Annotated in this window: 39 protein-coding genes and 2 pseudogenes; 26 read left to right on the plus strand and 15 right to left on the minus strand. The window is 71.8% G+C overall.

Translation table 11 applies throughout. From position 1 onward, the window contains the following. Window positions 1-52 precede the first annotated feature (52 nt). A complete protein-coding gene (locus ACWDSL_RS25370; protein ID WP_450489060.1) occupies window positions 53-406 on the minus strand; it encodes a HesB/IscA family protein in 354 nt (117 codons plus the stop codon). 237 nt (window positions 407-643) lie between these two features. On the opposite strand from ACWDSL_RS25370, the gene nadA reads away from it, so the two are divergent. Further along, window positions 644-1,822 carry a quinolinate synthase NadA gene (gene nadA / locus ACWDSL_RS25375; protein ID WP_450489062.1) on the plus strand — a complete coding sequence of 393 codons (1,179 nt, stop codon included), beginning with the start codon at window positions 644-646 and terminating at the stop codon, window positions 1,820-1,822. A gap of 63 nt (window positions 1,823-1,885) precedes the next feature. Here nadA and ACWDSL_RS25380 read toward each other — a convergent pair whose 3' ends face one another. From ACWDSL_RS25380 to ACWDSL_RS25395, 4 genes are read right to left on the minus strand one after another with little or no spacing between them, the layout of a single operon-like run. Continuing rightward, window positions 1,886-2,566, minus strand: a complete 681-nt coding sequence (locus ACWDSL_RS25380) for a response regulator transcription factor (RefSeq protein ID WP_450489064.1) — start codon at window positions 2,564-2,566, stop codon at window positions 1,886-1,888. Continuing rightward, window positions 2,563-3,873, minus strand: a complete 1,311-nt coding sequence (locus ACWDSL_RS25385; RefSeq protein WP_450489066.1) for a sensor histidine kinase — start codon at window positions 3,871-3,873, stop codon at window positions 2,563-2,565. The genes ACWDSL_RS25380 and ACWDSL_RS25385 overlap by 4 nt, the downstream gene beginning before the upstream one ends. Window positions 3,874-3,894: 21 nt before the next feature. After that, window positions 3,895-4,173 (minus strand): PspA-associated protein PspAA, encoded by a 279-nt coding sequence (gene pspAA, locus ACWDSL_RS25390; RefSeq protein ID WP_450489068.1) that lies wholly within the window; start codon window positions 4,171-4,173, stop codon window positions 3,895-3,897. Window positions 4,174-4,231: 58 nt separating this feature from the next. Beyond that, a complete protein-coding gene (locus ACWDSL_RS25395) occupies window positions 4,232-5,002 on the minus strand; it encodes a PspA/IM30 family protein (protein ID WP_078610686.1) in 771 nt (256 codons plus the stop codon). Window positions 5,003-5,265: 263 nt separating this feature from the next. On the opposite strand from ACWDSL_RS25395, the gene ACWDSL_RS25400 reads away from it, so the two are divergent. Both ACWDSL_RS25400 and ACWDSL_RS25405 read left to right on the plus strand, forming a co-directional pair. After that, the gene (locus ACWDSL_RS25400; RefSeq protein WP_450489070.1) at window positions 5,266-5,868 is read left to right on the plus strand and encodes a DUF3043 domain-containing protein; all 603 of its coding nucleotides are present in this window, start codon (window positions 5,266-5,268) and stop codon (window positions 5,866-5,868) included. Window positions 5,869-5,951: 83 nt separating this feature from the next. Then, window positions 5,952-6,656, plus strand: coding sequence for a class I SAM-dependent methyltransferase (locus ACWDSL_RS25405; RefSeq protein ID WP_450489118.1), 705 nt, complete (start codon window positions 5,952-5,954; stop codon window positions 6,654-6,656). A gap of 44 nt (window positions 6,657-6,700) precedes the next feature. Here the strand turns inward: ACWDSL_RS25405 and ACWDSL_RS25410 are convergent, their stop codons facing one another. After that, window positions 6,701-6,928 carry a hypothetical protein gene (locus ACWDSL_RS25410; RefSeq protein WP_450489072.1) on the minus strand — a complete coding sequence of 76 codons (228 nt, stop codon included), beginning with the start codon at window positions 6,926-6,928 and terminating at the stop codon, window positions 6,701-6,703. 118 nt (window positions 6,929-7,046) lie between these two features. Here ACWDSL_RS25410 and ACWDSL_RS25415 point away from each other — a divergent pair, with 118 nt between their 5' ends. Beyond that, window positions 7,047-8,246 carry a bifunctional adenosylcobinamide kinase/adenosylcobinamide-phosphate guanylyltransferase gene (locus ACWDSL_RS25415; protein ID WP_450489074.1) on the plus strand — a complete coding sequence of 400 codons (1,200 nt, stop codon included), beginning with the start codon at window positions 7,047-7,049 and terminating at the stop codon, window positions 8,244-8,246. A 24-nt stretch (window positions 8,247-8,270) separates the two neighbouring features. Here ACWDSL_RS25415 and ACWDSL_RS25420 read toward each other — a convergent pair. Then, window positions 8,271-8,516 (minus strand): annotated as a pseudogene (locus ACWDSL_RS25420) (PH domain-containing protein); the annotation flags it as partial. A gap of 356 nt (window positions 8,517-8,872) precedes the next feature. Between ACWDSL_RS25420 and cobT the strand changes: the two are divergent. Further along, complete coding sequence (gene cobT / locus ACWDSL_RS25425) at window positions 8,873-9,988, plus strand: nicotinate-nucleotide--dimethylbenzimidazole phosphoribosyltransferase (RefSeq protein WP_450489120.1); 1,116 nt, start codon at window positions 8,873-8,875, stop codon at window positions 9,986-9,988. Between the two features lie 23 nt (window positions 9,989-10,011). Next, the gene (locus tag ACWDSL_RS25430; RefSeq protein ID WP_450489076.1) at window positions 10,012-11,811 is read left to right on the plus strand and encodes a phosphatidylglycerol lysyltransferase domain-containing protein; all 1,800 of its coding nucleotides are present in this window, start codon (window positions 10,012-10,014) and stop codon (window positions 11,809-11,811) included. 36 nt (window positions 11,812-11,847) lie between these two features. On the opposite strand, the gene ACWDSL_RS25435 is transcribed toward ACWDSL_RS25430, so the two are convergent. Then, a complete protein-coding gene (locus ACWDSL_RS25435; RefSeq protein WP_450489078.1) occupies window positions 11,848-12,591 on the minus strand; it encodes a hypothetical protein in 744 nt (247 codons plus the stop codon). A 186-nt stretch (window positions 12,592-12,777) separates the two neighbouring features. Here ACWDSL_RS25435 and ACWDSL_RS25440 point away from each other — a divergent pair, with 186 nt between their 5' ends. The 7 genes from ACWDSL_RS25440 (at window position 12,778) to ACWDSL_RS25470 (ending at window position 24,211) form a co-directional block, all read left to right on the plus strand. Then, the gene (locus ACWDSL_RS25440) at window positions 12,778-13,650 is read left to right on the plus strand and encodes an adenosylcobinamide-GDP ribazoletransferase (RefSeq protein WP_450489122.1); all 873 of its coding nucleotides are present in this window, start codon (window positions 12,778-12,780) and stop codon (window positions 13,648-13,650) included. Window positions 13,651-14,337: 687 nt separating this feature from the next. After that, entirely contained in the window at window positions 14,338-15,888 is a 1,551-nt protein-coding gene (locus ACWDSL_RS25445) for a leucyl aminopeptidase (RefSeq protein WP_450489080.1), read from the plus strand. Between the two features lie 349 nt (window positions 15,889-16,237). Beyond that, window positions 16,238-17,626: a dihydrolipoyl dehydrogenase gene (lpdA, locus tag ACWDSL_RS25450; RefSeq protein WP_450489082.1), complete on the plus strand. Its 1,389-nt coding sequence runs from the start codon at window positions 16,238-16,240 to the stop codon at window positions 17,624-17,626. 47 nt (window positions 17,627-17,673) lie between these two features. Then, a complete protein-coding gene (gene sucB, locus ACWDSL_RS25455; protein ID WP_450489084.1) occupies window positions 17,674-19,467 on the plus strand; it encodes a 2-oxoglutarate dehydrogenase, E2 component, dihydrolipoamide succinyltransferase in 1,794 nt (597 codons plus the stop codon). 106 nt (window positions 19,468-19,573) lie between these two features. Continuing rightward, window positions 19,574-20,197, plus strand: coding sequence for a GntR family transcriptional regulator (locus tag ACWDSL_RS25460; protein ID WP_089506224.1), 624 nt, complete (start codon window positions 19,574-19,576; stop codon window positions 20,195-20,197). A 146-nt stretch (window positions 20,198-20,343) separates the two neighbouring features. After that, a complete protein-coding gene (gene aceE / locus ACWDSL_RS25465) occupies window positions 20,344-23,046 on the plus strand; it encodes a pyruvate dehydrogenase (acetyl-transferring), homodimeric type (RefSeq protein ID WP_450489124.1) in 2,703 nt (900 codons plus the stop codon). 154 nt (window positions 23,047-23,200) lie between these two features. Further along, the gene (locus ACWDSL_RS25470; protein ID WP_450489086.1) at window positions 23,201-24,211 is read left to right on the plus strand and encodes a helix-turn-helix transcriptional regulator; all 1,011 of its coding nucleotides are present in this window, start codon (window positions 23,201-23,203) and stop codon (window positions 24,209-24,211) included. Here ACWDSL_RS25470 and ACWDSL_RS25475 read toward each other — a convergent pair. After that, on the minus strand, window positions 24,202-25,122 hold the full coding sequence (locus ACWDSL_RS25475; protein WP_450489088.1) for an SDR family oxidoreductase: 921 nt from the start codon (window positions 25,120-25,122) through the stop codon (window positions 24,202-24,204). The genes ACWDSL_RS25470 and ACWDSL_RS25475 overlap by 10 nt on opposite strands. Window positions 25,123-25,274: 152 nt before the next feature. Between ACWDSL_RS25475 and ACWDSL_RS25480 the strand changes: the two genes are divergently transcribed. Further along, the gene (locus ACWDSL_RS25480; protein ID WP_450489126.1) at window positions 25,275-25,793 is read left to right on the plus strand and encodes a DUF4240 domain-containing protein; all 519 of its coding nucleotides are present in this window, start codon (window positions 25,275-25,277) and stop codon (window positions 25,791-25,793) included. A gap of 24 nt (window positions 25,794-25,817) precedes the next feature. Here ACWDSL_RS25480 and ACWDSL_RS25485 read toward each other — a convergent pair whose 3' ends face one another. Continuing rightward, the gene (locus ACWDSL_RS25485) at window positions 25,818-26,303 is read right to left on the minus strand and encodes an N-acetyltransferase family protein (RefSeq protein WP_450489090.1); all 486 of its coding nucleotides are present in this window, start codon (window positions 26,301-26,303) and stop codon (window positions 25,818-25,820) included. 133 nt (window positions 26,304-26,436) lie between these two features. Here ACWDSL_RS25485 and ACWDSL_RS25490 point away from each other — a divergent pair, with 133 nt between their 5' ends. Further along, window positions 26,437-27,348, plus strand: a complete 912-nt coding sequence (locus tag ACWDSL_RS25490) for a TIGR01777 family oxidoreductase (RefSeq protein ID WP_450489092.1) — start codon at window positions 26,437-26,439, stop codon at window positions 27,346-27,348. A gap of 218 nt (window positions 27,349-27,566) precedes the next feature. After that, a complete protein-coding gene (locus ACWDSL_RS25495) occupies window positions 27,567-29,003 on the plus strand; it encodes an NAD(P)/FAD-dependent oxidoreductase (protein WP_450489094.1) in 1,437 nt (478 codons plus the stop codon). Window positions 29,004-29,090: 87 nt separating this feature from the next. On the opposite strand, the gene ACWDSL_RS25500 is transcribed toward ACWDSL_RS25495, so the two are convergent. Beyond that, entirely contained in the window at window positions 29,091-30,581 is a 1,491-nt protein-coding gene (locus ACWDSL_RS25500) for a regulator (protein ID WP_450489096.1), read from the minus strand. Between the two features lie 228 nt (window positions 30,582-30,809). Here ACWDSL_RS25500 and lipB point away from each other — a divergent pair, with 228 nt between their 5' ends. The 4 genes from lipB (at window position 30,810) to ACWDSL_RS25520 (ending at window position 33,840) form a co-directional block, all read left to right on the plus strand. Beyond that, window positions 30,810-31,592 (plus strand): lipoyl(octanoyl) transferase LipB, encoded by a 783-nt coding sequence (gene lipB / locus ACWDSL_RS25505; protein WP_450489098.1) that lies wholly within the window; start codon window positions 30,810-30,812, stop codon window positions 31,590-31,592. 192 nt (window positions 31,593-31,784) lie between these two features. Beyond that, window positions 31,785-32,735, plus strand: coding sequence for a lipoyl synthase (gene lipA, locus ACWDSL_RS25510; RefSeq protein WP_450489100.1), 951 nt, complete (start codon window positions 31,785-31,787; stop codon window positions 32,733-32,735). Window positions 32,736-32,948: 213 nt separating this feature from the next. Then, window positions 32,949-33,149: an SCO2195 family GlnR-regulated protein gene (locus tag ACWDSL_RS25515; RefSeq protein ID WP_089506213.1), complete on the plus strand. Its 201-nt coding sequence runs from the start codon at window positions 32,949-32,951 to the stop codon at window positions 33,147-33,149. 10 nt (window positions 33,150-33,159) lie between these two features. Beyond that, entirely contained in the window at window positions 33,160-33,840 is a 681-nt protein-coding gene (locus ACWDSL_RS25520) for a DUF4191 domain-containing protein (protein WP_089506212.1), read from the plus strand. Window positions 33,841-33,966: 126 nt separating this feature from the next. Here the strand turns inward: ACWDSL_RS25520 and ACWDSL_RS25525 are convergent, their stop codons facing one another. Further along, window positions 33,967-34,434: an RDD family protein gene (locus tag ACWDSL_RS25525; protein WP_450489102.1), complete on the minus strand. Its 468-nt coding sequence runs from the start codon at window positions 34,432-34,434 to the stop codon at window positions 33,967-33,969. Between the two features lie 218 nt (window positions 34,435-34,652). Here ACWDSL_RS25525 and glnA point away from each other — a divergent pair, with 218 nt between their 5' ends. Then, window positions 34,653-36,062 carry a type I glutamate--ammonia ligase gene (glnA, locus tag ACWDSL_RS25530; protein ID WP_450489104.1) on the plus strand — a complete coding sequence of 470 codons (1,410 nt, stop codon included), beginning with the start codon at window positions 34,653-34,655 and terminating at the stop codon, window positions 36,060-36,062. Between the two features lie 115 nt (window positions 36,063-36,177). Here glnA and ACWDSL_RS25535 read toward each other — a convergent pair whose 3' ends face one another. Continuing rightward, complete coding sequence (locus ACWDSL_RS25535; protein ID WP_450489106.1) at window positions 36,178-37,398, minus strand: Ig-like domain repeat protein; 1,221 nt, start codon at window positions 37,396-37,398, stop codon at window positions 36,178-36,180. A 632-nt stretch (window positions 37,399-38,030) separates the two neighbouring features. Between ACWDSL_RS25535 and ACWDSL_RS25540 the strand changes: the two genes are divergently transcribed. The 5 genes and pseudogenes from ACWDSL_RS25540 to ACWDSL_RS25560 all read left to right on the plus strand — a co-directional run. Continuing rightward, a complete protein-coding gene (locus ACWDSL_RS25540) occupies window positions 38,031-40,475 on the plus strand; it encodes a SpoIIE family protein phosphatase (RefSeq protein WP_450489128.1) in 2,445 nt (814 codons plus the stop codon). 31 nt (window positions 40,476-40,506) lie between these two features. Next, on the plus strand, window positions 40,507-41,610 hold the full coding sequence (locus ACWDSL_RS25545; protein ID WP_450489108.1) for a substrate-binding domain-containing protein: 1,104 nt from the start codon (window positions 40,507-40,509) through the stop codon (window positions 41,608-41,610). Window positions 41,611-41,615: 5 nt separating this feature from the next. Beyond that, entirely contained in the window at window positions 41,616-42,398 is a 783-nt protein-coding gene (locus tag ACWDSL_RS25550; RefSeq protein WP_450489110.1) for an ATP-binding cassette domain-containing protein, read from the plus strand. After that, window positions 42,395-43,609, plus strand: coding sequence for a sugar ABC transporter permease (locus ACWDSL_RS25555; RefSeq protein ID WP_450489112.1), 1,215 nt, complete (start codon window positions 42,395-42,397; stop codon window positions 43,607-43,609). Before ACWDSL_RS25550 ends, ACWDSL_RS25555 begins: the two co-directional genes overlap by 4 nt. Window positions 43,610-43,934: 325 nt before the next feature. After that, window positions 43,935-44,135: pseudogene (locus tag ACWDSL_RS25560) on the plus strand (hypothetical protein); the annotation flags it as partial. Window positions 44,136-44,174: 39 nt separating this feature from the next. On the opposite strand, the gene ACWDSL_RS25565 reads toward ACWDSL_RS25560, so the two are convergent. Then, the gene (locus ACWDSL_RS25565; protein ID WP_450489114.1) at window positions 44,175-44,663 is read right to left on the minus strand and encodes an inorganic diphosphatase; all 489 of its coding nucleotides are present in this window, start codon (window positions 44,661-44,663) and stop codon (window positions 44,175-44,177) included. 121 nt (window positions 44,664-44,784) lie between these two features. Then, entirely contained in the window at window positions 44,785-45,600 is an 816-nt protein-coding gene (locus ACWDSL_RS25570) for a carbon-nitrogen hydrolase family protein (protein WP_450489116.1), read from the minus strand. Window positions 45,601-45,818: the final 218 nt, after the last annotated feature.

Genomic DNA, 45,818 nt, shown 5'->3' on the forward strand with positions numbered 1-45,818 from the left:
CCGCGTGCCGCGGGGGGCCGGGGCCCGGCCCCCCCCCCTGCGGCGTCACACCTCAGCTGAACGAGTCGCCGCAGGCGCAGGAGCCCGAGGCGTTCGGGTTGTCGATGGTGAAGCCCTGCTTCTCGATGGTGTCGACGAAGTCGATCGAGGCGCCGCCCAGGTACGGGGCGCTCATGCGGTCGGTCACGACCTTGACCCCGCCGAAGTCCTTGACGACGTCGCCGTCGAGCGAGCGCTCGTCGAAGAAGAGCTGGTAGCGCAGGCCGGAGCAGCCGCCGGGCTGGACGGCGACGCGCAGCGCGAGGTCGTCGCGGCCCTCCTGCTCCAGCAGGCTCTTGACCTTCGACGCGGCGGCGTCGGACAGGATGATGCCCTCGCTCGCGGTGGTCTCGTCCTGAACGGTCATCTGCTTCTCTCCCGGGTCGTACGGACTGCTTGCCGTCGGCTCAAACCAATGGCGTCCCGGATTCATTCCGGGGCGGGCGCTTTTCTTCCTGCCTGTTCATGCTCGCATACACGGACCGCGCTCCGGAATGCGTCACATCGACGCGATGGGCATCGTCAAACTGACATGAAGCAGCTATGATAGATAGCGTCATTTTGACGATTAATAGGTCCCCGTGAAGAAAGAAGGGTGCGTGACGTGACCACCGCCCAACCCCTCGATGTCCAGCCGACACCGCTCGCCCTGCTCCTCCTCGGCCGGGAGGCCGACCCCAGGAGCGAGCGCGGTGTGGAGTGCCCCGGCGATCTGCCCGCGCCCTCCGACCCGGACCTGGTGGCGCGCGCCCGCGCGGCCAAGGCCGAGCTCGGGGACCGGGTGTTCGTACTGGGCCACCACTACCAGCGCGACGAGGTCATCGAGTTCGCCGACGTCACCGGGGACTCCTTCAAGCTGGCCCGCGACGCGGCCGCCCGGCCCGACGCCGAGTACATCGTCTTCTGCGGTGTGCACTTCATGGCCGAGTCCGCCGACATCCTCACCGGCGACAGCCAGCAGGTGATCCTCCCGGACCTGGCCGCGGGCTGCTCGATGGCCGATATGGCCACCGCCGAGCAGGTCGCCGAGTGCTGGGACGTGCTGACCGAGGCCGGGGTCGCCGGGGCGACGGTGCCCGTCTCGTATATGAACTCCTCCGCCGACATCAAGGCGTTCACCGGTAAGCACGGCGGCACCATATGCACCTCCTCCAACGCCAAGCGGGCGCTGGACTGGGCCTTCGAGCAGGGCGAGAAAGTCCTGTTCCTGCCCGACCAGCACCTCGGGCGCAACACCGCGGTGCGCGAGATGGGCCTGTCCCTGGACGACTGCGTGGTCTACAACCCGCACAAGCCGAACGGCGGGCTGACCGCCGACGAGCTGCGCGCCGCCAAGATGATCCTGTGGCGCGGGCACTGCTCGGTGCACGGCCGCTTCTCGCTCGACTCCGTCAACGAGGTCCGCGAGCGCGTCCCGGGCGTCAATGTCCTGGTGCACCCCGAGTGCAAGCACGAGGTCGTGGCGGCGGCTGACCACGTGGGCTCGACCGAGCACATCATCAAGACGCTGGAGGCCGCCCCCGCCGGTTCGAAGTGGGCGATCGGCACCGAGCTGAACCTCGTCCGGCGCCTGGCGAACCGTTTCGCCAGCGAGGACAAGGAGATCGTCTTCCTCGATCGCACGGTGTGCTTCTGCTCCACGATGAACCGGATCGACCTGCCGCATCTGGTCTGGTCCCTGGAATCGCTCGCCGCCGGCAAGGTCGTCAACCGGATCCAGGTCGACAAGGAGACCGAGGCCCACGCCAAGCTCGCCCTCGAGCGCATGCTTGCCCTGCCGTAACGAAACAACTGGCGAGCTGAGGGCCCGGGCGGTGAACAACCCCCGGGCCCTCGGTCCGTCCGCTCACCCCCGGGGCCGCACCAGCCCCGTCTCGTACGAGATCACCACCAGCTGCGCCCGGTCGCGGGCGCCCAGCTTGGCCATCGCCCGGTTCACATGCGTCTTGACCGTGAGCGGGCTGACCTCCAGCCGCGCCGCGATCTCGTCGTTGGACAGCCCGCCCGCGACCTGCACCAGCACCTCGCGCTCCCGCCCGGTCAGCGCGTCAAGACGCGCCGCGTCATACGCGCCGGACTCCCCGTCCCGGCCGCCGCCCTGCGCCAGGAACTTGGCGATCAGCCCCTTCGTGGCGGCCGGGGACAGCAGCGCCTCCCCCGCCGCCGCGATCCGGATCGCGGCCAGCAGCTCATCGGGCTCGGCGCCCTTGCCCAGAAAGCCGCTGGCGCCGGCCCGCAGCGACTCCACGACGTACTCGTCCACCTCGAAGGTCGTCAGCATCACCACCCGGACGTCCTCGAGACGCGGATCCTCGGTGATCATGCGGGTGGCGGCCAGCCCGTCCGTACCGGGCATCCGGATGTCCATCAGCACCACATCGGCGCCCCGGTCGCGGGCGATCTCCACCGCCTCGGCGCCGTCCGACGCCTCGCCGACCACCTCCATGTCCGGCTCGGAGTCCACCAGCACCCGGAACGCGCTGCGCAGCAGCGCCTGGTCGTCGGCCAGCAGCACCTTGATCGTCATGACTCCCCTTCGCCCCCTTCTCCCCCTACGCCCCCTCTTTCACGCGGCTCCCCTCTCCGCGTCTGCAGAGGCAGTCTCGCCCGGACCCGGAAACCGCCCTGCGGCCGGGGTCCCGCCTCGCAGTTGCCGCCCAGCGCGGCGACCCGCTCCCGCATCCCGATCAGCCCGTGTCCGCCGCCGGGGTCCTCCGCCGGGGGCTGCTCCGCGCACGGCCCGTCGTCGTCGACCGTGATCAGCAGTACGGCGGACGTACGCACGATACGGACCTGGGCCTTCGCGTCCGGTCCGGCGTGCTTGTGCACATTGGTCAGGGCCTCCTGGACGATCCGGTAGGCGGTGAGATCCACCGATCCCGCCAGCGGGCCGAGCCCGTCCCGGGAGACCGCCTCCACGTCCACCCGCAGCCCGGCCTTGACGAAACCGTCGACGAGCTGGTCCAGCACCGCGAGGCCCGGGGCCGGTTCGGTGGGCGCGGCCGGATCGCCGTACTGCCGCAGCAGCCCGACGGTGGCGCGCAGCTCGTCCAGCGCCGAGCGGCTCGCCTGCCGTACATGCGCGAGCGCCTCTTTGGCCTGGTCCGGACGGTTGTCCATGACATGCGATGCGACCCCGGCCTGGACGTTGACCAGTGCGATGTGATGGGCGACCACGTCATGCAGCTCGCGGGCGATACGCAGCCGCTCCTCGGCGACCCGGCGGCGGGCCTCCTCCTCGCGGGTCCGCTCGGCCCGTACCGCACGCTCCTCGATGGCGGCGATATAGGCGCGGCGGCTGCGCGCCGCATCGCCCGCGGCGGCGGCGAGACCGGTCCAGGTGAAGATGCCGAAGTTCTCCTGCGCGTACCAGGGGCTGACCCCGAACAGCATCGCGACCCCGGTGAGCACGGCGACGGTGATGAGGCCGACCCGCAGCGTGGTCGACCGGTCGGTGCGTACGGCCACGGTGCACAGGGCCACCGCGACGCCGAACACGATCGAGGTGCGCGGCGGCCCGTCATGGGCGGTGACCACCTCCACGACGGTGAGCGCGGCGGTGACCGCGAGGACGCCGATCGGGAATCTGCGGCGCAGCACCAGCACGCCCGCGGCGAGCGCGGCCAGCAGCACGAAGAGCGGGTCGATCGGGTCGATGGGGCGCTGGCCGGTGTGCGGGCTGGCGGCGGCGCCGATCAGCATCAGCGCGAAGACGACCACGGCCAGCAGCGCGTCCAGCGCGCGCGGATGCGCGGTCAGCCAGCGGTACGGACGGGCCAGACCTGGCCCGACGGCGAGGGGAGTCACGGCATCCAACCGTAAGCGCTGCGCCATCGCGGCCCGTCTCAGCCCGGCTCAGCCCGGGATGAGGCCGTCGTCGCTGAGCATCGCCCGGACTTCGTGGAGCGTCGCGTCCGGGCCCGGCAGGATCAGCTCCGAGGGTTCCAGCGAGTCGTCGGGCAGCGGCTCGCCCAGCGAGCGCACGGAGTCCAGCAGCGCGCCGAGCGTGCGACGGAAGCCGTCCTCGTCGCCGCTCTGCACCTCGGCGAGCAGCTCGTCATCGAGCTTGTTCAGCCCGGACAGGTGTGAGTCGCCCACCCTCAGCTGCCCCTCCCCCATGATCCGTACGATCATGACGACCTCCTTCGGGGCCCGATGGACTGGCTACGTGTCCGGGGCTACGTGTCCAGGGCTACTTGTCCATGTTGGGGCGGGGCTGCTCCTGCTTCTGCCCGCTCTCGATGGCCTGCTGCGGGGTGCCGCCCGCCAGCTCGGCCTTCATCCGCTGCAGCTCCAGCTCCACATCCGAGCCGCCGGAGATCCGGTCCAGCTCCGCGGCGAGGTCGTCCTTGGCCATACCGGAGGGGTCGTCGAGCGCGCCGGAGGCCATCAGCTCGTCGAGGGCGCCGGCCCGGGCCTGCAGCTGCGCGGTCTTGTCCTCGGCACGCTGGATCGCCATGCCGACATCGCCCATCTCCTCGGAGATGCCGGAGAACGCCTCGCCGATCCGGGTCTGGGCCTGGGCGGCGGTGTAGGTGGCCTTGATGGTCTCCTTCTTCGTACGGAAGGCGTCCACCTTGGCCTGCAGCCGCTGCGCGGCCAGCGTCAGCTTCTCCTCCTCGCCCTGCAGCGTCTGGTGCTGCGTCTCCAGGTCGGTGACCTGCTGCTGCAGCGCGGCACGGCGGGACAGGGCCTCGCGCGCCAGGTCCTCCCGGCCCAGCGCGAGCGCCTTGCGCCCCTGGTCCTGGAGTTTGGCGGACTGCCCCTGCAACTGGTTGAGCTGAAGCTCCAGGCGCTTACGGGACGTGGCCACGTCGGCGACGCCGCGCCGCACCTTCTGCAACAGCTCCAGCTGCTTCTGGTACGAGTAGTCAAGGGTCTCGCGCGGGTCCTCGGCCCGGTCCAGGGCCTTGTTGGCCTTCGCGCGGAAGATCATTCCCATACGCTTCATGACACCGCTCATGGGCCTCGCGCGCCCCCTTCTGACGGACTACGGACTACCGGCTCCAGCACATCCAACAGACCCAGCCTACGGGCCCTACATCCATTACCGCACTGTTCGGACCCGCTCGTGCTCCTCCTGCAGGACGATCGATCCCCGGGCGCCTCCGGCGCAAGGAGGAGTCAGGAGCAGCAAGGGCGAGCGCGGTGCCGAGGCGGTGCCGTTGCCGGATCGTTCCCCCAGGGGCTGGGGCCCACACCCGCAAACCCGTACCCTTGGGCTTTGTGTTCCGTAGCCGTTCAAAGGACGAGCAGGCCGCCACCGCCAAGGTGATCGCGGACCAGCCGCAGCAGACCCGTGACCCTCAGGCGCCCAAGGGCCGCCCGACCCCCAAGCGCAGCGAGGCCCAGTCGCAGCGCCGCAGCCTCGCGAATTCGAGCTCGAAGACGAGCCGCAAGGACGCGACGCGGCGCCAGCGCGAGTCCCGCCGCGCCGACATGGCGCGCCAGCGCGAGGCGCTGGCCGGCGGTGACGAGCGGTATCTGCCCGCCCGTGACAAGGGTCCGGTGCGCCGCTTCGCCCGTGACTACGTGGACTCCCGCTTCTTCGTCGCGGAGTTCTTCCTGCCACTGGCCGTGGTGATCCTGGTCCTCAGCATGGTCCAGGCCGGGGCCATGCAGACCTATGTGCTGCTGCTGTGGATGCTGGTCATCCTGCTGATCGTCATCAACTCGGTCGTCCTCGGCATCCAGCTCAAGCGTCAGCTGCGCAAGCGGTTCCCCGACGAGAATCTGCGCGGCGTGGTGGCGTACGCCCTGATGCGTACGCTCCAGATGCGCCGACTGCGGCTGCCCAAGCCGCAGGTCAAGCGCGGAGAACGGCCCTGAGCGCGGACCCTTCCGGTTTCGCGGGCGGGGCGAGCGGCTGGCTGAGCGGCCTCGGCAGCCTGCGTAACACCGTCCGGCAGGCGCTGGTCGCCCGTCAGCTCGACGAGCAGATCGCGGCCCACTTCCCGGTGGGCCGCCGGCTGCGCATCCTCGACGTCGGCCTCGGCCAGGGCACCCAGGCCCTCCGGCTGGCCCGGGCCGGCCACGAGGTCACCGGGATCGAATCCGACCCGGCCATGCTCGACGCGGTCCGCGAGGCCCTGTCGCGCGAGCCCGCGGGCATCCGGGAGCGGATGCGGCTCATCGAGGGCGACGGCCGCGACACGGGCGCGCACTTCCTGCCGGGCGCCTTCGACATCGTCCTGTGCCATGGCGTGCTGATGTACGTGCCCGAGCCGGACCCGATGCTCGCCGCCCTGGCCCGCGTACTGGCGCCCGGCGGCCTGCTCTCGCTCCTGGTCCGCAACGCCGACGCGCTCGCGCTGCGGCCGGGGCTCTCGGGAGACTGGGCCACCGCGCTCGCCGCCTTCGACTCCCCCGTCTACACCAACCGCATCGGCCTGGCCGCCCGCGCCGACCGCCGCGAGACGCTGACCACCACGCTCACCGCGATCGGCACACCGCTGCACACCTGGTACGGCGTGCGGGTCTTCACCGACCAGGCCCCCGACAACGCGCCTGTCCCCGACGACTGGGACCAGCTGCTGACGGCGGAGGACCGCGCCGGGCGCACCGACCCGTACCGCGCGGTGGCGGCGCTGCTGCACCTGTGCGGAGTGCGCGGCTGAGTCAGCCGCGCACCCTCACCTCACATCACCGTTCGGCTACTCGGCTACTCGGCTACTCGGCTCGCAGGTTCCTCGGCGTGCAGGCTCATCGGTCCATAGATCTTCGACCCGTCTTCGAAGAGGGTCACCTGCTCCGCCCCTCCCTCCAGCAGGGCCCTCCACTCCTCTCCGAGCCACGACTCGGCGTCCCCCTGCGTAGGGAACTCGTCGGGCTGCACCGCGGGCTTCGTCTCCGTACCGTCGGATTTCTCGAACCGCCACGTCCATGCCATGTCCGCCTCCTCCATCCCGCCGGTCACATGATGTCTGCCCAGCAGCCTATGGGACTGATCACTCCCGGCGGGGTGACCTGAGCGCGCCCACCACACCGGGACGCGAGACGATCAGGGCGTGGAACTCACTCTCCTGGGCACCGGAGCCCCCGCCGGGCTGCCGCGCCACGGCTGCCCCTGCGCGGCCTGTGCCGTCGCCGTGGGCGACGAGGCGCGGGCCGCGACCGCCCTGCTGATCGACGGTGCGCTGCTGCTCGACCTCACCCCCGGCGCGGCCTTCGCCGCCGCGCGCGCCGGATACTCGCTGACCGGCGTCGTACAGGTGCTTCTCTCACACCCCCACGAGGGCCCGGCCGTCGAGTTCCCCGCCGGGCTGCCCGCGCCGGGCCGGGTCCCCGACGGCCGGGAGCTGGCCCTGATCAGCGGCCACCGGGTGCGGGCCGTTCCGCTGGACTCCCCCGGCACCGGTTACGAGGTCACCGGCCCCGACTCCACCCGGCTCCTCTACCTCCCGCCCGGCGCGGCCCCGGCCGGGCTGACCGACTCCGCCGAGCCCTACGACATGGTGCTGCTCGACGTCCTCGGCCGCCCCGGCGCGCTGGCCCAGCTCCGCGCCACGGGGGCGGTCGGCCCGACCACCGACGTCCTCGCCGTCCACCTCGACCACACCGTCCCGCCCGGCCCCGAACTGCACCGCCGGCTCGCGGCGGCGGGGGCGCGGGCCGTGCCGGACGGGGAGACGGCCGTCGTCGGGGAGTACCACGCGGTGCCGGACCTGCCGCGCCGTACGTTCGTCCTGGGCGGCGCGCGCTCCGGTAAGTCCCTGGAGGCCGAACGGCGGCTCGCGGCGTTCCCCGATGTCCTCTACGTGGCCACCGGCGGCACCCGCGACGGCGACCCCGACTGGGCCGCGCGTATCGCCGCCCACCGCGAGCGCCGCCCCGGCTCCTGGCGCACCACCGAGACCTGCGATCTGCCGCCGCTGCTCGCGCGGGACGGCGGGCCGCTGCTGATCGACTGTCTCGCGCTGTGGCTCACCGACGCGATGGACTCCGTCGGCGCCTGGGACGACGGCACCTGGGCCCACGGCGGCAGGCGCGCCCTCCATGAACGCGTCGACGCCCTGGTCTCCGCCCTCCGGGCCACCACCCGCACGGTGGTCGCCGTCAGCAACGAGGTGGGCTCCGGTGTGGTCCCCGCGACCGCGTCGGGGCGCCGCTTCCGCGATGAACTCGGCCGTCTGAACGCCGCGTTCGCGGCCGAGTGCGAACAGGTCCTGCTGATCGTGGCCGGCCAGGCCCTCCCCCTGCGGGGCTGAACGCCGCGGCCGGGCATCAGAGCATCAGTCCTCGCCGCCGCGCCGCCGCTCCCAGATCTCGCGCATGGCCAGGACCTCTTGGCGCACCGACAGCCCGCGCTTGTCGTGGATATGAGGCAGCGTGATCTTTCGACCGTCGCGGTGGTGGACCACGACGATCGCCGCGGGCCGCGTCCGATCGGCCGACGCGTGCGGATAGCCCTCGATCTCGATCCCCTGGATGTCCCGCCAGGCCGTCCTGCGGGTCCGGAACAGCGTCTCTGAGACTCTTAAGGATCCTGGGTTATCGCGTGGCCCCGCAGGGTGGAAGCGACAACAAGCACGGACGAGTCCGGCCGATCCCGCACTTCAGAGCCCGTTTGCGCCGCCACTGGCTGCAGCGGTGCCGGCGTCTGGTCTGCGCGGGCCCTTATAGGCTCACGCACCCTGGGACTGCCGCCCCGTCGGACGCTGAGCCGAGCCGCACGAACACATGCCGCGAGGTCGACGACGGGGACCGTGCGCATGTCCAGCACACGGCGGATACGTCAGGTCAAACGATGGTCTGCGCGGAAGGTAACGGCCCCGCTCGCGCACTCCAACCACACCATCGGGGTACCCCCGGTAGGGTTTCGCCCGTGAGCGGTCTGAATCTCGATGACTTCGTCGACCTGATCGAGCGTCCCGACGGCGGCGTCCGGCGCGATGCCGAAGAGCGCCGGGAGCGGCTGACGCTGCCCCCGGGGACGCTCGGGCGCCTGGACGAGCTGGGCGAGTGGCTGTCGGCCGCTCAGCAGCGGGTACCCGTCAAGCCCGTCGAGCGGTCGCGGGTCGTGCTGTTCGCCGGCGACCACGGCGTCGCGGAGCTGGGCGTGTCCGCCCGCCCCGCAGGCACCGCCCACCGGCTCGTACGCGCCGTACTCGACGGCGAGAGCCCCGTGGCGATCCTGGCCCGCCGCTACGACGTGCCCGTACGCGTCGTCGACATGTCCCTGGACTGCGACCCCGACGACCTCCCCAAGGAGGTCACCCGCCACCGCGTCCGGCGCGGCTCCGGCCGTCTCGACATCGAGGACGCGCTGACCCTGGAGGAGGCCGAGCAGGCCTTCCGGGCGGGCATGGCCATCGCCGACGAAGAGGCCGACGCGGGTACGGACATCGTCGTCCTCGGCGATGTGAGCGTCGGCGGCACCACCGCCGCCGGCACCCTGATCGCCGCGCTGTGCGGCACCGACGCCTCCGTGGTCACCGGCCGCGGCGGCGCGGGCATCGACGACCTCGCCTGGATGCGCAAATGCGCGGCCATCCGTGACGGGCTGCGCCGCGCCCGCCCCGTCCTCGGCGACCAGCTGCAGCTGCTGGCGACCAGCGGCGGCGCCGACCTCGCCGCGATGACCGGCTTCCTGCTCCAGAGCGCCGTACGCCGCACCCCCGTCATCCTCGACGGTGTGGTCTCCGCGGCCTGCGCGCTCGTGGCGCAGCGCGTGGCTTTCCGCGCGCCCGACTGGTGGCTGGCCGGGCAGAACAGCGGCGAGCCGGCCCAGGAGAAGGCGCTCGACCGGATCGCGCTCGACCCGCTGCTCGACCACGGCGTCACCGTGGGCGAGGGCACCGGGGCGCTGCTGGCCCTGCCGCTCGTACAGGCGGCCGCGGCGCTCGCCGCCGAGCTGCCCGAGCGGCCCGACCCGGCGCCCGACGGGCAGGACGACGGGCAGGACGACAGGCAGGACGCTGACGCCCCGGCGGCCGACGACATCACCTGACCTCCTCCCCATATGCTCACGACATGGGAGAGGTCCGTTCGAAGCCGACTGCGGAGGCCACCCGGCGCGGCCGCCCCTGGCCGCGCCGCTCCGCCGCCTTCGCCGTCTGGTATCTGCGCGCCGTCACCGCGCTGAACTTCCTCGGCGCGGTGTGGGTGTCCTTCGGCAACGACATCCGGCGCCACAACGTCGACCAGTACTTCACCCCGTACCTCCTCACCGCGGGCTTCTTCTCCGGCGCCTTCTCGATGTTCCTGGCGATCACCATGCGCCGCCGCAAGCGCGCCGCCTGGATCCTCAATCTCGTCCTCGGCGGGCTGACCGTCCCGCTGCTGGCACTCGCCCTGACCCAGGCGCCCGTCGCCCGTCACCCGCAGAACTGGATCTCGCTCGGCCTGACCGCCGTCTTCGTCGTCGCCCTGCTCATCGGCCGCCGCGAGTTCTACGCCAAGGGCGACCGCTCGAACCCCAAGCTCGCCGCCGTCGTCGCGGTGAGCGGGCTGCTGATCGGCTCGCTGCTGGCGACCGCGCTGGTCACCCTCACCAACACCGCGCCCGACGACTACCGCTCCTCGTTCCTGGACCGCTGGCACTACGGCACACTGCGGCTGATCTCGCTCGCGGCCCTGGAAGGCCGCTTCGAGGGGATCCAGACCCCGGGCTGGGCGAATGTGGCCATCAACATCATGAGCACGGCGCTGCTCCTGCTCGTGCTGTACGTGGCCTTCCGCTCCCGCCGCGTCGTCGACCCGATCTCCGCGGACGACGAGCGCCAGTTGCGCGCGCTGCTGGAGCGGCACGGCGACCGCGACTCGCTCGGCTACTTCGCGCTGCGCCACGACAAGAGCGTCATCTGGTCGCCGACCGGCAAGTCCGCCGTGACGTACCGGGTGGTCAGCGGCGTCTCCCTCGCCTCGGGCGACCCCATCGGCGACCCGGAGGCATGGCCCGGCGCCATCGACCGATGGCTGACCGAGGCCCGCGAACACGGCTGGACCCCGGCCGTGATCGGCGCGAGCGAGGAGGGCGGCACGGTGTACGCGCGACACGGCCTGGACGCCCTCGAACTCGGGGACGAGGCGATCGTCGACACCGGGGAGTTCACCCTGGAGGGGCGCGCCATGCGCACCGTGCGCCAGGCCTACAACCGCGTCAAGCGCGCCGGCTACACGGTCCGCATCCGCCACCACGAGGACATCCCCGAGGAGGAGGAGGAGATGGCCGAACTGCTGCGGCTCGCCGACGACTGGCGGGACGGCGAGACCGAACGCGGCTTCTCCATGGCGCTCGGCCGGCTCGGCGACCCCGCCGACGGCCGCTGTGTGCTGCTGGACTGCGCCGACCGCGACGGCAGGCAGCGCGCGATGCTCAGCTTCGCGCCCTGGGGCTCGCACGGGCTCTCCCTGGACCTGATGCGGCGCGACCGGGACTCGGACAACGGGCTGATGGAGTTCATGGTGCTGGAGCTGATCCAGCGGGCGAAGGAGGTCGGCGCCGACCAGATCTCGCTGAACTTCGCGGTGTTCCGGTCCGTCTTCGAGCGCGGGTCCAGGCTGGGCGCCGGCCCCGTACTGCGGCTGTGGCGCTCGCTGCTCAGCTTCTTCTCCCGCTGGTGGCAGATCGAATCGCTCTACCGCGCCAACGCCAAGTACCGGCCGATCTGGGAGCCCCGCTATCTGCTCTTCGAGAAGAGCACCGACCTGCCGCGGATCGGTATCGCGGCGGCGCGGGCCGAGGGGTTCCTGGAGGCGCCGGGGCTGCCCAAGTGGCTGAACCGCAAGCGCTTGGAGACGACGGCGGCACGTCGCGAGTCGCCGCGCTGACGGGGGCGGGATCTACGTGAGCAGGGCCGACGGCCGTCAGGAGCCCGGCTCGGAGAACCCGCCGATCCAGTCCTGCAACCGCCGCCGCACCCCGCTCCAGCGCGCGTCATGCCGCTCCGCCCGGTGCCGCGCCCGCCGACGCGCCCGCGGCCTGCGGCGATAGAGGCGCCGCGCCCAGGGCGACCCCGGCCGCGCCAGCCGGACCGCGCCGACGAGCGCCAGGAGCGGCACCAGCACACCGAGCACCGCGATCCGCGGCTTGCCCTTGGCCAGCGCGAACAGGGCGAACAGGAAGTTGACGCTGACGTTCACGATCACCGCGCCGCGGTCGTGGCGCTCGGCGGCTGACACCTCGTTCACCCCGAACGGCAGAAAGCCGCTCAGCACCAGGCCGACCAGTGCCGCGGTGATCACGACGACCTCGACGCTCTGCCGCCCCTGCTCGGTCCAGTACACGTCGTGGAGGTGCAGGATCAGCGCGAACTCGTCGAGCACCAGCCCCGCGCCCACCCCGAACACCACCGCCGCCAGGTACTCCCACAACTCGGTCTGCGCACCGGCGATCGCGCCGAAGCCGCCGATGACGGTGAGCACGACGCCGGGGACGACATGGTGAATATGCAGCCCACCGGGCGCGATGTTGCGGAACGGCCCCTTGCCGGCCCGGATGAGCCGGGTGATGGTGCGGGTGATCACGAACGAGAGGATGAACGAGGTCAGGGCGAGGAGCAGCGGCAGCTTGCCGGGCTCCACGATGTTCCGATACCACCAGTGCCCCATGGCCTTTCAGGGTGCGCGATAGCCTGCGACCCGATGGACACCACGCCGGAGCAGTCCCCCGCACGCCCGCCCGGGCCCCCCGGACCCTCGGAGCCCCCGAGACCCACGGCCCCGCCACGGCCCGCCGCGCCTCCGGAGCCCACGGACGCGCCTGAGGCTGCGACCGAGCCGACCGAGCCGGACCAGCTGAGCGAGCCGACCGAGCCGACCGAGGCGGACGAGCCCGCCGAACCGGCCCGCCCCGCACCCCCGTCGAACCCCCCGCCCCCGCCCCACCCCCCGCACGCCTCCTGGGAGGACGGGCTCCGCTTCGCCTTCGGCACGCTCACGGCCCTCCCCGTACGTGTGACGCGCTGGGACCGCGAGGCAGCGCGCGCCGGGATGTTGTACGCCCCGCTGGCCGGGCTCACGGTCGGGCTCTGCGCGGCTTCGGTGGGCGCGGCGCTGCTGCTCCTGGGCGGCGGCGCCCTACTGGCCGCGGTGGGCACGGTCGCGGTGCCCGCCGTGCTGACCCGCGGGCTGCATCTGGACGGGCTCGCCGACACCGCCGACGGCCTCGGCAGCAGCAAGCCGGCGGACGACGCGCTGCGCATCATGAAGCAGTCGGACATCGGGCCGTTCGGGGTCATCACCCTGCTGTTCGTCCTGCTCGCGCAGGTGGCCGCGCTGGCCGAGCTGTACGGGGCGGGCTGGCCGCAGGGCGCGGTGGCGGCGGCCACGGCCGGGGTGGCGGCGCGGTGCGCGCTGACGCTCGCGGCGCGCGACGGGGTTCCCGCGGCACGCCCGGAGGGGCTGGGCGCGGCGGTCGCGGGGGCGGTGCCCGCAGGGCCCGCGCTGGGCGCGGCGGCGGTGTCCGTCGTCGTATGCGCGGTGGGCGGCGCGGCCTTCGGCGCGTACGGGGCGGTGCACCACGCACTCGCCGTCCTCGCCGCGCTGGGCGCCGCGGAACTCCTGCTGCGCCACTGCCGCCGACGCTTCGGCGGCATCACCGGCGACGTCTTCGGCGCCCTCGCCGAAACGGCCACCACGACGGCCCTGATCGCCGCCGCCCTCGGCTGACCCGGCCCGCCACGCTTCGCCCGCCGGGCTGCTCTGCCCCGGCCATGGCCGAGAGGCGCAGGGGCGGCCTCGCACCGGACCCGCCCCCGCCGCGTACAGGCCCAGTCGCCGACTGACGCCCTGGCCGACCGGCCAGGGCCCAAGGCCCCGGCCGGCAAGCACGGCCGGCACGGCCGCGCTGCTCCAGCCCGGCCGCGTCGGCGAGGCGGGCCTTCGGCCGGGGCCTCAGGCCCAGGCCGACGCCGCCGGACACCGCCCCCGCCCAGGCACCCACCACCCACCGCGCCAACCGCCCACCCCGCGCCGCCACACACCTCCACGCGCCACCACCCCGTCCACGGACTGGACGGCGCGGCTCCCCTCCGGCGGCGCGGGCAGAAGCAGGCGGCCCTCGCCGCACACATCCCCGCCGCATCCCCGCCGCCGCACCGCCGCACCACACGCGAAGGCCCCGCAGGCCGCCACCGGGCGTGCTGCCGGCGAGGGTGCCCGTAACTCGTCCGTCCTCGCGAGCCCGCACGCCGGTGGCGTCGGGAGAGTTACCCTCGCGATGGCCCGCGACAGCCCGCCGCTCGGGCACCTGGTGACCCGCGCATACGATGCCGAGGGCGCGGCTGGCCCGTCCCTGTCTCGACGGGGACACCCCACGTCGGCCGAGGAACTATCCGGAAGAGGGACCCCATCACCGTGACATCTCTGACTCTCAGCACCTCCTCCGCCGCGACGCTGCGCGCGGACGCCGTCGTCGTCGGCGTGGCGAAGGGGGCCAAGGGCCCCGTCGTCGCCCCCGGCGCCGAGGCCGTGGACCAGGCCTTCGGCGGGAAGCTGGCCTCCGTCCTGGAGACCCTCGGGGCGACCGGCGCGGATGGCGAGGTGACCAAGCTGCCCGCCGCGTCCGGCCTCAAGGCCCCGGTCGTGCTGGCGGTCGGACTCGGCGACGCCCCGGCCAAGGGCGACGGTTACGACGCCGAGGCGCTGCGCCGCGCGGCCGGTGCGGCCGCTCGCGCGCTGTCCGGTTCGAAGAAGGGCGCGTTCGCGCTGCCGGTGGCGGACGCGGCGGACGCGGCCGCCGTCGCCGAGGGCGCGCTGCTCGGCGCGTACTCGTACAAGGCGAACCAGAAGGCCGCCCAGAACGGCGGCAAGAGCGCCAACGCCAAGAGCGGCGAGAAGAAGAACGGCGCCCCGCTCGCCGAGGTCGCCGTGGTCGGCGGCAAGCCGCGCGACAAGGAGTTCAAGGCGGCGGCCGAGCGCGCCATCGCCCTGACCGCCGAGATCAACCGCGCCCGCGACCTGATCAACACCCCCTCGAATCTGCTCAACCCCGCGATCTTCGCCGCCGCCGTGCTGGAGGCGGCGAAGGAGCACGGGCTCAAGACCGAGGTGCTGGACGAGAAGGCGCTGAAGAAGGGCGGGTACGGCGGCATCATGGGCGTCGGCCAGGGGTCGGAGGCCCCGCCGCGCCTGGTCCGGGTCGCGTACTCGCACCCGAAGGCGGAGAAGACCCTGGCCCTGGTCGGCAAGGGCATCACCTACGACTCGGGCGGCATCTCCCTGAAGCCGGCCGGCCACAACGAGACCATGAAGTGCGACATGAGCGGCGCGGCCGCCGTGTTCGCCACGGTGGTGGCCGTCGCGAAGCTGGGCCTGCGGGTCAATGTGACCGGCTGGCTGGCGCTCGCCGAGAACATGCCGTCGGGCTCGGCCACCCGCCCCGGCGATGTGCTGACGATGTACAGCGGCAAGACCGTCGAGGTGCTGAACACCGACGCCGAGGGGCGGCTGGTGCTGGCCGACGCGCTGACCCGCGCCTGTGAGGAGAAGCCGGACGCCGTCGTGGACGTGGCGACGCTGACCGGTGCGATGGTGTTCGCGCTGGGCCACCGTACGTTCGGGATCATGGCGAACGACGAGGCGTTCCGTACCTCGCTGCACGAGATCGCGGAGGAGACCGGCGAGCAGGCCTGGCCGATGCCGCTCCCCTCGGACCTGCGCAAGAGCATCGACTCGCCGGTGGCCGACCTGGCGAACATGGGTGAGCGGATGGGCGGCGGCCTGGTGGCCGGGATCTTCCTGAAGGAGTTCGTCGAGGACGGCACCGTCTGGGCCCACCTGGACATCGCGGGTCCGGCCTTCAACGAGTCCGGTCCGTTCGGCTACACCCCCAAGGGCGGCACGGGCTCCGCGGTCCGCACCCTGGTGCGGCTGGCCGAGCGCACCGCGGCCGGCGACCTGGGCTGAGCCGCCACCGGCCGGGTCCTGACGACGTCGTCGGCGGGACCCGGCCGACCCGCACGGGGCCTCCCGGCCACTCCGTGCGGGGCCCGGCCGCTCCGTGCGGGCCCGCGGATTTCGCCGTAAACGAAATCCGGCCCCGCTACGCACGCAGTACGCGCGAGTAACCCCTGAACAGGGGTTTGGAGATATGTCACACAGCGGCCCCGCGTCCCGCCTCCCGTCAACAAGTGCGAAGATGTTGTCTCGGCAGGACAGGGCCCCCGACACCAGGGCCGAAAGCAACACGCGGCCCAACAACAGCCGCCCGGCCAACGAGGGCCGGCCCCGGCGCACCATGCATGGAGGACGTGACGTGGCGAACGACGCCAGCACCGTTTTCGACCTAGTGATCCTCGGAGGCGGTAGCGGCGGTTACGCCGCTGCCCTGCGCGCGGCGCAGCTGGGTCTGGACGTCGCCCTGATCGAGAAGGACAAGGTAGGCGGCACCTGCCTGCACCGCGGCTGCATCCCCACCAAGGCTCTGCTGCACGCCGGTGAAATCGCCGACCAGGCCCGTGAAGGTGCTGAGTTCGGTGTGAAGACCACCTTCGAGGGCATCGACATCGAGGGCGTGCACAAGTACAAGGACGGCGTGGTCTCGGGCCTGTACAAGGGTCTGCAGGGCCTGATCGCCTCCCGGAAGGTCACCTATGTGACCGGTGAGGGCCGACTGTCCTCGCCGACCTCGGTCGATGTCGACGGCCAGCGCTACACCGGCCGCCACATCCTGCTCGCCACGGGCTCGGTGCCCAAGTCCCTGCCGGGCCTGGCGATCGACGGCGAGCGCGTCATCACCTCCGACCACGCGCTGGTCCTGGACCGGGTTCCGAAGTCCGCGATCGTGCTGGGCGGCGGCGTCATCGGCGTCGAGTTCGCCTCCGCATGGAAGTCCTTCGGGACCGACGTCACCATCGTCGAGGCGCTTCCCCACCTCGTCCCGGTCGAGGACGAGAACAGCTCCAAGCTGCTGGAGCGCGCCTTCCGCAAGCGCGGTATCAAGTTCTCCCTCGGCGCGCGCTTCTCGGGCGTCGAGCACACCGCCGACGGTGTGAAGGTCTCGCTGGAGAACGGCAAGACCTTCGAGGCCGAGCTGCTGCTCGTCGCCGTCGGCCGCGGCCCGGTCTCGCAGGGCCTGGGCTACGAGGAGGCTGGGGTCGCGATGGACCGCGGCTATGTCCTCGTCGATGAGTACATGCAGACCAACGTGCCCACCATCTCGGCCGTCGGCGACCTGGTGCCCACGCTCCAGCTCGCGCACGTCGGATTCGCCGAGGGCATCATGGTGGCGGAGCGGCTGGCCGGTCTGAAGACCGTGCCGATCGACTACGACGGTGTGCCGCGGGTCACCTACTGCCACCCCGAGGTCGCCTCGGTCGGCATCACGGAGGCCAAGGCCAAGGAGCTGTACGGCGCGGACAAGGTCGTGGCCCTCAAGCTCAACCTCGCGGCCAACGGCAAGAGCAAGATCCTCAAGACTTCGGGCGAGATCAAGCTCGTCCAGGTGCGGGACGGCGCCGTCGTCGGCGTCCACATGGTCGGTGACCGCCTGGGTGAGCAGGTCGGCGAGGCTCAGCTGATCTACAACTGGGAGGCGCTGCCCTCCGAGGTCGCGCAGCTCATCCACGCCCACCCGACTCAGAACGAGGCGCTCGGCGAGGCCCACCTGGCTCTGGCCGGCAAGCCGCTGCACGCCCACGACTAGTCCCGAGCGCGAACAATCCGTACAGATCGTTAGGAGCAACCGAAACCATGGCGGTTTCCGTAACCCTGCCGGCGCTCGGCGAGAGCGTGACCGAGGGCACCGTCACCCGTTGGCTGAAGGCCGAGGGTGAGCGGGTCGAGGCCGACGAGCCTCTGCTCGAGGTCTCCACCGACAAGGTCGACACCGAGATCCCGGCCCCCGCGGCCGGTGTGCTCACCTCCATCAAGGTGGCCGAGGACGAGACGGTGGAGGTCGGCGCCGAGCTGGCCGTCATCGACGACGGCGGCGCGGCCCCGGCCGCCGCCCCCGCCCCCGCGGCCGAGCCCGCCCCCGTGGCGCAGCCCGAGCCCGTCCCGGCCCCCGTCGCCGAGGCCCCGGCCCCGGCGCCCGCTCCGGCCGCCGCCCCCGCGGGCGCGGCCGTGGGCACCGACGTCGTGCTGCCCGCCCTGGGCGAGTCGGTGACCGAAGGCACGGTCACCCGCTGGCTCAAGGAGGTCGGGGACTCGGTCGAGGCCGATGAGCCGCTGCTCGAGGTCTCCACCGACAAGGTCGACACCGAGATTCCGGCTCCGACCTCGGGCACCCTGCTCGAGATCCTGGTCGCCGAGGACGAGACCGCTGAGGTCGGCGCCAAGCTGGCCGTGATCGGTGCCGCAGGCGCCGCTCCGGCCGCCGCGCCCGCCCCCGCGGCTCCCGCCCCGGCCCCCGCCGCTCCGGCGCCTGCCCCGGCTCCGGCTCCGGTCGCCCCGGCTCCGGCCCCGGTGGCCGCCGCTCCGGCGCCCGCCCCGGTTGCCCCGGCTCCGGTGGCGCCCGCTCCGGTCGCCCCGGCCCCCGTCGCTCCGGCCCCGGTCACTCCGGCTCCGGTCGCTGCGGCTCCGGCTGCCGCTGAGGGCGAGGGTGCGTACGTGACCCCGCTGGTGCGCAAGCTCGCCGCGGAGAACGGCGTGGACCTGGCCACCGTCAAGGGCACCGGCGTCGGCGGCCGTATCCGCAAGCAGGACGTCATCGCCGCCGCGGAGGCCGCCAAGGCCGCCGCTGCCGCGCAGGCCCAGGCCGCGCAGGCCCAGGCCGCCCCGGCCGCGGCTGCGCCGAAGGCCGCTGCCGCGGCCCCTTCGCCGCTGCGTGGCCAGACCATCAAGATGCCGCGGATGCGCAAGGTCATCGGCGACAACATGATGAAGGCCCTGCACTCGCAGGCGCAGCTGACCAGCGTGGTCGAGGTGGACATCACCAAGCTCATGCGGCTGCGGGCCCAGGCGAAGGAGTCGTTCGCGCAGCGTGAGGGCGTCAAGCTCTCGCCGATGCCGTTCTTCGTCAAGGCCGCCGTCCAGGCGCTGAAGAGCCACCCGGCCATCAACGCCCGGATCAACGACGACGAGGGCACCATCACCTACTTCGACGTCGAGAACGTCGGCATCGCCGTCGACGCGGAGAAGGGCTTGATGACCCCGGTCATCAAGAACGCGGGTGACCTCAGCCTCGCCGGTATCGCCAAGAAGACGGCGGAGCTGGCGGGCAAGGTCCGGTCCAACAAGATCACCCCGGACGAGGTGTCCGGCGCGACCTTCACCATCAGCAACACCGGCTCGCGCGGTGCGCTGTTCGACACGATCATCGTGCCGCCGAACCAGGTCGCCATCCTGGGCATCGGCGCGACCGTCCGCCGCCCGGTGGTCATCAACCACCCGGACCTCGGCGAGACGATCGCGGTGCGCGACATGACGTACGTCGCGCTCTCCTACGACCACCGCCTGGTGGACGGCGCCGACGCCGCCCGCTACCTGACGGCGGTCAAGGAGATCCTGGAGGCCGGCGAGTTCGAGGTCGAGCTCGGCCTCTGAGGCCTCACAGCTGACGGCGGCGCCCCCACCCGGAGAGATCCGGGTGGGGGCGCCGTCGTCTGTCCGCCCGCCGTATTGTCATGTCAGTACCGTTCGGAGGAGTGCCATGGTCCATCCCGTCGTCCACTCGCTGCGCGAGCAGATCCGCGAGCACATCGTGGAGGGCATCGTCAGCGGGCGCTGGAAGCCGGGCGAGCGGATCGTGGAGCGCCGGATCGCCACCGAGCTGGAGGTCAGCCAGACGCCCGTGCGCGAGGCGCTGCGCGAGCTGGAGACGCTGCGGCTGATCGAGTCCGCACCCAACAAGGGCGTACGCGTCCGCAATCTGACGGCCGCCGACCTGGAGGAGATCTACCCGGTGCGGGCCGGTCTGGAGCAGATCGCGGCGGAGCTCGCCGCGCCCCGGCTGGCCGAGGACACCTCGGCCCTGGAACCCGAGGTGGCGGCGTTGTACGAGGCGGACCGAAGATCCGACGGCGAGGCCCAGGTGCGGCACACCGTGGCCTTCCACCGCGAACTGGTCCGGGCCTCCGGCAACAGTGTGCTGCTGCACACCTGGGAATCGCTCGGCATCGAGATCTGGACCACACTGTCCATCCGCTGGCTCGGCACCCGCCAGGAGTCGTACGCGGAGGAGCACCAGGCCGTCGTGGACGCGTTCCGGCGCCGGGACCCGCGGGTGGCGGAGCTCGTCAAGGAGCATGTGCTGGGCTGCGCGCCGCGCGCCTGACGCCCATCTGGCGCTGCACCCCGTGCCTACTTTCACGGCACGGAATGCCAATTTCGCCTTTCGGAGAAGTTTTTGGCCTCAAGTACTTTGATCGATCATCGATCAGAATTTACAGTCAAGACATGACCGACCTCGTCAACGGAGGGATGGCCGCAGCCAACCGGAAGCAGCCCATCCAGCAGCCCGTTCCGCAGCAGCCCAGCGAGCTCGACCAGCTCCCGGACCGCGACCCCGAGGAGACCGCCGAATGGGGCGCGTCCCTGGATGCCGTCACCCGGGCCGCCGGCCCGCACCGCGCCTCGTACCTGATGCGGCGCACGCTGGAGCGCGCCGAGACCGCCGGTCTCGGGCTGCCCCCGCTGCTCGAGACGGACTACGTCAACTCCATCCCGACCGCCGCCGAGCCCTCCTTCCCCGGCGACGAGGACATGGAGCGGCGGATCACCGCCTGGAACCGGTGGAACGCGGCCGCGATGGTCACCCGCGGCAGCCGTGACGGCCTCGGCGGCCACATCGCCACCTTCGCCTCCGCCGCCTGGCTCTACGAGACGGGCTTCCAGCACTTCTTCCGCGGCAAGGAGACCGACGGGTCGGGCGACCAGCTCTACATCCAGGGCCACGCCTCCCCCGGCATCTACGCCCGCGCCTTCCTCGACGGCCGGCTGACCGAGGCCCACCTGGACAACTTCCGCCGCGAGGCGGGCGGCTCGGGCCTGCCCTCCTACCCGCATCCGCGGCGGCTGCCCTGGCTGTGGGAGTTCCCCACCGTCTCCATGGGCCTCGGCCCGATCTCCGCGATCTACCAGGCCCGGTTCAACCGCTACCTCGCGAACCGCGGCATCAAGGACACCGCCGGCTCCCACGTATGGGCCTTCCTCGGCGACGGCGAGATGGACGAGCCCGAGTCGACCGCGGCGCTCGCCCTGGCCGGCCGCGAGGGCCTGGACAACCTCACCTTCGTCATCAACTGCAACCTGCAGCGGCTCGACGGCCCGGTGCGCGCCAACTTCAAGATCGTGCAGGAGCTGGAGGCGCAGTTCCGCGCCGCCGGCTGGAATGTCGTCAAGGCCCTGTGGGGCTCCGCCTGGGACGAGCTGCTGGCCCTCGACACCTCCGGCGCACTGCTGCGCCGGCTGCGCGAGGTCCCCGACGCCCAGTTCCAGACGTACGCGACGCGCGACGCCGCGTACATCCGCGACCACTTCTTCGGCGCCGGCCCCGAGCTCGCCCGGCTCGGCCAGGGTCTGACGGACGCCAAGCTCGCCGAGTGCTTCCACACCTCCCGGGCCGGCCACGAGCCCCGCAAGGTGTACGCGGCGTACCGCGCGGCCATGGAGCACAAGGGCGCCCCGACCGTCGTCCTCGCCCAGACCGTCAAGGGCTACACGCTCGGCCCCGGCTTCGAGTCGCGCAACGCGAACCACCAGATGAAGAAGTTGAGCGGCAAGGAGTTCCGCGCCATGCGCGACCTCCTGGAACTGCCCATCCCGGACAGCGCGCTGGACGACAAGCTGGTCCCGTACGTCCACCCCGGCGCCGACTCCCCCGAGGTGCGCTACCTCCAGGAGCGCCGCGCCGCCCTCGGCGGCCCCGCCCCGGCCCGCAAGGTCCACCCGGTCGCCCTGCCAGAGCCGTCGGCCAAACCCTTCGAGGCCCTGGCCAAGGGCTCCGGCAGCCAGGAGATCGCCACCACCATGGCGTTCGTCCGCCTGGTCAAGGACCTGATGCGGGACAAGGAGACCGGCCGCCGCTGGGTGCCGATCGTCCCCGACGAGGCGCGCACCTTCGGCATGGAGTCGCTCTTCCCGACCGCCGGGATCTACTCCCCGCTCGGCCAGACCTACGACCCGGTCGACCGCGACCAGCTGCTCTACTACAAGGAAGCGGCCAACGGCCAGATCCTCAACGAGGGCATCACCGAAGCCGGTTCGATGGCCGACTTCACCGCCGCCGCGACGTCGTACGCGACACACGGCGAGCCCATGATCCCCTTCTACATCTTCTACTCGATGTTCGGCTGGCAGCGCACCGCCGACCAGATGTGGGCGCTGGGCGACCAGCTCGGCCGCGGCTTCCTGATCGGCGCCACGGCCGGCCGCACCACGATGACCGGCGAGGGCCTGCAGCACGCCGACGGCCACTCCCACCTCATCGCCTCCACCAACCCGGCGGCGATCGCGTACGACCCGGCCTTCGCGTACGAGGTCGGCGCGATCGTGCGGGACGGTCTGCGGAGGATGTACGGCCCGGACGCCGAGGACGTCTTCTACTACCTGACCGTCTACAACGAGACCAAGGTCCAGCCGCCCATGCCCACCGGCGAGGGCGTCGAGGAGGGCATCCTCAAGGGCCTGTACCGCTACAAGTCGGCCGAGCTGACGGACGAGGGCGCCCCGCGCATCCAGCTCCTCGCCTCAGGCACTGCCATTCACTGGGCTCTGGAGGCCCAGAAACTTCTCGCCGACGATTGGGGCGTGGCCGCCGACGTGTGGTCCGCCACCTCCTGGAGCGAGCTGCGCCGTGACGCCCTGTCCTGTGACGCGGCGCAGCTCAACGGTGAAGACCGGGTCCCGTACGTCACCCGTGCCCTGGCAGGCGCACCGGGCCCGGTCCTCGCCGTCAGCGACTGGATGCGCACCGTCCCCGACCAGATCAACCAGTGGGTCGAACAGGACTGGTACTCCCTCGGCACGGACGGCTTCGGCCTCTCCGACACCCGCGAGGCCGCCCGCCGCCACTTCGGCGTCGACGCCCCGGCCATCGTGACCACCGCCCTGAACCGCCTCGCCCGCCGCGGCGAGGTCAAGCCCACGGCGGCGAAGGAAGCGGCCGAACGCTACGGCATCTGAGGGGCCTCGCCCCTCCCCCACCCCGGCCACTGCCGGCGGCCCCTCCAGCCCACCCCTGCGAGGCGCCACCGGCAGTGGCCGCGCCGCGTCCCGGGCGGGGCCCCGGGGGGGGCACACCCCGGTCGTGGACGGCTGGGCGCGGCATGATGGGCGCATGCGTGCCGCCCGGCTGATCCGTCTTGTGCTGCTGCTCCAGTCCCGGCCCTCGATGACGGGGGCCGAGCTGGCTCGGGAGCTGGAGGTCTCGGAGCGTACGGTCACGCGTGATGTGGCAGCGCTCTCCGAGGCCGGGGTCCCGGTCTACGCGGACCGGGGCCGCAGCGGCGGCTACCGCCTGGTCGGCGGCTACCGCACCCGGCTGACCGGCCTCGGCCGTACGGAGGCCGAGGCGCTGTTCCTGTCCGGGGTGCCGGCCGCGCTGCGTGGCATGGGGCTGGCGGACGCCGCCTCCGCCGCCCGGCTGAAGGTGTCCGCCGCGCTCCTCCCGGAGCTGCGCGACGCCTCGCACACCGCCGCCCAGCGCTTCCACCTCGACGCCCCTGGCTGGTGGCAGGAGCCCGAGACGCCGGACCTGCTGCCCGCCATCGCCGACGCCGTATGGGACGACCGCCGGATCACCGCCCGCTACCGCCGCCGGGACACGGAGGTGGGGCGGGAGCTGGAGCCGTACGGCCTGGTCCTGAAGGCGGGCGTCTGGTACCTGGCGGCGCGGGTCGAGGGCGGCGACTTCCGCGTCTACCGGGTTGACCGTTTCACCGCCGCGTCGCCGACCAGCGCCGGTACGAACCGCCACAGCCGCTTCGATCGGCTGGCGGACTTCGACCTCCCCGCGTTCTGGGAGGAGCGGGCCGCCCAGTTCGTCCGCTCGCTGCTGCGCGAGAACGTCGTGCTGCGGCTGACCGAGGAGGGCGCGCGGCGGCTGCCGTATGCGACGGACCGTACGGCGGGCCAGGAGGCCGTGGCGGCGGCCAAGGCCGCCGAGGGGGCCGAGGGAGCCGAGGGGGACGGGCAGGGGCGGATCACCGTCACCCTGCCCGTGGAGTCGCTGGACGTGGCGTACGAACAGCTGCTGACCCTCGGCCCCGAAGCGGAGGTGCTGGCGCCGCCGGAGCTGCGCCGGCGCTTCGCCGCGGCGGCCGCCCGCGCCGCGGAGCTCTACCGGTAGTCCTCTGCCGTCCCTTCCTTCCCGCCGAAAACCACATCCTGGAAGTAGCCGAACGCATCCGGCCGCGAGCCGTCCACATCCGTGAAGCCGTACTCCTTGGCCAGCTCCCCGCTGGACACCGACTTCCCCGACCACCGCGCCCGCTCCGGGTCCCCCGCGAGCGCCGCGACCGCCCGTCCGACGAAGTGCGGCGTCTCGGCGATGGCGAAGTGCGGCTCTCGTGCGACGGCGTCGCGCCAGTTCTCCTCGGTCACCCCGAAGTGGTCGAGCATCTGCTCGGAGCGGAGAAAGCCCGGGGTGATGGAGACGGCCGTGCCGCCGAACTCCTTCAGTTCCTGGGCGAGCCCGAAGGCCGTCCGGATGGGGGCGTTCTTGGTGAGGTCGAAGAACAGGTTCTCGCGGTAGGTCTTGTTGAATTCGGCCGTGCCGTCGGTCACCTCCACCACCAGCCCGCCCGGCCGCCGGATCAGCAGCGGCAGCGCGTAGTAGCTGGTGACGAGGTGGGTCTCGACGCCGAGGCGGAGCATCCGGAGCCCGTTCTCCAGCTCCAGTTCCCAGGTCTTCTTGTCGAAGGTGACCAGGTGCTCGCCTCCCCACACATCGTTGACGAGCACGTCAAGCCGCCCCTGCTCGTCCTCGATCCGCTCCACCAGCGCCCGCACCTGCTCGGGCACCAGATGGTCGACCGGTACCGCGATCCCCGTGCCGCCCGCGGCCGTGACCAGCTCCGCCGTCTCCTCGATGGTCTCCGTCGTCCGCCCGACCTCGCTGACCTTCTCGCGCGTGGTGCGCCCCGTCGCGTAGACGGTGGCCCCCGCCGCCCCCAGTTCCACGGCCATCGCCCGGCCCGCGCCGCGTGTCGCCCCCGCGACGAGTGCGACCCTGCCCGCCAGTGCGCCCTGTGTACTCACGTACGTATGTCCCTTCTCGGACTGGTGTGGTGTGAACGCCTCCGACCTTCGCAGTGAATCCCGCCATCTTCTGTCGTCTTTTTTCTGTCGCCTTGCATTCCGGGCCGCTCCGGCGTGCGCGGGCGCGCGTGAGGGCCGATGCTGGTCCCGTGATGGACGAGACGGAGTTCTGGGAGCTGGTCGACAGCGCTCGGGATGCGGCCGAGGGCGACCCCGAGGACCAGTCCGACCTGCTCGTCGACCGGCTGTCCCAGCTCGATCCGGACGCCGTTCTGGACTTCGCCCGCCACTTCGAGGCCCGTTCCAACCGCGCCTACCGCTGGGATCTGTGGGGCGCGGCCCAACTCCTGCTGGGGGATGTGGGCGACGACGCCTTCGACGCCTTCCGCTACTGGCTGATCGGCCAGGGCCGGGAGGTGTTCGAGGGCGCGGTGCACGAGCCGGACGACCTCGCCGAGCTGCTGGAGGGCTTCGACGAGCAGGTGGACGGGGACTGCGAGGACCTGGGTTTCGCGGCGGACGAGGCATACGAGCAGCTGACCGGCGCGGTCCTGCCGGACCTGGGCCTGCCGGCGCGGTCGGCCGAACCGGTCGGCGCGGTCCTCGACCTGGCGGACGAGGGGGCGCTGGAGGAGCGGTTCCCCCGGCTGTGGGAACGCTTCCGCGGCTGACTCAGCGAGGGCAGGGGCAGGGGCTCAGAGAGCGCGCCCCATCAGTACGTCGTCCACGTACTCCTCCTCCAGCAGGAACTCCCCCGGCAGCACGCCCTCCACCGCGAAGCCCTCGGACTCGTACAGCCGCCGAGCCGGGGCGTTGTGCCCGAGCACCCGCAGCGTGATCCGGACCGCCCCCTGGCGCCTGGCCTCCCCGTACGCCGCGCCGAGCAGCGCCCGCGCCACGCCCCGGCCGCGCGCCCAGTCGTCCACCGCCAGGCCCTGGATCGCGCGTACGTGCGCGTTGCAGGCCAGCGGGGTCGGCGGGACGAGGCGTATGAAGCCCGCCGTCCGTCCGTCGGCCTCGGCGATCAGCAGGTGGTCGGGCCGGTTCCGGTCGGTGAAGAAGGGGTCGTCCGGGTGCGGGGGCGGCTGTACGGAGTGCAGCGGGGACCAGCTGCGCCGGTCCAGGTCGGCGAGCGTCATTTCGTCGGAGAGGGCGGCGGGTCGGATGGTCAGATCGGACATGTGGGCCACTGTGCCATGCCGGCCCGACCGCGCATGAGTTCGCCCTCTCACGTCCACCCTCTTGCCCGCCCTCGCCCCCGCGTTCACCACCCGCCTCCGACGTCCCGTACACGATGGCGGGCAGGATGGGCCCATGCGTATCGCGATCACCGGTTCGTCCGGGCTCATCGGCACGGCTCTCGTCCGCTCCCTGCACGCGGACGGCCACCAGGTGGTGCGTCTGGTGCGGCGCGCGCCCCGGGCGGAGGACGAGGTCCAGTGGGATCCGCAGCGGCAGTGGGTGGACCCGCAAGGGCTCGCGGGCTGTGAAGCGGTGGTGCATCTCGCGGGTGCGGGGATCGGCGATCGCCGCTGGACCGATGCGTACAAGAAGGAGTTGCGGGACAGCCGGGTGCTCGGCACGACCGCCGTCGCCGAGGCCGTGGCCTCGCTCGACGCTCCGCCCCGGGTGCTGGTGAGTGCCAGCGCGGTCGGCTTCTACGGGGACACCGGGGGGCGCGTGGTGGACGAGAGCGCGCCCCCCGGTGACGGGTTTCTCGCCGACCTGTGCCAGCAGTGGGAGGAGGCGGCCGCGCCGGCCCAGGAGGCGGGCGTACGGACCGTGTTCGCGCGCACGGGTCTTGTGGTGGCCGCTGAGGGCGGGGCCTGGGGGCGGCTCTTTCCGCTGTTCCGCTTCGGCCTCGGCGGCCGGATGGGCAGTGGCCGCCAGTACTGGAGCTTTATCGCCCTGGACGACCACATCGCCGCGCTGCGCCACATCCTGGCCACGGATGAGCTCGTGGGCCCGGTCAACCTCACGGCGCCCGAGCCGATCACCAACCGGGAGGTGACCGCCGCCATGGGCCGGGTGCTGGGCCGGCCGACGCTGCTGTCCGTCCCCGCGCCCGCGCTGCGGCTTGCCCTCGGCGAGCTCTCCAGCGATGTGCTGGGCAGCGTACGGGCGGTGCCGCGGCGGCTGTTGGACTCGGGGTTCTCCTTCACCCACCCGGAGATCGAGCAGGCGCTGCGGGCCGCGCTGGAGGCGCGCGCCGCCGGTCGCCGCTGAGCCCCACCGGAGCCCCACCGGCCCGGCACTGACGCCCTGCCGGACAAACGTGCGACCGCTGTGCGCCCATGCTCGGTCGATGCGCGTCTGGCATCGACCATTTTTGTCCGTACTGTCATGACCGGCCCAGGGAACCCGAGTTGCGGAATGTACGCACCCGGGCTGCCGGTCGGGGGCAGCAGGCCCCTTAGCGTACGCACCGACCTCGGGGAGGGCACGTGCTCACCAGCGCGCACCGGACGGACGTCGTCATCGTGGGAGCCGGACTGGCGGGGCTGGCCGCGGCCCATCAGCTGACCAGCGCGGGGGTGACGGTCACCGTTCTGGAAGCCGCGCCCCAGGTGGGCGGCCGGATGGCCACCGATCTGCTCGACGGCTTCCGGCTGGACCGCAGCGGGCAACTGGTCAACACCTCCTTCCCGGAGCTCCAGCGCACCCCTGGGCTCGGCGGGCTGGTGCTGCGCCCGTTCTCCCCGGGTGTGCTGGTGCGCGCCGACGGCCGCACCCACCGGGTCGGCGCCACGGGCACCGGTGGCTGGGCAACCGGCAGTTGGGGAACCGGCGGCCGGGGCACGAGCGGGCGCGGAACGCATGGGCGGGTGACGAGTGAGCGGGGTGCGAACGGCCGGGGCGCAAGCGGCCGGGGCACGAGGGGCGCACTGACCACCGCACGCGCCCTCGCGAACGCCGCCCGTGCGCCCCTCGGTGGCGCGCTCGACCAGGCCCGCCTCGGCGCCGCCCTCGGCAGGCTCGCCGCACTGCCCGCCGACCGCCTCCTCACCCGCCCGGACCGGCCCGTCGCCGAGACCCTGGCCGGGCGCGGGCTGCCGGCCCGTACCGTCGAGGGCTTTCTCCGCCCGCTGCTCGTCTCGCTGCTCAGCGACCCCGAGTTGACCACCTCGAGCCGCTGCGCCGACCTGGTGCTGCGCGGCTACGCGCGAGGCCGCCTGTGCCTGCCCGCGGGCGGCGCCTCGGCCGTCCCCGAGCTGCTGGCCGCGGCCCTGCCGCCGGGTACGGTACGCACCGGCATACGCGCCGTGACGGCCTCCACGACCGCCGTGGCCACCGCCGAACACGGCGAGATCGCCTGCCGTTCGATCCTGGTGGCCACCGGCGCCCGCGCCGCGGCCGACCTCCTCCCCGGGCTGCGGCTGCCGTCCTTCCACCCGGTCACCGTGTTGCACCACACCGCGGACAGTTCGCCGCTGCGCGAGCCCGCGCTGGTGCTCACCGCCGGGGACCACGGCCCGGTGGCCCACACCGCCGTCGCCAGCGAGGTCGACCCGTCGCGCACCCCGCCCGGCCGGGTCCTGATCACCTCCACGGTCCTCGGCGCCGCCGCGGCCCTGCCGACCGCCGAACTCGACCGGGCCGCCCGGGCCCAACTCGCCGCGGTCTACGGCACCTCCACCGTCGGCTGGGACCTGCTGGCCGCGCATCACGACCCGTACGCGGTCCCCGCCATGCCCGCCCCGCACGACCTGCGGCGCCCGGTCCGGCTGCTGTCCGGCCTGTACGTATGCGGGGACCACCGCGACTCAAGCACCGTGCAGGGAGCTCTCGTCTCCGGCCGCCGCGCCGCCCGGGCGATCCTCCACGACCTCGGCGCCCTCCCCGGCGCCGAGCCCACAGCCCCGGACGCGGCGGCGGCCTGACCCGCCACGCCCGGAGGACCTGCGGGGCGGCGGGGGTTTCGCCCGCCGCCCCGCGCCCAAGCCCAGGCCCTACCTTCAACCCAGGCCCTACCCCAGCGCCGCCACCCGGTCCCGGTACCCCCGTACCGCCGCCGCGTCCCGGTACGGCTCCAGCCGCCGCTCGAAGTCGCGTACGTAGTCCATGGCCCGCGCCGACCGCATCTCGGCCGCCTGCTGCGCCGCCTCCGCGCCCAGCGCGCAGGCCTGCTCCAGCTCGCCGAGGCCCAGCCGGGCCGTCGCCAGCACCACGCGGCAGAACAGCCTGCTGCGCGCGAACGCCTTGCCGCGCAGCTGGAGCGAGCGCTCGGCGTGCTGGGCGGCGGCGCGGTACTGCTGGAGATCGCGATGGCAGTGGCCGAACTCGTCGGCCAGCTGCGCCTCGTCGAAGAACCGCGCCCAGTAGGGCACGTCGTCCGCGGGCCGGGACGTCTCCAGTGCGCGCTCGGCGCGCGCCAGCGACGCGGTACAGGCCCGGACCTCGCCGAGCACGGCGTGGCCCCGGGCCTCCACGGCGTGCAGCAGGGACTGCAGGGCGGGCGGGGCGCCGGCGCCCATGCCCTGCTGGGCCACCCGGGCCAGCTGGACGGCTTCCCGTCCGTGGCCCAGGTAGACGGCCTGGCGGCTCATCGTGACCAGCACATAGCTGCCGTACGGCCGGTCCCCGGCCGCCTGTGCGAGCCGCAGCGCCTGGACGAAGTAGCGCTGGGCCAGGCCGTGGGCGGCGATGTCGTACGACGTCCAGCCGGCCAGCCGGGTCAGATCGGCGATCGCCGCGAACAGCCGCCGCCCGGTCGCCTCTCCGTAGGTGCCGCGCAGCATGGGCTCGCCCTCGTGTTCCAGATAGCGCACCAGGGCCTGTCGCGCGTGTCCGCCGCCGTACGTCTGGTCCAGCGAGCGGAACAGCTCGCCCACCGACCGCAGTGCGGCGATGTCCCCGGCGGTGACCCGGTAGCCGGGCCCGCGCTGGGAGCGGTCCGCCTGCCGCTGCCGGGGCAGCGGCGCCCGGCCGGCCGGCGGGCCGGGGGTACGGCCCGCCACCCTGGGCCCTGGTGGGCCCGCGGCGGCGGGTGCCGTCGGTGGCTCGCCGCGCGCCACCTTGTCGTCGGGCCGCCCGATCAGCCAGTCGCGGCTGGGGACCACAAGACCGGCCGGGGTGAAGGCGATCTTGCGCAGTTCGGCCTGGCTGCCGGAGTCCTTGCGCCACAGCCCGCTGACGATGTCCACCGCCTCCTGCGGGGTGGCGGCGAACTCCAGCCCGGCGTAGACCGGGGCGCATGCGTCGAGGCCCAGGTCCTGGGCGGTGAGCCGGCGCCCCAGGCGCCGGGTGAAGACCTCGGCGATCAGCGCCGGGGTGGTGCCGCGCGGCTGCTGTCCGCGCAGCCATCGGGTCACGGATGTTTTGTCGTACCGCAGGTCCAGGCCGTGCTCGAGGCCGAGCTGGTCGACCCGCCGGGCGAGCCCGGCGTTGGAGAAGCCAGCCTCCGCGATGAGCGCGGCGAGCTGACGGTTGGGAATGCGCTGCGGAGGTCGTTCCGTCATCAGCCTGCCGGTCTCCCTGATCGCTTCGTGGAAACGGCCCGAAAGTAGCCGCCGCTGAGGCACTGATCGTCTCGGTCGCCCCGCATTCATCCGATCGTGTGAGGGGTCGGGTGCGGCGTCGGGGGAGAACGATCCGGATGCGGGGGCCGGATTCGCCGGACGTACAGTGGCTGAGGCGCCCGGAGTCGGGCGCCGGAGCGCTGTACGAGGTCCGAAGGGATTGCCGCCGTGAGTGAGCTGCGCTTTGTCCATCTGGGGTTCGGGGCGGACGCCGTCGAGTACCAGGAGGCATGGCAGGAGCAGAGGCGGGTGCACGCCGCTCGGTTCGCCGATGAGGCGCCGGACACCTGTCTGCTGCTTGAGCACCCGCCGGTCTACACCGCGGGCCGGCGCACGGCGGACGACGAGCGCCCCCTGGACGGCACCCCGGTGGTGGACGTGGACCGCGGCGGCAAGATCACCTGGCATGGTCCGGGGCAGCTCGTCGGCTATCCGATCGTCAAGCTGCCGCGTCCGGTGGACGTCGTCGCGCATGTACGGCGTCTGGAGGAGGCCCTGCTGCTGACCTGTGCGGAGTTCGGTCTGGAGGCCACCCGGGTCGAGGGCCGCAGCGGGGTGTGGGTGCTGGGCGATCCGGTGGAGGAGCGCCGCGCGCTGGGCGGGCTGAACCTGGACTTCGATCCGCGCGTGGCCGACGAGGAGTTCGACCCGCGGCTGAACGGCCCGGAGTACGCCCCGTCCAACGCCGGGCAGCGCCGCGAGGACCGCAAGCTCGCCCAGATCGGGGTGCGGGTCGCCAAGGGCGTGACGATGCACGGCTTCTCGCTGAACTGCAACCCCGACACCACCTGGTTCGACCGGATCGTGCCGTGCGGGATCCGCGACGCGGGGGTGACCTCGCTCTCGGAGGAGCTGGGCCGCGATATCTCCGTGACGGAGGTGGTTCCGGTGATCGAGAAGCATCTGCGGACCGTCATGGAGTCCGCCGTACCGCTACCGCGCGCCGTCTGACCGCTGCCCCGGCCCCGGCCCCGGCCCCGGCCCCGGCCCCGGGGAATGGTCCCCGGGGGCCATTCCGTTCTCTGGCGGGGTCCCTGGCCGTAAGGGCGTACGAATGACGGGCGTACGCTGGGGTTCACCAAAGATTCGATGCCTCTCCAAGCACTGACAAGCACTACTGACAAGCACTAAGGAGTGCCGGACGTGTCCGCAGTCGCACCCGACGGACGCAAAATGCTGCGCCTTGAGGTCCGGAACAGCCAGACGCCCATCGAGCGCAAGCCCGAGTGGATCAAGACCCGCGCGAAAATGGGTCCCGAGTACACCGAGCTGCAGGGCCTGGTGAAGCGCGAGGGCCTGCACACCGTGTGTCAGGAGGCGGGCTGTCCGAACATCTACGAATGCTGGGAAGACCGCGAGGCGACCTTCCTGATCGGCGGCGACCAGTGCACCCGGCGCTGTGACTTCTGCCAGATCGACACCGGTAAGCCGCAGGCCCTGGACCGGGACGAGCCGCGCCGGGTCGCCGAGTCCGTCCAGTCCATGGAGCTGAAGTACGCGACGGTCACCGGTGTCGCGCGCGACGACCTCGAGGACGGCGGCGCCTGGCTGTACGCCGAGACGGTCCGCCAGATCCACTCGCTGATGCCGGACACCGGCGTCGAGCTGCTGATCCCGGACTTCAACGCGGTGCCCGAGCAGCTCGCCGAGGTCTTCTCCGCCCGCCCCGAGGTGCTGGCGCACAATGTGGAGACCGTCCCGCGGATCTTCAAGCGCATCCGCCCCGGCTTCCGCTACGAGCGCTCGCTCGAGGTGATCACCAAGGCGCGTGAGGCGGGTCTGGTCACCAAGTCCAACCTGATCCTGGGCATGGGCGAGGAGCGGGCGGAAATCAGCCAGGCGCTCCAGGACCTGTACGACGCGGGGTGCGAGCTGATCACGATCACGCAGTATCTGCGGCCGAGCGTCCGGCACCACCCGGTGGACCGCTGGGCCAAGCCCCAGGAGTTCGTGGAGCTGAAGGAGGAGGCGGAGGAGATCGGCTACGCCGGTGTCATGTCCGGCCCGCTCGTCCGCTCCTCGTACCGCGCGGGCCGGCTCTACCAGCAGGCGGTCGAAAAGCGCGGTAGCGCGGTGGCCGCTCAGGCGGTATGACCACCGGATGTGACCAACACGCTATGTGAGTACGGGCACACGCACGCTCGCACCTTGGACAATGCCGCTGGTCAGAGCGAGACCAGCGGCATTTCAAGGCTTCATCGGTGTTTGACCGGCCGGTCACGCGCTGGTAACACCTTTGGGTAACGATTAAGCCACACAACGTTCTGTGTGTGGGCTCTGATCATCCGCTGCTCCCGAGGGGGACCCATGTCGGCCGCGCCCGTACGCCCGCCGTCCGTCACCGACGCACTGCTCGTTCTGGAGGGGCTGCTGCTGGGCGGCGGGCAGCGCACCGCCCGCCGTAACGCCTGGACCGCGGTCCTGGAGGACCGGCGCCGCGCGAAGGACCGTCACGAGGCCGAGCACGTACTGGAGGCCGTGTCCACCGGGGCTTCCCAGGCCACGTAAACTTCGCTGTATGGCGAGGAAGGAAACATCCGAGAACCCCGGGCGGCTGAAGCAGATCGCCCTGACCTACAAGATGACCAAGAAGGTCGACTCAAAGGTCGGTCTTGTCGTCGCCGCGGTGGGAATCGTCACGTTCGGTGTCTTCCTCGCGATCGGCTTCTGGATCGACCACCCGATCTTCCTGGGCATCCTGGGCTTCGTCCTGGCCTTCCTCGCGATGGCGATCGTTTTCGGCCGCCGTGCCGAGCGAGCGGCCTTCGGACAGATGGAAGGACAGCCGGGCGCGGCGGCGGCGGTGCTGGAGAACGTGGGCCGTGGCTGGTCGGTGACGCCCGCGGTGGCGATGAACCGCAACCAGGACGTCATCCACCGGGCCGTCGGCAAGGCGGGCATCGTGCTGGTCGCGGAGGGCAACCCGAACCGGCTGAAGTCCATGCTGGCCGCGGAGAAGAAGCGGATGGCGCGCATCGTCGCGGATGTCCCGGTGCACGATGTGATCGTGGGCACCGGTGAGGACCAGGTGCCGATCAAGAAGCTGCGCACCAAGCTGCTGAAGCTGCCGCGGGTGCTGCCCGGCGGCCAGGTGACCGCGGTCAACGACCGGCTGCGGGCGCTGGGCGATCTGATGAGCAACATGCCGATCCCCAAGGGCCCGATGCCCAAGGGGATGCGGATGCCGAAGGGCCGCTGAGCCCCGTACACCAAGCACAACAGGACCGCATACGACTGGGGCGGCCCGGAATCGAGATTCCGGGCCGCCCCAGTCGTTTCAGCAGTCGTCTCAGCCCAGTCGTACGAGCACCGTCCTCAGCCGGCCTCAGGCCTGGATCTGCACCGAGTTCGCGAACCGGTCGTGCAGACCGCGGGTGTCCCGGTCCCAGACCACCGCGGGGATCACGATCAGCACCAGCACACTGCGCAGCACCACCCGCGGCAGACTCAGCCGCCCGCCGCTCGCGGAGATCACGCGCAGCTTCAGCAGCAGCTTGCCGGGCGTGCAGCCGACCGTGCCGACGGTGACCACGCTCAGTACGAAGAAGACGGCGAGCGCCCAGTTGCCCGCCGCCTGCGCCTTGCCGCCGGACAGCAGCGCGTAGGAGACGAGCAGGCACAGTCCCCAGTCGATGAGCAGCGCCCCGAGGCGGCGCCCGATGGGCGCGATGGAGCCCGGCCCGCTCTCGGGCAGCCCCAGTGCCTCGCCCCGGTATCCCAGCTCGACGCCCATGTCCTCGGCGGCCGCGCGCGGCCCGGAGAGCCATGATCCGATTGCTTGCCTCTTGTCCACCGGACCACGGTACTGCGACGGCATACATTCCCTGCGGACCGGGCCCCGGCCTCACATGCCCCACGCACACCAGACGTATGCCGGTTAACCTGGGTGAAACAAATGGGTCATGCTTGGGAAATCCCGTCTGCCTATGGTCGGCCCCAGCGCGCCAGCCGCACATGAGCCGCGCGACCGAACAAATCCCCGTCCCCCGCGGCCGGGCTAGGAGGAGTTGGATGTTCCAGAACGCCGACGACGCTCGGAAGTTCATCTCGGACGAGGACGTCAAGTTCGTCGACGTCCGGTTCTGTGACCTTCCCGGCGTCATGCAGCACTTCACCGTACCGGCGGAGGCGTTCGACCCGCACGAGGAGCTCGCCTTCGACGGTTCGTCGATCCGCGGCTTCCAGGCGATCCACGAGTCCGACATGGCCCTGCGTGCCGACCTGTCGACGGCCCGTGTCGACCCGTTCCGCCGGGACAAGACGCTCAACATCAACTTCTTCATCCACGACCCGATCACGGGTGAGCAGTACAGCCGTGACCCGCGGAACATCGCCAAGAAGGCCGAGGCCTACCTCGCCTCCACCGGTATCGCCGACACCGCGTACTTCGGCCCCGAGGCCGAGTTCTACGTGTTCGACAGCGTCCGCTTCGAGACCAAGTCGAACGAGGCGTTCTACCACATCGACTCCGAGGCGGGCGCCTGGAACACCGGTGCGCTGGAGGACAACCGCGGCTACAAGGTCCGCTACAAGGGCGGCTACTTCCCGACCCCGCCGGTCGACCACTTCGCCGACCTGCGCGCCGAGATCAGCCTCGAGCTGAACAAGTCCGGTCTCCAGGTCGAGCGCCAGCACCACGAGGTGGGCACCGCCGGTCAGGCCGAGATCAACTACAAGTTCAACACGCTGCTCGCCGCGGCCGACGACCTGCAGCTGTTCAAGTACATCGTCAAGAACGTGGCGTGGCGGAACGGCAAGACCGCGACCTTCATGCCGAAGCCGATCTTCGGTGACAACGGCTCGGGCATGCACGTCCACCAGTCGCTGTGGCAGGGCGGCTCCCCGCTGTTCTACGACGAGCAGGGCTACGCGGGCCTCTCGGACACCGCCCGCTACTACATCGGCGGCATCCTCAAGCACGCCCCGTCGCTGCTGGCCTTCACCAACCCGACGGTGAACTCCTACCACCGTCTGGTCCCGGGCTTCGAGGCCCCGGTCAACCTGGTGTACTCGCAGCGCAACCGCTCCGCCGCGATGCGTATCCCGATCACCGGCTCCAACCCGAAGGCCAAGCGCGTCGAGTTCCGCGCCCCGGACTCCTCCGGCAACCCGTACCTGGCCTTCTCCGCCCTCCTCCTCGCGGGTCTGGACGGCATCAAGAACAAGATCGAGCCGGCCGAGCCGATCGACAAGGACCTCTACGAGCTGGCCCCCGAGGAGCACGCGGGCGTCCCGCAGGTCCCGACCTCGCTCCCGGCCGTTCTCGACTCCCTCGAGGCCGACCACGAGTTCCTGCTCCAGGGCGATGTCTTCACCTCGGACCTGATCGAGACCTGGATCGACTACAAGCGCACCAACGAGATCGCTCCGCTGCAGCTGCGTCCGCACCCGCACGAGTTCGAGCTCTACTACGACGTGTGAGCCGAGGTCGTCTGACATAACGGCAGTCAGATACAGCGGTGACGGCCGCCACCCACTCGGGAGGCGGCCGTCACTGTTTTCAGCGCCCGGCGGCTTCAGGCGGGGTTCGGCCCGCTCACGTGCCGGTCACGACGTGCGGGTCGGAGGCGCCCGACGTGTTGAAATTGCCGCTTCCGCCGTAGGTCGCCGAGACCGTGTAGGTGCCGGCCACCAGGACGGTGGTGTCGTTGAACACCGCGAAGCCGTTGCTGTCCAGCGCCACACTGGTGGGCCCCGAGACGACGTTGCTCCCGGAGTCCGTGACGGTGAAGGTGACGTTCCCCGTGGGGGTGCCGGCACCCGGAGGCACCGCTGCCACGAAGGCGATGTAGGTGATGGGACTTCCCGTCGTGCTGGGGTCGGGGAAGGAGGTGACCGTGGTCAGCGTGTTCGCCTTGTTCACCTGGTGGGAGCCGGTCCCCGTCGAGGTGAGGAAGTTCGTTGTGCTGGGGTTGTAGACGGCGGTCACGGTGTACGCGGTGGCGTTGGCGTTGAGGGCGCTGGTGGTGAAGGTCGCCACGCCGGCGACCAACGTCCCGCTGCCGGTGACCGTGCCGCCGGGGCCGCTGATGGTGAAGGAGACCGTACCGGTCGGGATGCCCGTGGCGGGCGGGTTCGTCGTGACGTTGGCGGTGAACGTGACCGGCTGCCCGAAGACCGACGGGTCCGGCACGTCGCTCACCGTCGTGGTCGTGGCCGCCGGTCCGGGGGTCACCGTCTGCGTGTCGAAGCCGGTGGATGGCAGGAACTTCGTGTCGCCGCTGTAGATCGCGGTGATGGCGTGCGTACCGGCCCCCAGGGTGTTCAGGTTGATCGTGGCCTGGCCGACGCCGTTCAGGGGCGCGTTGAACGTTCCGCCTCCGGAGCCGGTGACGACGAAGGTGACCGAGCCGGTCGGCGTGCCCGTCGCGGGGGCGACCGCGGTGACCGTGGCGGTGATCGCCACGTTCTGCCCCAGCGCCGACGGGTCCGGCGTCGAGACCACCGAGGTGGTCGTCGTGCCCTGGAGGATGAGCACGGTGCCGAAGCCGGTGGAGCCCGTGAAGTTGGCGTCGCCGGAGTACGTGGCGGTGATCGGGAGAACACCGGGGGTCGAGCTGGTGAAGTTCGCCGAGGCCACGCCGCCCACCAGCGCCGGGCTCTGCGAGGGAGGTGTCGCTCCGGGGATGGAGATCGTCACGTTGCCCGTGGGGGTCCCGAATCCGAACGGGATCACGGTGGCGGTGACGGTGAAGGACTGGCCGACGACCGCCGGATTCGGCGATACGGTCACCAGGGTGAACGTGGGACTAGGCATGATGAGCCCTCCGAGCTGCGTGCTGCTGTGTGCTGTGGATGGATGACGGTGGGCCGTGTCGCGCCGCGTGCAGCCTTGAGCCGGGCGGAGCGGGCGCTTCATGTGTCAGGGGGGCTCATCACGGCGACTGACGCTGCGTCACATACGCGTCGCCGTCCCCCGGCAGATGGGGAAACCCACCGGTCAGTACGACTAGTAGGCGCGCCGTCAACACGGTTACGCCATAGAGATGACCGCGAATTACCCTGAATGGCGCAGCGCTCTACGGCTCGCGGGGCTCGGGCGGCGTATGCCGTGCGGCGCGGGTTAGGCATATGAACGCTGCCTCCCGCCTCGCAAGACCCCCACCTCAAGACCCCCGCCTCAGGATCCGCCCTGAAGATCCGTTGCCGGAGATCACTCCCGGAGATCCGTTTCCGCAGATCACCAGCGTTCAGCCGGACCCCGCTCGTTCCGTGGCGGCTATGCCATCCTGTTTGTGTGAGCGCCATCACGTGTGTGGGTGGCACGCAGGCGCGGCCAGGAGGTGGAATGGCGACATGGCCGGCCAAGGCGGCTCCGGAGTGGACATCACGCGGCCGAGGAGGGACCAGGATGTCGGGGCGTCCGGTGTCGGCCTCCGGCAGCCGACGATGGAGCACGCCGTGACGGAGCAGGCCCTGGTGTTCGCCACGGCGGCGCTGACGGCTGTCTACGTACTGTCCGCGGACGGCGACGAGCTGCGGCTGACCGAGACGGCCGGCGGTCCGCGCGCCCTGTACGGGCTGCCGACCAGCTATCCGCTGTCCGGGCGCTCCCCCGTCGCCGACGCCTTCCGCACCGGGCGGCCCCAGTGGTCGACCTCCGCGAAGCTCGCCGCCTACGGGGAGAACGCCCCGCAAGCCCTCCCGGCCGATATGTCGCTGGGCGCGCTGCCGCTGGGGGCGGACGGCAGGCGGCTCGGCTGCCTGGTCGTGGTCTTTCCCGGGGACGGCTTCGACGCCGAGCAGCGCAATTTCCTGGAGCTGTACGCCGACCAGATCGCCGCCCAGCTCAAGGCGGGCACACCGGCCCACGACGTCGGCGGCGGGGCGCCGGACCGGGGCGGGCCGCTGTCGGTGCTGCGCTCGGCGCTCGACCACCTTCACGTCGGCTCGTTCACCCTGGTGCTGAACACCGGGCGGATCGACGCGGACGCGCAGCTGCTGGAGCTGGTGGACATCTCTCCGGAGGCGTTCGACGGACGGGTGGAGACGCTGCTGGCGCATACCGTGCCGGAGGACCTGCCCGCGCTGATGGCCATCGTCGAGCCCGGTCAGCTGAGTCTCGGCGGCCGTGACCTGGAGTTCCGGATCCGCCGGCCCACCGGCGAGCTGCGCTGGCTGCGGCTGTGCTGCCGGATCCAGGGCGATGCCGTGGGCACCCCCGAGCGGCTGCTTGGCCTGGTGGCGGACGCCTCGTATCTGCGGCCCACCGCCGACGAGGTCTCCCGGGTGCAGCGGCTGTCCGCGGCGCTGGCCAACGCGATGACCGTCCGGGACGTCAGCCTGGTGGTGACGGCCGCGCTGCGCGAGCCGCTGGGGGCCGACCGGGTGGCGCTCGCCGAGCTGGAGGGCGACCGGCTGGTGGTGACCGCCCTCGACCCGCCGCAGCCGGGCGCCTGGCCGGGGATGTGGCGGTCCGAGTGGCGGTCGGAGTGGCCCGATGTGCCGACCCGCGTACTGCCCACGGTGGAGACCGCGCTGCGCGAGGACCGGATCACCCTGCTGCCCCCGGGCAGCCGCCTGGAGCCCGGTCTCGCGGACATGGGCGCCGGCGGCCTCGCCGTCCTGCCGCTCCCGGCGCAGGGCCGGGTGGTCGGGGTCTGTCTGGTCGGCTGGAAGGAGCCGCATGCGTTCTGCCCGGAGGAGCGGTCGCTGCTGACCGCGACGGCGGGCCTGGTGGGTCAGGCTCTGATGCGCGCCCATGCGTACGACGCCGAGCACGAGCTCGCCACCATGCTGCAGCGCAGCCTGCTGCCCCGCAGGCTGCCCGACCTCCCCGGCGGGGTGGCCGTGGCGCGCTATCTCCCCGCGATGAGCGGGCTCGAGGTGGGCGGCGACTGGTACGACGTCATCCCGCTGCCCAACGGCCATGTGGCGCTGGTGATCGGCGACGTCCAGGGGCACAGCGCCGGGGCCGCGACCATCATGGGCCAGATACGCACGGCCATCAGGGCCTACGCGGTGGAGGGCCATCCGCCCGACGTGGTCGTCTGCCACGCCAACCGGCTGCTCGTCGGCATGGAGACGGAGCTGTTCGCCACCTGCGCCTATGTCGAGCTGGACATGGAGGAGGGCGACGCCTGGTTCGTACGGGCCGGACATCTGCCGCCGCTGCTGCGCCACCCGGACGGCTCCACCGAGGAGGTGGAGGCCGAGGGCGGGCCGCCGCTGGGGGTGCTCGCCGACGCGGAGTACGCCATGACCGCGGTCGAGCTGACCCCCGGTACGGTGCTCACCCTGCTGACGGACGGGCTGGTCGAGTCCGCGAGCCTCCCCCTGGACGACGGTCTGCTGCGGGTGCGCGGGGCGCTCTCCGACGCGGATCCGTCCGACGCCGGACGGCTGGCCGACTCGCTGCTGGGCGATCTGAGCCGGCGCGACGACGACGTGGCCCTGCTGTTGCTGCGCTACGACGGGATGAAGGTCCGGCCGACCCGGGCCGGCTGGGCGGTGTGGCGGCTGCCCGACGCCGTGATGCACGCGCGCCGCTTCACCGGCCGCACGCTGCGCTCCTGGAGTGTGTCCAAGGAGGCCGACAGGGTTCTGCTCGTGGTCTCCGAGCTGGTCACCAACGCCCTGGTGCATACGCAGGGCCCGGTGCGGCTCGACCTCACGCTGGCCGGGGACCGGCTGCGGGTCGCGGTGAGCGATTCGTCGCCGCGGGCGCCCGCCAAGCCGGTGCTCGTGGACTGGGAGTCGACGGGCGGCCGGGGCCTGCTCCTGGTCGAGGCGATGTCGACGACCTGGGGTTCGGTGCCGGTCAGCGGCGGCAAGCAGGTGTGGAGCGAGGTCGTCATGGCGCAGGACGGCGGGGCTGTGGACGGCGCCCGCTAGCGCGTGTGCGTATGAGGAGGTGGATCCCATCGTGAGAGGTCGTCCCCGCGATGCCGTCGTCCTCGTGGCCGCGGTGTCCCTGGCCCTCGTGCTGGGGGCCTGCGGCAAGGCCGCCGAGTCCGGCACCGCCGTACGGCCCGTCCCGCCCCCGACCGCGGGCCGGCCGACGATCGGCCTGCTCGTGCCGGACAGCACCACCCCGCGCTGGGACCGGTTCGACCGGCCCCTGATCGAGCGGCGGATCCACCAGCTGTGCCATGACTGCGAGGTGCGGTCCGTCAGCGCCCAGGGCGATGTGGCCATCCAGCAGCAACAGGTGGACTCCATGATCATCAGGGGCATGGACGCCCTGGTCCTGGTCCCGGTGGACGCCAAGGCGATGCAGCCCGCGGTCCAGAAGGCGCATGACGCGCGTATCCCGGTCCTGTCGTACGACCGCCTCGTCCAGGGCCCCATCTCGGCCTATGTCTCCTTCGACGGCAAGGAGGTCGGCAGGCTCCAGGCGCGGGCGCTGCTGAGGGCCATGGGCCACCGCCCCGCGCACGACCGCGGGATCGTCATGATCAACGGCGACCAGGCCGACCCGAACGGGGTCGCGTTCAAGAAGGGTGCGCTGTCCGTCCTCGCCGGCAGGGTCAGGATCGACAAGTCGTACGACGCGGCCGGATGGCGGCCGGAGAACGCCTACACCGATATGTCCGGCGCCATCGCCGCGCTCGGGCCCCATCGCATCAACGGCGTCTACTCCGCCAACGACGGCCTCGCCTCCGGCATCATCGCCGCCCTCAGGGCCAACAGCATCCGGCCGATCCCCCCGGTCACCGGCCAGGACGCCGAGCTCGCGGCCATCCAGCGGATCGTCGACGGCGAGCAGTACATGACCGTCTACAAGCCGTTCGAGCCCGAGGCGTACGCGGCCGCCGAGATCGCCGTCGCCCTGGCCCACGGCAGGGGCCCCGGGCCCATCGCCAGGGACCGGGTGAATGGCGACGTACCCGCCGTGCTGCTCCGCCCGATCCCACTGACCGTGCACTCCATCAAGAAGACGGTGGTCAAGAACGGTATGTACACGATTGGCCAGATCTGTACCCCGCAGTACCGGTCCGCCTGTGAGAGGGCCGGGCTCATGCCGTAGGGGAGATGGTGACCGTGCCGGGTCCGCTTCTGCTGGCGTTGCGCGGCGTCTCCAAGCGTTTCGGCGCCGTCCAGGCGCTCGCCGACGTCGATCTGGAGATCCACACCGGTGAGGTCGTCGCCCTGCTGGGCGACAACGGCGCCGGTAAGTCCACCCTCGTCAAGGTGATCGCCGGGGTCGGCCCGGCCGATCAGGGCGTCGTCGAGTGGCAGGGCCACACCGTCCAGGTCAGGCGCCCCCACGACGCACAGAGTCTGGGCATCGCGACCGTCTACCAGGACCTGGCGCTGTGCGAGAACCTCGATGTCGTCGGCAATATCTTCCTCGGCCGCGAGGTGCGCAGGCTCGGCATCCTCGACGAGGTGGAGATGGAGCGCCGCACGCGTGGCCTGCTGGAAAGCCTGTCCATCCGCATCCCCGATGTGCGTGTCCCGGTGGCCACGCTCTCCGGCGGCCAGCGGCAGACCGTCGCGATCTCCCGCTCGCTGCTCGGCGAGCCCAGGCTGCTGCTGCTCGACGAGCCCACGGCATCCCTGGGCGTCGAGCAGACATCGCACGTCCTCGATCTGGTGGACCGGCTCCGCGACCACGGGCTCGGGGTGCTGCTGATCAGCCACAACATGGGCGATGTGAAGGCTGTGGCGGACCAGGCCGCGGTGTTGCGCCTGGGCCGTAACAACGGCTTCTTCGATGTGATGACCACGTCCCAGGAACAGATCATCTCCTCCATCACCGGCGCCACCTCCCATGCCCGCCGTCCGCCCCGCCCCGGGGAGGCCGAGCTGTGACCGGCCGCGCTCTGGTGCCCGGCCGGCGGCGCGTCAAGGGCGTCCTGGGCGACATACGGCGGCGGCTGAGCGAAGGGGAGCTGGGCGCGCTGCCGATCGGCCTCGGCCTGATCGTGCTGTGGGCCGTCTTCGAGATCCTGAACGACAACTTCCTCTCCCCGCGCAATCTGTCCAATCTGAGCGTGGACATCGTGGGCACCGGCCTGATCGCCGTCGGCATCGTCTTCGTGCTGCTGATCGGGGAGATCGATCTGTCGGTCGGCTCGGTCGCCGGGCTGGCGGGGGCCGTCTTCGCGGTGCTGGCCGTCAACGAGGGTCTGCCGGAATGGCTCGCCCTGATCTTCGCGGTGTTCCTGGGCTCGCTGATCGGGGCCCTGCACGGGTTCTTCTTCGCCAGATTCGGCGTACCGGCGGTCGTCGTCACCCTCGCCGGGCTGCTGGCCTGGAACGGCCTCACCCTCTACCTGCTCGGCCAGAGCGGCACCATCAACCTCGACAGCCAGGGGCTGGTCGCCAAGTTGACCACCTACTACTTCAACGACATCGCCGCCGCCTACAGCCTCGCGGCCCTCGGCCCGGCCGCCTTCTTCCTCGCCGCGTACCGCGACCGGCGGCGCCGTAAGGCCGCGGAGATGCCGTACCGGCCGCTGCACGAGATCGTGGTGCGCACCGCGGCGATCGCGGTGGTCGCGTTCGCGGCCGCCTATGTGCTCAACCAGTTCCAGGGCCTGCCGCTCGCCCTGCTGATCTTCGTGGTCCTGGTCGCCGCCCTGGATGTGCTGCTGCGCCGCACGCCCTACGGCCGCACGGTGTACGCGCTGGGCGGCGGCGTCGAGGCGGCCCGCCGGGCCGGGGTGCGGGTGACATGGGTGCGGATCTCGGTCCTCATGGTGTCCGGCACGATGGCCGCGCTCGGCGGGCTGTTCCTGGCCTCGCGGATCACCTCGGTGAGCCAGCCCTCCGGCACCGGCATCCTGCTGCTGAACGCGCTCGCGGCGGCCGTGATCGGCGGTACGAGCCTGTTCGGCGGGCACGGCCGGACCTGGTGCGCGCTGCTGGGCATCCTGGTCATCCAGTCGCTCTCCTCCGGCATGGCCCTGCTGAGCGTCGAGTCGGCCCTCCAGTTCATGATCACCGGCGGGGTGCTGCTGGCCGCGGTCGTCCTCGACTCGCTCTCCCGGCGCTCCCAGAAGTCGCGCGGCCGAGCTTGACGGCCGGTGGCCTGGCCGTGCCGTGCCCCGTTCGGGTGGATGCGCGCCGTATGCCGGGCGGTGTGGTGGGCCGTGCGGCAGCGTGTGGGACCGACGCACGGCGACAAGGGGGATCGATGGCAGCCCATCCCAGGTCGATGGCAGCCCAGCCCGCTGCCCAGCCCGCCGAGGAGCTGCGGTACCGGTCGGCCACGCTCGCGGCGTTCGAGCGGAACCCGATCACCAGCCGCTCGATGGCCCGCAGGCTGCCGCAGCTGGTGCGGCGGGCGCTGGTGCTGGCGTGGCAGGTGGACCGCAGGGCGGTGGTGGGGCTGGTGGTGTGCCACAGGACCGCGCGGTCGTCCTGGTCACCCACCGCCTGGCGAACGTCGCCGTGGCCGACCGCATCGTGGTCCTGGACCGGGGCCGGGTGATCCAGCAGGGCACCTTCACGGAACTGGTCGACTCCCCCGGGCTGTTCCGGGAGCTGTGGGCCCTTCAGAACGACCGGGGCGCCACCCCGGACGCCCCAGCAGTCCCGAACTGACTCAGCCGTCCCGGGCTGACTCCGCCGTCCCGGGCCGGCTCAGCGGACCGACTCCGCCGCCCGGACCCGCGAGGCCGCTATCTCCGCGTAGGCCCGGTCGCGGCCCTCCCAGTGGGAGCCCTCGACGGACTTGCCGGGTTCCAAGTCCTTGTAGACCTCGAAGAAGTGGGTGATCTCCATCCGGTCGAACTCGGAGACATCGCCGATGTCCTGCACATCGCCGTAGCGCGGATCGTGGGCGGGAACGCAAAGGATCTTCTCGTCCGGGCCCTTCTCGTCGCTCATGCAGAACATTCCGATGGCCCGGCACTCGATGACGCACCCGGGGAACGTGGGCTCACCGACCGTGACCAGGGCGTCCAGCGGGTCGCCGTCGCGCCCCAGAGTGTGGTCGATATAGCCGTAGTCGGCCGGGTACTTGGTGGCGGTGAACAGCATCCGGTCCAGCCGGATCCGCCCCGCCTCGAAGTCCATCTCGTACTTGTTGCGCGATCCCTCGGGGATCTCCACGACTACGTCGAATTCCATCGCGACCTCCTCCCCCGGACACCCGTCACCCGCGCGCCCGGCGCGCGCTTCCAGTGTGCGCCGTGAGCGCCGTACGGGCAGCCCGTACGTCATATGTTCCGGACGGCATACGTTCCGGACGTCATGCGTTTCGGCCGAGCCTCCGGTTGGCCAGGACGGACACCTTGCGCCGGACAGCCGTCACCTCGTCGCTGCCGATCTCCGCCACCAGCAGCCCCGGCGTCGCCCCCAGCCGCTGCCGTACGGTCCCGTCGGGGCCGACCACGGCGCTGTGGCCGATGCCGGTGGGGGTCATCGGATCGGCCGCGTCGGTCTCCAGGGCGCCGGTGGCCGCGGGGTCGGCCTGGCCCACGGCGGCCAGCCAGACGGTGGCGTCCAGCGCCCGCGCCCGGATCAGCAGCTCCCACTGCTCACGCTTACCGGGCCCCGCGCCCCAGGAAGCGGGCAGCAGGGAGAGATGTGCGCCGGCGTCGGCATGGGCCCGGAACAACTCGGGGAAGCGCACGTCGTAGCAGGTGGCCAGGCCGATCCGGAGGCCCTGGAGGTCGAAGGTCACCACCCTGGAACCGGGCGCGACGGAATCGGACTCCGCGTAACCGAAGGCGTCATACAGATGGATCTTGTCGTACGAGGTCTCCACCCCGGGACCGGTGACCAGCAGGGTGTTGGCCACCCGGCCATCGCGCGCCGGGGTGAACATCCCCGCCACGACCACCAGACCCGTGTCCTTGGCGATCTGCCGCACCTCGGTGGCCCACGGCCCGTCCAGCGGCTCGGCGAGCGGCCGCAGCGGGGTGCCGAAGCACGCCATGGCGGCCTCGGGGAAGACGATCAAGCGGGCGTCGGCCGCCGCGGCACGGTGTGCCTGCTCCCGAAGGACGGCAAGGTTCCGCTCCGGGCGCGGGCCGCTGACGATCTGGCTCAGTGCAATGCGCATGACGCGATCTGCCTCATTCCCTGTTCCCTGGACGTAGCCTCGAGTGGTCCCTACGGGTGTGTACGTGACGCCCCGGGGGTGCGCTCATTGTGCGGCCCGCACATCTCGGCCGTATCTCGAGGGCGCCACCCCTACGGTCCAAGCCGGGAACTGGCCGTTCGTCAGCGGAGAGACCTCGGATGACAGCCGGCGGCCGCATGACCCAGGGGGTCATGCGG

This window comes from Streptomyces sp. NPDC000941 (assembly GCF_053599555.1).

Coding starts and splice junctions, on each gene's coding strand:
- ACWDSL_RS25380 (WP_450489064.1), bottom strand. CDS start 2,566: ATGACGATCAAGGTGCTGCTGGCCGACGACCAGGCGCTGCTGCGCAGC.
- ACWDSL_RS25435 (WP_450489078.1), bottom strand. CDS start 12,591: ATGGGGCACTGGTGGTATCGGAACATCGTGGAGCCCGGCAAGCTGCCG.
- ACWDSL_RS25540 (WP_450489128.1), top strand. CDS start 38,031: ATGGAGCACGCCGTGACGGAGCAGGCCCTGGTGTTCGCCACGGCGGCG.
- pspAA (WP_450489068.1), bottom strand. CDS start 4,173: ATGATCGTACGGATCATGGGGGAGGGGCAGCTGAGGGTGGGCGACTCA.
- ACWDSL_RS25485 (WP_450489090.1), bottom strand. CDS start 26,303: ATGTCCGATCTGACCATCCGACCCGCCGCCCTCTCCGACGAAATGACG.
- ACWDSL_RS25385 (WP_450489066.1), bottom strand. CDS start 3,873: ATGGCGCAGCGCTTACGGTTGGATGCCGTGACTCCCCTCGCCGTCGGG.
- ACWDSL_RS25470 (WP_450489086.1), top strand. CDS start 23,201: ATGCGTGCCGCCCGGCTGATCCGTCTTGTGCTGCTGCTCCAGTCCCGG.
- ACWDSL_RS25535 (WP_450489106.1), bottom strand. CDS start 37,398: ATGCCTAGTCCCACGTTCACCCTGGTGACCGTATCGCCGAATCCGGCG.
- ACWDSL_RS25410 (WP_450489072.1), bottom strand. CDS start 6,928: ATGGCATGGACGTGGCGGTTCGAGAAATCCGACGGTACGGAGACGAAG.
- ACWDSL_RS25460 (WP_089506224.1), top strand. CDS start 19,574: ATGGTCCATCCCGTCGTCCACTCGCTGCGCGAGCAGATCCGCGAGCAC.
- ACWDSL_RS25565 (WP_450489114.1), bottom strand. CDS start 44,663: ATGGAATTCGACGTAGTCGTGGAGATCCCCGAGGGATCGCGCAACAAG.
- ACWDSL_RS25480 (WP_450489126.1), top strand. CDS start 25,275: ATGGACGAGACGGAGTTCTGGGAGCTGGTCGACAGCGCTCGGGATGCG.
- ACWDSL_RS25570 (WP_450489116.1), bottom strand. CDS start 45,600: ATGCGCATTGCACTGAGCCAGATCGTCAGCGGCCCGCGCCCGGAGCGG.
- sucB (WP_450489084.1), top strand. CDS start 17,674: ATGGCGGTTTCCGTAACCCTGCCGGCGCTCGGCGAGAGCGTGACCGAG.
- glnA (WP_450489104.1), top strand. CDS start 34,653: ATGTTCCAGAACGCCGACGACGCTCGGAAGTTCATCTCGGACGAGGAC.
- ACWDSL_RS25550 (WP_450489110.1), top strand. CDS start 41,616: ATGGTGACCGTGCCGGGTCCGCTTCTGCTGGCGTTGCGCGGCGTCTCC.
- ACWDSL_RS25370 (WP_450489060.1), bottom strand. CDS start 406: ATGACCGTTCAGGACGAGACCACCGCGAGCGAGGGCATCATCCTGTCC.
- ACWDSL_RS25490 (WP_450489092.1), top strand. CDS start 26,437: ATGCGTATCGCGATCACCGGTTCGTCCGGGCTCATCGGCACGGCTCTC.
- ACWDSL_RS25395 (WP_078610686.1), bottom strand. CDS start 5,002: ATGAGCGGTGTCATGAAGCGTATGGGAATGATCTTCCGCGCGAAGGCC.
- ACWDSL_RS25500 (WP_450489096.1), bottom strand. CDS start 30,581: ATGACGGAACGACCTCCGCAGCGCATTCCCAACCGTCAGCTCGCCGCG.
- ACWDSL_RS25520 (WP_089506212.1), top strand. CDS start 33,160: ATGGCGAGGAAGGAAACATCCGAGAACCCCGGGCGGCTGAAGCAGATC.
- aceE (WP_450489124.1), top strand. CDS start 20,344: ATGGCCGCAGCCAACCGGAAGCAGCCCATCCAGCAGCCCGTTCCGCAG.
- ACWDSL_RS25430 (WP_450489076.1), top strand. CDS start 10,012: ATGGGAGAGGTCCGTTCGAAGCCGACTGCGGAGGCCACCCGGCGCGGC.
- ACWDSL_RS25515 (WP_089506213.1), top strand. CDS start 32,949: ATGTCGGCCGCGCCCGTACGCCCGCCGTCCGTCACCGACGCACTGCTC.